40 protein-coding genes, 1 tRNA gene and 4 pseudogenes (1 of these 45 cut by a window edge) are annotated in these 57,671 nt (G+C 61.0%); 19 read left to right on the top strand and 26 right to left on the bottom strand.

The window, feature by feature from the left end:
• The first annotated feature begins 16 nt into the window (after positions 1 to 16).
• Positions 17 to 967 (top strand): IS5 family transposase, encoded by a 951-nt coding sequence (locus H4I92_RS08275; RefSeq protein ID WP_077528626.1) that lies wholly within the window; start codon positions 17 to 19, stop codon positions 965 to 967.
• 130 nt (positions 968 to 1,097) lie between these two features.
• On the opposite strand, the gene H4I92_RS08270 is transcribed toward H4I92_RS08275, so the two are convergent.
• From H4I92_RS08270 to H4I92_RS17145, 3 genes and pseudogenes are all read right to left on the bottom strand, one after another.
• Entirely contained in the window at positions 1,098 to 5,387 is a 4,290-nt protein-coding gene (locus H4I92_RS08270) for an RHS repeat domain-containing protein (protein WP_179105659.1), read from the bottom strand.
• Positions 5,388 to 5,922: 535 nt separating this feature from the next.
• Positions 5,923 to 6,150: pseudogene (locus tag H4I92_RS17150) on the bottom strand (IS21 family transposase); the annotation flags it as partial.
• A complete protein-coding gene (locus H4I92_RS17145) occupies positions 6,083 to 6,394 on the bottom strand; it encodes a winged helix-turn-helix transcriptional regulator (protein WP_422821976.1) in 312 nt (103 codons plus the stop codon). The gene H4I92_RS17145 and the pseudogene H4I92_RS17150, both read right to left, overlap by 68 nt.
• Before the next feature lie 84 nt (positions 6,395 to 6,478).
• Between H4I92_RS17145 and H4I92_RS08260 the strand changes: the two genes are divergently transcribed.
• Positions 6,479 to 6,643, top strand: a complete 165-nt coding sequence (locus H4I92_RS08260; RefSeq protein WP_179105658.1) for a hypothetical protein — start codon at positions 6,479 to 6,481, stop codon at positions 6,641 to 6,643.
• Between the two features lie 27 nt (positions 6,644 to 6,670).
• On the opposite strand, the gene H4I92_RS08255 is transcribed toward H4I92_RS08260, so the two are convergent.
• Positions 6,671 to 7,564 (bottom strand): LysR family transcriptional regulator, encoded by an 894-nt coding sequence (locus H4I92_RS08255; RefSeq protein WP_077531709.1) that lies wholly within the window; start codon positions 7,562 to 7,564, stop codon positions 6,671 to 6,673.
• 150 nt (positions 7,565 to 7,714) lie between these two features.
• Here H4I92_RS08255 and H4I92_RS08250 point away from each other — a divergent pair, with 150 nt between their 5' ends.
• The 3 genes from H4I92_RS08250 to H4I92_RS08240 all read left to right on the top strand — a co-directional run bounded on the left by H4I92_RS08250 (position 7,715) and on the right by H4I92_RS08240 (position 11,949).
• Positions 7,715 to 9,217, top strand: coding sequence for an aldehyde dehydrogenase family protein (locus H4I92_RS08250; RefSeq protein WP_077530132.1), 1,503 nt, complete (start codon positions 7,715 to 7,717; stop codon positions 9,215 to 9,217).
• 78 nt (positions 9,218 to 9,295) lie between these two features.
• Complete coding sequence (locus H4I92_RS08245) at positions 9,296 to 10,459, top strand: alkene reductase (protein ID WP_077530131.1); 1,164 nt, start codon at positions 9,296 to 9,298, stop codon at positions 10,457 to 10,459.
• A 233-nt stretch (positions 10,460 to 10,692) separates the two neighbouring features.
• The gene (locus H4I92_RS08240; RefSeq protein WP_077530130.1) at positions 10,693 to 11,949 is read left to right on the top strand and encodes an alginate export family protein; all 1,257 of its coding nucleotides are present in this window, start codon (positions 10,693 to 10,695) and stop codon (positions 11,947 to 11,949) included.
• A gap of 8 nt (positions 11,950 to 11,957) precedes the next feature.
• Here the strand turns inward: H4I92_RS08240 and H4I92_RS08235 are convergent, their stop codons facing one another.
• Positions 11,958 to 12,962: a LysR family transcriptional regulator gene (locus tag H4I92_RS08235; protein ID WP_077530129.1), complete on the bottom strand. Its 1,005-nt coding sequence runs from the start codon at positions 12,960 to 12,962 to the stop codon at positions 11,958 to 11,960.
• A 109-nt stretch (positions 12,963 to 13,071) separates the two neighbouring features.
• Between H4I92_RS08235 and H4I92_RS08230 the strand changes: the two genes are divergently transcribed.
• From H4I92_RS08230 to H4I92_RS08205, 6 genes are read left to right on the top strand one after another with little or no spacing between them, the layout of a single operon-like run.
• Positions 13,072 to 15,138 carry a TonB-dependent receptor domain-containing protein gene (locus H4I92_RS08230; protein ID WP_077530128.1) on the top strand — a complete coding sequence of 689 codons (2,067 nt, stop codon included), beginning with the start codon at positions 13,072 to 13,074 and terminating at the stop codon, positions 15,136 to 15,138.
• Between the two features lie 15 nt (positions 15,139 to 15,153).
• Positions 15,154 to 16,104 (top strand): ABC transporter substrate-binding protein, encoded by a 951-nt coding sequence (locus tag H4I92_RS08225; protein WP_179105657.1) that lies wholly within the window; start codon positions 15,154 to 15,156, stop codon positions 16,102 to 16,104.
• 14 nt (positions 16,105 to 16,118) lie between these two features.
• Positions 16,119 to 17,099 (top strand): FecCD family ABC transporter permease, encoded by a 981-nt coding sequence (locus H4I92_RS08220; protein WP_077530127.1) that lies wholly within the window; start codon positions 16,119 to 16,121, stop codon positions 17,097 to 17,099.
• The gene (locus H4I92_RS08215; RefSeq protein WP_338072765.1) at positions 17,096 to 18,097 is read left to right on the top strand and encodes a FecCD family ABC transporter permease; all 1,002 of its coding nucleotides are present in this window, start codon (positions 17,096 to 17,098) and stop codon (positions 18,095 to 18,097) included. Before H4I92_RS08220 ends, H4I92_RS08215 begins: the two co-directional genes overlap by 4 nt.
• Positions 18,094 to 18,903 carry an ABC transporter ATP-binding protein gene (locus H4I92_RS08210; RefSeq protein WP_077530126.1) on the top strand — a complete coding sequence of 270 codons (810 nt, stop codon included), beginning with the start codon at positions 18,094 to 18,096 and terminating at the stop codon, positions 18,901 to 18,903. Before H4I92_RS08215 ends, H4I92_RS08210 begins: the two co-directional genes overlap by 4 nt.
• Before the next feature lie 25 nt (positions 18,904 to 18,928).
• A complete protein-coding gene (locus tag H4I92_RS08205; protein WP_077530125.1) occupies positions 18,929 to 19,912 on the top strand; it encodes an NAD(P)/FAD-dependent oxidoreductase in 984 nt (327 codons plus the stop codon).
• On the opposite strand, the gene H4I92_RS08200 is transcribed toward H4I92_RS08205, so the two are convergent.
• Complete coding sequence (locus tag H4I92_RS08200; RefSeq protein ID WP_077530124.1) at positions 19,903 to 20,841, bottom strand: sensor domain-containing diguanylate cyclase; 939 nt, start codon at positions 20,839 to 20,841, stop codon at positions 19,903 to 19,905. The two genes, H4I92_RS08205 and H4I92_RS08200, sit on opposite strands and share 10 nt — an antisense overlap.
• A 241-nt stretch (positions 20,842 to 21,082) precedes the next feature.
• On the opposite strand from H4I92_RS08200, the gene tpx reads away from it, so the two are divergent.
• Complete coding sequence (gene tpx, locus H4I92_RS08195; protein WP_077530123.1) at positions 21,083 to 21,583, top strand: thiol peroxidase; 501 nt, start codon at positions 21,083 to 21,085, stop codon at positions 21,581 to 21,583.
• Positions 21,584 to 21,587: 4 nt separating this feature from the next.
• On the opposite strand, the gene H4I92_RS08190 is transcribed toward tpx, so the two are convergent.
• The 3 genes from H4I92_RS08190 to H4I92_RS08180 form a co-directional block, all read right to left on the bottom strand.
• Entirely contained in the window at positions 21,588 to 22,247 is a 660-nt protein-coding gene (locus H4I92_RS08190; protein WP_077530122.1) for a thiopurine S-methyltransferase, read from the bottom strand.
• Between the two features lie 30 nt (positions 22,248 to 22,277).
• A complete protein-coding gene (locus H4I92_RS08185) occupies positions 22,278 to 22,823 on the bottom strand; it encodes an LOG family protein (protein WP_338072764.1) in 546 nt (181 codons plus the stop codon).
• Positions 22,824 to 22,939: 116 nt separating this feature from the next.
• Complete coding sequence (locus H4I92_RS08180) at positions 22,940 to 24,583, bottom strand: methyl-accepting chemotaxis protein (RefSeq protein WP_077530120.1); 1,644 nt, start codon at positions 24,581 to 24,583, stop codon at positions 22,940 to 22,942.
• A gap of 137 nt (positions 24,584 to 24,720) precedes the next feature.
• Between H4I92_RS08180 and H4I92_RS08175 the strand changes: the two genes are divergently transcribed.
• Together H4I92_RS08175 and H4I92_RS08170 are read left to right on the top strand one after the other, a co-directional pair.
• Positions 24,721 to 26,379 carry an ABC-ATPase domain-containing protein gene (locus tag H4I92_RS08175; protein WP_077530119.1) on the top strand — a complete coding sequence of 553 codons (1,659 nt, stop codon included), beginning with the start codon at positions 24,721 to 24,723 and terminating at the stop codon, positions 26,377 to 26,379.
• Positions 26,380 to 26,448: 69 nt separating this feature from the next.
• Complete coding sequence (locus H4I92_RS08170) at positions 26,449 to 27,678, top strand: MFS transporter (RefSeq protein ID WP_077530118.1); 1,230 nt, start codon at positions 26,449 to 26,451, stop codon at positions 27,676 to 27,678.
• A gap of 31 nt (positions 27,679 to 27,709) precedes the next feature.
• Here the strand turns inward: H4I92_RS08170 and H4I92_RS08165 are convergent, their stop codons facing one another.
• From H4I92_RS08165 to H4I92_RS08135, 7 genes are all read right to left on the bottom strand, one after another.
• A complete protein-coding gene (locus tag H4I92_RS08165; RefSeq protein ID WP_179105656.1) occupies positions 27,710 to 27,847 on the bottom strand; it encodes a hypothetical protein in 138 nt (45 codons plus the stop codon).
• Positions 27,848 to 27,874: 27 nt separating this feature from the next.
• Positions 27,875 to 28,870: an ABC transporter ATP-binding protein gene (locus H4I92_RS08160; RefSeq protein WP_077530117.1), complete on the bottom strand. Its 996-nt coding sequence runs from the start codon at positions 28,868 to 28,870 to the stop codon at positions 27,875 to 27,877.
• Positions 28,860 to 29,846 (bottom strand): ABC transporter ATP-binding protein, encoded by a 987-nt coding sequence (locus H4I92_RS08155; protein ID WP_077530116.1) that lies wholly within the window; start codon positions 29,844 to 29,846, stop codon positions 28,860 to 28,862. Before H4I92_RS08155 ends, H4I92_RS08160 begins: the two co-directional genes overlap by 11 nt.
• Positions 29,843 to 31,174, bottom strand: a complete 1,332-nt coding sequence (locus H4I92_RS08150) for an ABC transporter permease (RefSeq protein WP_077530115.1) — start codon at positions 31,172 to 31,174, stop codon at positions 29,843 to 29,845. The genes H4I92_RS08155 and H4I92_RS08150 overlap by 4 nt, the downstream gene beginning before the upstream one ends.
• Positions 31,171 to 32,256 (bottom strand): ABC transporter permease, encoded by a 1,086-nt coding sequence (locus H4I92_RS08145; RefSeq protein WP_077530114.1) that lies wholly within the window; start codon positions 32,254 to 32,256, stop codon positions 31,171 to 31,173. Before H4I92_RS08145 ends, H4I92_RS08150 begins: the two co-directional genes overlap by 4 nt.
• Positions 32,249 to 34,780, bottom strand: coding sequence for an ABC transporter substrate-binding protein (locus H4I92_RS08140; RefSeq protein ID WP_218668179.1), 2,532 nt, complete (start codon positions 34,778 to 34,780; stop codon positions 32,249 to 32,251). Before H4I92_RS08140 ends, H4I92_RS08145 begins: the two co-directional genes overlap by 8 nt.
• Positions 34,781 to 34,903: 123 nt before the next feature.
• Entirely contained in the window at positions 34,904 to 35,542 is a 639-nt protein-coding gene (locus H4I92_RS08135; RefSeq protein ID WP_077530113.1) for a transglycosylase SLT domain-containing protein, read from the bottom strand.
• A gap of 167 nt (positions 35,543 to 35,709) precedes the next feature.
• Here H4I92_RS08135 and H4I92_RS08130 point away from each other — a divergent pair, with 167 nt between their 5' ends.
• Genes H4I92_RS08130 through H4I92_RS08120 form a run of 3 tightly spaced genes read left to right on the top strand, consistent with a single transcriptional unit; the run spans position 35,710 to position 39,736 of the window.
• Entirely contained in the window at positions 35,710 to 37,332 is a 1,623-nt protein-coding gene (locus H4I92_RS08130; protein WP_077530112.1) for a GMC family oxidoreductase, read from the top strand.
• Positions 37,333 to 37,361: 29 nt separating this feature from the next.
• The gene (locus H4I92_RS08125; RefSeq protein WP_077530111.1) at positions 37,362 to 39,080 is read left to right on the top strand and encodes an aldehyde dehydrogenase family protein; all 1,719 of its coding nucleotides are present in this window, start codon (positions 37,362 to 37,364) and stop codon (positions 39,078 to 39,080) included.
• Positions 39,081 to 39,121: 41 nt separating this feature from the next.
• The gene (locus tag H4I92_RS08120; RefSeq protein WP_077530110.1) at positions 39,122 to 39,736 is read left to right on the top strand and encodes a TetR/AcrR family transcriptional regulator; all 615 of its coding nucleotides are present in this window, start codon (positions 39,122 to 39,124) and stop codon (positions 39,734 to 39,736) included.
• 17 nt (positions 39,737 to 39,753) lie between these two features.
• On the opposite strand, the gene H4I92_RS08115 is transcribed toward H4I92_RS08120, so the two are convergent.
• Positions 39,754 to 39,829: transfer RNA gene (locus tag H4I92_RS08115), tRNA-Gly, on the bottom strand.
• A 268-nt stretch (positions 39,830 to 40,097) separates the two neighbouring features.
• On the opposite strand from H4I92_RS08115, the gene H4I92_RS08110 reads away from it, so the two are divergent.
• Positions 40,098 to 41,641, top strand: a protein-coding gene (locus H4I92_RS08110; protein WP_143512552.1) for an IS3 family transposase whose coding sequence is annotated in 2 segments (ribosomal slippage) — positions 40,098 to 40,569 and positions 40,569 to 41,641 — 1,545 coding nt in all. Because the reading frame shifts where the segments join, the coding sequence is not laid out codon by codon here.
• A 172-nt stretch (positions 41,642 to 41,813) separates the two neighbouring features.
• Here H4I92_RS08110 and H4I92_RS08105 read toward each other — a convergent pair.
• The 9 genes and pseudogenes from H4I92_RS08105 to H4I92_RS07990 form a co-directional block, all read right to left on the bottom strand.
• Positions 41,814 to 41,981: pseudogene (locus H4I92_RS08105) on the bottom strand (transposase); the annotation flags it as partial.
• Positions 41,982 to 42,216: 235 nt separating this feature from the next.
• A pseudogene (locus H4I92_RS08100) lies at positions 42,217 to 42,747 on the bottom strand (transposase); the annotation flags it as partial.
• A gap of 107 nt (positions 42,748 to 42,854) precedes the next feature.
• Complete coding sequence (locus H4I92_RS17220) at positions 42,855 to 43,268, bottom strand: helix-turn-helix domain-containing protein (RefSeq protein ID WP_080506800.1); 414 nt, start codon at positions 43,266 to 43,268, stop codon at positions 42,855 to 42,857.
• 437 nt (positions 43,269 to 43,705) lie between these two features.
• Entirely contained in the window at positions 43,706 to 52,645 is an 8,940-nt protein-coding gene (locus H4I92_RS16870) for a calcium-binding protein (protein WP_143512637.1), read from the bottom strand.
• A gap of 2 nt (positions 52,646 to 52,647) precedes the next feature.
• On the bottom strand, positions 52,648 to 53,346 hold the full coding sequence (locus tag H4I92_RS08005) for an ankyrin repeat domain-containing protein (protein WP_143512636.1): 699 nt from the start codon (positions 53,344 to 53,346) through the stop codon (positions 52,648 to 52,650).
• 284 nt (positions 53,347 to 53,630) lie between these two features.
• Positions 53,631 to 53,796, bottom strand: a pseudogene (locus H4I92_RS17135) (IS481 family transposase); the annotation flags it as partial.
• A 226-nt stretch (positions 53,797 to 54,022) separates the two neighbouring features.
• A complete protein-coding gene (locus H4I92_RS08000; RefSeq protein ID WP_218668178.1) occupies positions 54,023 to 54,778 on the bottom strand; it encodes a tetratricopeptide repeat protein in 756 nt (251 codons plus the stop codon).
• A gap of 490 nt (positions 54,779 to 55,268) precedes the next feature.
• Positions 55,269 to 55,511 carry a hypothetical protein gene (locus H4I92_RS07995; RefSeq protein ID WP_143512635.1) on the bottom strand — a complete coding sequence of 81 codons (243 nt, stop codon included), beginning with the start codon at positions 55,509 to 55,511 and terminating at the stop codon, positions 55,269 to 55,271.
• Positions 55,512 to 55,771: 260 nt separating this feature from the next.
• Positions 55,772 to 56,662 (bottom strand): helix-turn-helix domain-containing protein, encoded by an 891-nt coding sequence (locus H4I92_RS07990; protein ID WP_077530106.1) that lies wholly within the window; start codon positions 56,660 to 56,662, stop codon positions 55,772 to 55,774.
• 115 nt (positions 56,663 to 56,777) lie between these two features.
• Here H4I92_RS07990 and H4I92_RS07985 point away from each other — a divergent pair, with 115 nt between their 5' ends.
• On the top strand, positions 56,778 to 57,671 hold the 5' portion of the coding sequence (locus H4I92_RS07985) for a DMT family transporter (RefSeq protein WP_077530105.1). The gene runs 30 nt beyond the window's last position; 894 of the gene's 924 nt are visible here — the first part of the coding sequence; it begins with the start codon at positions 56,778 to 56,780; the stop codon falls past the right edge of the window.

Genomic DNA, 57,671 nt, shown 5'->3' with positions numbered 1-57,671 from the left:
GGAAGGTCTTCACGCCATGAGCCAGATCAGCTTTGCCGAAGCCGAATACCAGAACAAAAAGCGCAAGACCCGCCGCGAGAAGTTCCTGGAGCGCATGGATCAGCTGATCCCCTGGAAGAAGCTGGAGAACAAGGTTGCCCGCTACTATCCCAAGGGCGAGAACGGCCGCCGGCCGTATCCATTGCAGGTGATGCTTCGCATCCACTGCATGCAGCTGTTCTACAACCTTTCCGATCCAGCGATGGAAGACGAACTCTACGAGATCGAGTCCATGCGCCGCTTTGCCGGCCTGACCCTGGCCGATTCGATTCCGGACGAAACCACCATTCTCAACTTCCGCCATTTTCTGGAGCAGCACAACCTGGGCAAGGCGATGTTCAAGGAAGTGAACAAGCACCTGGAGCGCCAGGGCCTGATGCTGCGCGAAGGCAGCATCGTGGATGCCAGCATCATCTCCGCGCCCAGCTCGACCAAGAACAAAAGCGGCGAGAGGGATCCGGAAATGCACCAGACCCGCAAGGGCAACCAGTGGTATTTCGGAATGAAGATGCACACTGGTGTGGATGACGGTTTTGGGATGATCCATTCGCTGGAAGTGACTGCTGCCAATGAGCACGATCTCAATGCGGCTGGCGCGTTGCTCCACGGCGATGAAACACGGGTTTTTGGCGATTCCGGTTACCGGGGCATTGAGAAGCGCAAAGAGCACCGGCACCGGAACGTCGACTGGTTCATCGCCCGGCGCCCTGGTGTTACCCGACAGCTGGCGGAAGGCAGCAACCTTGCCAGGGCGGAAAAGATCAAGGCCAGTGTTCGGGCGAAGGTCGAGCATCCGTTTCGTACCATCAAGCGTCAGTTTGGTTACGCTAAGGTCCGCTACCGCGGCCTGGCGAAGAACGCCAATCGGCTTTACCTGTTGGCAGCGTTCAGCAACATGCTTGTCGGTGAACGATACCTCCCCGCGTAGGGGAAGTGTGTCCGGTGGCCGCCAAAAAGGCGTTAACCGGACAAAAGATGAACAAATAGACCGGGCATTTATCGCCGAAATCGGTTCATCTCCGGATCGAAATCGGGAATTGGCGTTCAAAACTGGTTATTCAGAGGTTCCCTAACGAAATAACCGTATTGGCGGCATCAGGTGCTATGCCGGCCCCTGGCACTAACCCTGCAGCGCTCAACATATCCTGGGTACGATCAAGCCCCGGTGTTGCCTGCGATGCGAGACGACGCGCTTGCGCCTTCGCGAATCCAGCGGCCAGATCCTCGAAGCCAGGCTTGCTACCGGCCACCCCGTCTACAATATGATCAGCGGCCTTCGCTAGATTCATGGCCGCACCACCGGTGGACAGCACTTGAAGAGCGGCGGGAAACAGGATCTCGCCTTCCGGGTCGACGTAGCTCGTCGGGTTGTGATTGGTGTAGGCGTAGGCGTGGTAGCCGCCAGCCAGGCCCAGCGGGTCCGGGCGCAGGTAGGTGCCCGTGGCTGGGTCGTAGTAGCGTTGCTGGTTGTAGTGCAGGCCGGTTTCGGGGTCGTGGTACTGGCCTGGCAGCCGGACCGGGAAGGTCACCTCGGACTGGATTACCTCTGTTTCGCCAAAGGGCGTGCGCCGGGCGGACCAGGCTACGTCGCCGGCCTCGTCGGTGAGCATAACCGGGGCACCGAGGTGGTCCAGGTGCACAAAGTACAGCTCGTCGTTGGCATCCACCATGGCGAACAGCTCGCCCTGGGGCGTGTACAGGTACTGGCGGACGACGGTGCCGTCGGCGCGGCGTTCCTGCAGCAGCCGTCCGTCGTCGTTGTGATAGAAATACAGGGTGCCGTCGGCGGTTTCCTTGCTGATGCGCTTGCCCTTGGCATCGTAACGGTAGCTGGCCACCCATTGGCCTGCCTTGTAGACCTCCGTCAGCCGCCCGGCCGCGTTGTACTGGTATTCCCATTCATCGGCACGGACGCGGTTGCCGTCGGCATCATAGTCGTAGTGGGCCAGCGGCTGTCCCGACTGGTCGAGGCGCTGGCGTAACCGGTCATTGTCCTCGCCGTAGTCGTAGTCGACCGACTCGCCGGCGTCGGTGCGGCTGGCGCGCCGGCCCTGCTGATCGTACTCGTACGCCATGACCTTGCGGGGGGTGTCGGCCCGGGTCAGCCGGTTAAGGTTGTCGTAGTCGAAGTCCCAGGTGCCATCCAGGGCGTCGATGGCGCTGTGGGAGCGCACACCGGCCAGGTTGCCGGCCCCGTCGTACTCGTAGACCTGTTCCAGCACGTCGCTGGCGTCCACATTCAGCTCGGTCAGACGGCCGCGCCCGTCGAACGCCCGGTCGACGCTCAGTCCATTGCTCAGGTTGGCCCCTGTGTAGGTCGGCAGTCTGCGGTCGGGCTCCAGATCCGCCAGCTTCTGGCCGTTCCAGTGGATGGCCGTCACCTCGCCCGAGCAGCGGTCGCGCTCATAGGTTAGCTTGTCACCACCAGGATATTCGGTCGTCACCCGTTCGCCGTGGTCGTTGTGGTGGTATTGGACGGTCCCGCTGAGATGCTGGCCACCTTCCTCAAAGGCGACCTTCTGGTGCGTGAGGGTGCCACTGGCGTCATAGCTGAAGTCATAGCGCGCGGCGTTGCTGGCCAGCCCCGTCAGGCGGCCGACGCCGTAGTTTCGTTCGCCATTTGGCCGCTTTGTTTCATCATACTGGTACGTGACGCTGACCGGCGTCCGCTCATTCTTCTGGTCGGTATGGGTGATGGCGGTGAGCCGGTCGCCGGCATCGTAGTCGTAGACGGAGCGCGAGCGCTCGGTGGTGCGTTCGTTCAATAGCCCGGAGGCGCTTGCGTAGTCGTATTCACGGGTGCCCCAGTTGCTGTTTTGCTGGCTCCGGAGCTGGCCCAGTTCGGTGTAGGACAGGGTCGTCTGGCGGGTCCCGGGCGAGCTCACGCCTTCAATCCGGCCGAGTTCGCCGGGCGCGAACACTGCGGCCGGGCCCTCGTTGGTGGTGCTGCCCACCATCACGCCCTGCTCATCGTAGCTATAGGCGGTGTGGTTGTCCCCGTGCGTTTCACGCGTGATCCGACCACGGTCATCGAAGACCGCCTCGTAAGCGTACTCCCCGAACTGCCCCGAGACCCCGGTCTGGTAGCCTTCCGCGTCGTAGCGATAACGGATGGCGGTTTCGGTTGTGCTACCGGTATCGCTGATACGGGCAAGGCGGCCGTTGGGGTTGTAGTCGAAACGGGTGCCCTGGCCGCATTCGTTTTCGACCCTGGAGAGCCGGTTGCGTGTATCGTAATGCAACTTGAGCGAGCGCCCCCGGAGCGAAGCCTCGGTCGGTTGGCCCAGCTGGTTGTACTGAAAGTCGAGTAGTGGCTCGCCATTGTGGGTCGAGCTGGTCAGCCGTCCCATCTTGTCGTAGTCGAGCGCTGTCTCGACGCCATTGGGGTCAACGACGGTTTGTGGCTGGCCGAGATGATTGTGATCGCGAAACTGGTAGTCATGGCCGAGGCTGTTTTGAATTTGGCTGATATAGCCTTCGGCGGTGTAATCGACGGAAATCCGGTTGTTGTGCGGGGTCTCCAGCTCGGTTACCCGGCCGTCGGCGCGGGTCATGCTGATCTTGCGGGACTCGCTGGCGCCGGATGAGGTCGCGCCGTCAACGCGGTTGTTTTTGTTGTGGCTGAGGCTGGTGGGCAGCACTTGGCCTCCCGAGATGTGCTGCAGCTGTCGGCGGCCGTAGTCCCAGTCAAATTCGTAGTCGTCGGCACCGTCATTGTCGATCCGGTCCAGCAGTGCGTGGGTGCCATAGCTGGCACTGTAGCTCCGGGAGCCACCGCGCTGCTCGCTTTGAAGCACGCCGTCGGCGGTATAGGTGTAGGTTTCATGGAAGTCGCAGTCCGTGCACTGGGCGCTGGTTACCCGCGTGGTTTCAATATCGCCATGGAAGTTGCTGTTGGTCGTGGCCACGCGCGAGCTCGTGAGCGTCACATCGGGGCCGGTCGATGCGTCAACCCGGGTGGTCGAACGGCCGCTATAGGAGATCTGGTAGGTTTCGCCGGAAGCGTACTCAAGCGACGTTGCGCGGCCCTGGGTGTCATAGTCGATACTGAGAAGATTCTGGCCGGCCAGGGAAATGTCATTGAGCAAGAACAACCCGTGGGTGGGCGAGCTGGTTTCAATCGGGGTCTGGTTGATGGCAATCCGGGAGCCGTCAGGGCGCCGGATACCGGTCAGCATCTTTTTCAGGGGACGGCCAATATCCGTGTACTCGAAATCAAACGCGTAGTCGGGGTCGTTGAGTGAGTGGATCTGTTTGATCTGACCAGTAAAACTTTCTTTCACAACCACGCCCGCGGATGAGCGGTTGTCTGTGATGGTGGTCGCCAGGCTGTTGTCGACCATCCCTTTTTCCAGGGTGATGACGCCCCCGTCCGGATACTCGATCCGGGACAGCTCCGACTGCTTGTAAACCTCTCTGTAACCGTCCTCGCGCACTACCTCGTAAGTCGAATCGTTGATTTTGTGGATACGGCTCGTAACACCCGGGTGGGAGACGCACTGCCAGCCATTGGCCCCCTTTTCGAAAACCAGTATGTTCTCGCTGGGCAGATACACATAAATGCGTCTGGGATCCATTTCTTCCGTAAAATCGGCGGGAACAAGGCGTTTGTCGTAGGAGTGGTGCCACGCTTTTTGCCAGTAACTCCCTCCGGCGCTCTCTTCCTTCGAGGCCTTCGCTCTGCTGAGCTGGTCCAGGCTTCTTCCCAGGCCCTTACTAACCGTCATCCATGAGGAGTAATGCATGGAAATAGGCAGCAAGCCGGGAAACTCGTCGGAGAAGAGGGGCACGGCAGTATCCACCGTCCCCAAGCCGGGCTCGACGGGGGAGTGACGGTATTGGGCTTCGCCGGTGGCTCCGGACTCACAGAGGGGATCCGAGCATTGGGAGGTCTGAAGCTCGGGGATGTACTCCAGTGACACCCCCCAACTCTCTGTGTTCCACGGCACAAGCTTCGCCTCCTCGATTTCCTCGCCCTCAATGGTGCCGGAATAGTAGACCCGGGCGTTGGGGTGCATGGCGATGGAAAAACGCCCTGTGTAAGGATTATCTGAGTTGAAATAGGCGCTTTGCACTCCCGTTGTGCACACGTATTCCTTTTCTTTGTGTTCGTCCAGTGTGCCCGCGGCCTCCATCATCCCGACGTTGGTTTCCACCAGTGCCATATTAAGGTCATATGCCTGGCCTTTTGGCTCAAAAGAGGATTTTGCCTGGGCGTCGCACTTGCCGGCCGCTCGATCAAAACTCTCGATCGGCGCATCGAACACATCGGAGGGATGCGCTACGCAGCGCCAGCGCCGTTCATCGAACATGTCATAAGAGTGGTCGGGCTCTTCCCCTGGCGTCATGACCGGGTCATATCCGGCCGGCGTATAACTGTTATCACAGAACGGGACGGCGGCAGACACCCAACCGGCATAAGCCGTCAGAATGGACGCGATCATGACAAGAATGAGGTATTTGACCCGGCCAAGCCGACGGTTTCCAGCGTAATTCATCAAGACAATCCCCCTGATCGGGTTAAAAATCCGTTTATAAAGGTCAGATGCAGTACGGCCACGTGAATGGCGAGCGTTCAACGGTGAGAGACTAAGTGGCTTGTGCGCGAGCGAGCGGCGGGAGGGGCGGGCTCGTGACGTTCCCTGTTTCTCCCTAGGGCCCTGTTAGCAGCGTCCACTTAACATCCAGGTTAACCGCCCTATGGCATAAAAGGACCGTGTTGACGCCGATTATGCGGCGTCTTGTTACGCTTCGGGTTGAACGCAACCCAGGCTAAATTCTTCCAAAGGTGTCTTTATTAAGTCAATACAATGTTTGTGTTAAAGAACCTATAAATAACCGGGCTTAAACGCCAATTCCCGGTTATTAATAGGTTCCTGAGCCGAGCGAGAAAAGCGGACGGTGGCGCAACGCCGCCAGGATCCAGCGCTCGACGATCAGCACGCCCCCTTCCACATTGGCCTTTTCACGGGGCTTGCGGGCCCGCTTGGGCACAAAACCCACGCCATAATGGCCGGCCATGTCCTGATAAGTAGGGTTGAGATCAGGCTCGTAGCGGTGGGCCTTGTTGACCCCTGATTTCAGATTGTCTGGAACCCCCAATATGCCTGTGCCTGAGTTCCTGGTGGATATGGTGCCACCCGAGCCGGCAGCTCCACTGGTGGGGGCGGGAAAATAGCTCCTCCAGGCGAGCGTTGTCCAGATCCTGTGGCAATAGCCAGCTCAGACCCGCTTCAGCCATACGCCAAAGATACTCGCTCACCGTGGGACGGACGATACCACAGGCCTTCGCAATCTGTCGGTTACTCAGTCCGCTCTCCCACTTGAGGCGAAGGACTTCTTTGATCTTACGCATGGATAACCTCTTCACTGGCATCTAGCCCTCTCCGGATGAAAAGGGTCAGAGTACCGTTAAGTTATCCCGCGCCAGAGGCTTTTAATGGGGGTGACTCAAACGGCCTGCCAGGGTGACAGTTTTGCCGTGGAATCCGGCAACCTTGGTCTGGAATACGCAATGGCCAACAGACAGAAGACGGATGAAGGCATTTGTCGACTCGACGATCGGGTGTTACCAGTGGACGATCCCAGCGCGCTCTGTGTCTAATTCGAACCAGACTGAAAGCGGAACTGTCTAAGCCGAAAACGCCTCATCCAGAAGCGACAGTACCCACTGCTGCAGTGGATCCTGATCGGTACGTGGATGCCAGGCGGCAATAACATCGAAACAGGGAGGCGATTCTTCCAGATGGATGGGAGTTACCAGTGGATGGGGAAGAATCCTTGAAGGCAGAAAGGCAACACAGTCACTGGATGCCACACAGCTCGGAGCCGCGGAGAAGCTGGGGACGGACATGACGATATTGCGCCGATACCCCTTACTCGCAAACCAATCATCAGCGGAACCAATCAGATTGGCACGCGTTGGCGATACGATGAGTTGGGGCAATTCGGCGACATCACCGATGGTCAGCCTGCGCTCATGCAGTGACGAGCCATTACCCGCCACGCAGATGTGATATTCCGAGAACAACAGCTTGGTCTGGCAGGTTTCCGGTGCAAAAGCAGGGAATGTCAGGGCCAGGTCCAACTCGCCGGAGGCCAGCATGGCGTGCAGACGGTCACTCTCGAAATCCCGGACGATCAGCTTCAGGCCCGGCGCCTGCTGTCTGATTCTGGCGACCAGCTCAGGCAGAACCACCGCCACCGCATAATCCGTCGCGGAGATGACATAGGTGCCCTGCACATTCGCCGGATCAAACCGTTCGGGAGGCATCAGCTGCTCAATACTGTCAAAGACAGCCTTCACTCTTGGCTCGAGTTCCTGAGCCAGCGGCGTTGGTACAACGCCCTGACGTGAACGCAGGAAAAGGCGATCCTGGAAGGTCTCCCGCAACTTGTTCAACTGCGCACTAACCGCCTGCTGCGTCATTCCCATCTGACTGGCGGCCCGCGTCAGGCTTCTTTCTTTCAATAGTTCCCTGAGCACACGCAGCTGCTTCAGGTCGATGTTGTCGATACCACTCACGTTTGTATATCCCACCAAAAATTACTGTTTCTGTTTGTGATATTACATCCTTACTCTTGTTCCTGTCATGACAGTCATTCAACGGACACGCGGTTTCCCGCGCCAGTCCGCCTGACGCGCGCCAGGCTCGAACCGAGACAGGAGTACGACATGGTCGACATACTGACGAAAGAGCAATGCCAGAAGCTGATCCAGCCCGCCTATCAGATGCTGATCGGGGGAGAATGGACTGGCAGTGCCTCTTCCCGGACCATCCCAACGATCAACCCAGCCACCGGCGAGACCCTCTCGCACCTGCCCCTGGCGGATGCCGATGATGTTGACCGGGCAGTAAAAGCGGCGCGAGAGGCATTCCCGGCGTGGCGCCGGACGTCGCCCCAGGAGCGCCAGCAGGCACTGCTGCAGATCGCGGACCGGCTGGAGGCCCGCGCCCAGGAGTTTTTCCACCTGGAGACACTGGACAACGGTAAGCCCATCAGGGAATCAAGCCAGATGGACATCCCGATGGCGATTGACCACTTCCGATACTTCGCCGGTGTCATCCGCTCGCACAGCGACGAGGCAACACAGCTTGACGAGAATACACTGAGCCTGGTGCTGAGTGAGCCCATGGGCGTCGTTGGGCAGGTCATCCCGTGGAATTACCCGCTGCTGATGGCCGCCTGGAAGCTGGCACCGGCCATTGCGACCGGTAACACCGTGGTCATCAAGCCAGCGGAGATGACCTCCATCACGCTGCTGACGCTGGGGGAAATCCTGAACGACGTGCTGCCCGCAGGGACCGTCAACATCATCACCGGTAAAGGCTCCGAGGCCGGCCAGGCGCTGCTTGATCATCCGGACGTCGACAAGCTGGCCTTCACCGGCTCCACGGACGTGGGCTATCGCGTGGCGAAATCCGCGGCCGACAAACTCGCGCCCACCACACTGGAGCTGGGCGGCAAGTCGGCGAACATCGTCTTCCCGGATGCCAACCAGGAAAAAGCGCTGGAAGGCGCCGCTCTGTCCATTCTCCTCAACCAGGGCCAGGCCTGCGAATCCGGTGCCCGCCTCCTGGTGCACCGCTCCATCCTTGATGATTTTCTGGAGTCACTGAAGAACCGCTTCGAAACCATCAAGGTTGGCGACCCCATGGACCCCACCACCCAGATGGGCAGCCAGGTGAGCCCGCAACAGACCGATCGGATCCTGGGTTACATCGACCTCGCATCCCGCGAAGGGGCCACCATCCTGACGGGCGGCAAGCGCCTTGAGGATGAGGCCCACAGCAATGGCTGTTTCATCGAGCCAACCATCATTGTGGATGCCAACAATGACATGCGGGTCTCCCAGGAGGAGATATTCGGCCCGGTTCTGGTGGTCATGCCCTTCGACGACGAGGACCACGCGATTGAACTGGCCAATGACTCAGAGTACGGGCTCGCAGGCGCTGTCTGGACGCAGGACATCAATCGCGCCCTGCGGGTGGCACGCGCTGTCAGGACAGGCCGGATGTGGGTCAATACCTACCATGAACTGCCGGCCCACGCGCCTTTCGGCGGTTACAAGAAGTCCGGCATCGGGCGTGAGACCCACAAGATGATGCTGCACGACTACACCGAGACCAAGAGCGTCATCATCAGCCTGAACGAGTCCACCACGGGTCTCTTCTGAAGCCAGCCCCACTGGGCCTGTGACGCAGCGCTCAGGCCCGGTTCCAACACTCCATTCCACTGAAAAGGTTTGAAAACCATGAATACGGAATCGCTTTTTGAATCCATCCGTCTCGGCGATCTGACACTGAAAAACCGCATTGTGCTGCCACCGCTGACGCGCTCAAGAAGCACTCAGCCAGGCAACGTCCCCAACGACATGATGGCGACCTATTATGCCCAGCGGGCGTCTGCCGGGTTTATGGTCTCGGAAGGCACCCAGGTTGAACCCCGGGGCCAGGGCTATGCCTGGACGCCCGGCATTTCCACCCCTGAGCAGGTTGAGGGCTGGAAAAAGGTCACTGAGGCCGTGCATGCCCAGGGCGGCACCATCTTCTGCCAGCTCTGGCACGTGGGGCGGATCTCGCACCGTTCACTGCAACCCGAAAGGGCAGCGCCGGTGGGCCCGTCCGCCATCCGCAACGAAACTGTCAAGGTGTTTGTTGAGACAGGGCCGGGTGAAGGCATGATCACTGATTCCGACGACCCCCGCGCACTGAGTACCGAGGAAGTTGGCGAGATGGTTGAGCTGTACGCCCGGGCGGCGCGCAACGCTATGGAAGCCGGCTTTGACGGGGTGGAGATCCACAGTGCCAACGGCTATCTGGTCAACCAGTTCATCTCGGAGCACAGCAATCAGCGCACGGACCAGTACGGCGGCAGCCTGCGCAACCGGCTGCGCTTCCTTGAAGAGATCGTCGACGCGGTTGCGCAGGAAGTTGGCGCCAACCGCCTCGGTGTCCGGTTCTCGCCCCTGTTTGAGAGCACCGAGGAAGAGCGCGTCTATCTCGGTCTGGTTGAGTCGGACCCCCATGAAACCTATGTCGAGGCGGCCAGGATGCTGGACAGCCAGGATATCGCCTACATCTCGATCGCCGAGGCGGACTGGGACAACGCACCTGAACTGCCGGACAGTTTCTGCCGCGAACTGCGGGAAGCCTTCAGCGGCGCCCTGATTTTCGCCGGTCGCTATACCCCGGAGAAGGCCCTGCGCATGCTTGAAGCGGGCTACGGTGACCTGTTCGCATTCGGCAAGCCCTTTATCGCCAACCCGGACCTGCCCCACCGCATCCGGCATAACCTGCCCTGGAACAGGGTGGACCCTGCCACGATGTACGGCGGCAGTGCCCAAGGCTACACCGACTATCCCACGTATGAGCAGCAAGCCCGGCAGAGCGCCCCGGAACCGGAAGGCGTTACCTGAACGAGCACGTGCTGAGTACGGAGATTCTCCCCTTCGGGGAGGGTCTCCCTCCGCCCGAAACATCTCCCCAACAGCCCCTCATTGGTTAAAAGCTCTACCCCGTAATATATATACCACTGATAATTAAGGGTAAAATTATCATTAGCTTGATAAGTATCATTTAATATATTTCTTCCAAAAAGGATACTCAGCTGAGAATCAAATACTCAGCCGGCCACTGGAGGCCATAACCCATGAGTACCCAATCAACCCTTACCGCCCCCCTTCGCTCCCCTGCTGGCAAGGTTTCCCTCGCGGTTGCTGTCGCAGCATTTTCCGGCGTTATCTGTGCAGACCCCATTACGGATGCCATCAGCAACGGCACACCGTCACTCGATACCCGGTACCGTTATGAAACCGTGGACGAGGACACCTTTGCGGATGACGCACGGGCATCAACGCTCCGAGCCAGACTGGGCTATGAAACAGCGGAAGTCGGCAACCTCAAAGGCTACCTCGAGATGGAACATGTCACCTCGGTCGGCCCTGAGAATTACAACAGTACGATCAACGGGCGAGACAGCCGCCCGATCGTTGCCGACCCGACCGAAACCGAACTGAACCAGGCTTACCTGGCATACAATGGCCTGGCGGACACCAGGCTGACGATTGGCCGCCAACGCCTGAAGCTGGACAACGACCGTTTCATCGGCAATGTCGGCTGGCGTCAGAATGAGCAGACCTTTGACGGTACAACCCTGATCAACACCTCGCTGCCGGACACCACCATCACGGCGGGCTATCTCCATAACGCCAACCGTATTGTCTCGGATGCCAGCCCCAAGGGTGACCTCGCCATGAAGACCGGCATCCTGAATGGTCAGTACGACGGTTTCGATTCCGGCTCACTCTTGGCCTACAGCTACCTGGTCGCCCTCGATAACAGGCCCGAAGAATCAACCCAGACCTATGGGCTGCGGTATACGGGCAACGCCCCCCTCACCGGGAGCCTGAACGCGCTGTATACACTGGAATACGCTCACCAGAGCGACTACGACGACAATACCCGTGACCTGGATCAGGACTACTATATGCTTGAGGCGGGAGTCGATTATGCCGGCGTTCAGTTCAAACTCGGCCAGGAGGTGCTGGGTAGTGATGACGGCGCTGCGGCCTTCCAGACCCCCCTTGCTACCCTGCACGCGTTCAACGGCTTCACGGATCGGTTCCTTTCAACCCCGGACGCCGGACTTGTGGACCGCTATACCAGCCTATCCGGGACTCTGAATGGCGTAGCCCTGATGGCTGTCTACCATGAGTTCGACAGCGACGAAGGCAGCGGTGATTACGGCTCTGAAGCCGCGCTGCAGGCAACGTACAGGCTCAACGAGACATACACTCTGGGCGCAAAGTACGCCACCTACGATGCCGACGGCTTCAGCCAGGACAGCAGCGCCGCCTTCAACCGGGATACGGATAAGGGCTGGCTCTGGGTACAGGCCTCGTTCTAGCTGCGATGTCATGCCTCTGTCGTATCGCGGGCAGGATTGTCCCGCTCCCTGCGGCAGCAGGCGCCTCCCGGAGTCTCAGCTGAGCCGTCCATCCCTGGGTAAACCGGCTGATGCCGTGCCCAGGCTGCGGGTACCGAACGCCGAAGATACTGAAGAAAGGCCCGTGCCCGGCGCGACAGGCTTCCATGGGGATACAGAAGCCAAACCGGGAGTGCGGGCCCCTGCCATTGCGGCAGGCACAGCTCCAGCGTTCCGGGATGGGCCTCCAGACGACGATTGGTCAGCCAGTGCGGCATCAGCCCCAGCCCTTCCCGGCGCACAATCGCATCGCCTTGGAGCACGAGTTGATCAACCCGAAGCCGCGACTGCGGTGGCGCCATGGAATGGACGCCACCAGCGCAGTGGACCAGTTGCAGTTCCTCCTGTTCCCCGGCCGTTCCCAACAGGTCAATCCAGGTATGATCGAGGAGCTCTTCCGGCGAAGCGGGGCGCCCCCGGGCGTCCAGATAATCCGGATGGCCATAGATCCCCTGCGTCAGTGCCCCCAGAGGTTCTTGCCTCAGATGGGTCTCACCAGGGCTGCCGAGCCAGATGCAGATGCCATCCGTCTCCGCTCCTGGCGGCTCGGTCTGGGTTCTCAGGGTGACGCGGAGCTCGGGATAATCCCCCATGAACCCCTGGATAACCTGGGAAAACCAGCCACGGATGAACGCCTCATGGGCACTCAGAACCAGCTCCCCGGCAATCCGCCCCTGGATCTCCTGCAGCGCCTCCTGCCCCTCATGCGCCAGGGACAGCATCTGCTGGCAGTAACGGTGGAACAGCTGCCCCGCCTCGTTGGGAACAAGATGATTGGCCTCGCGCCGGAGCAGTGACTGCCCCACCCCCTCCTCCAGCTTGCGGATGTGGCGGCTGAGGGTGGATTTGGGAAGATTCAGCTCACGCGCTGCGATGCCAAGCCCACCTCCTCTCACCACCGCATCAAAAGTCTCCAGCTCTTTCAGGTCATACATCGCCTGGGTGTTCCGTTTTCCGCAACAACGTGTCCCACCTTATCACCTTAGCCGGGAGAATGCGAAAGATTATCATTGCCACCACATTTTCAGGTGTAAGGAGCCATCCATGTTCCGTCCATCCACTGGATCCACCGTTATCCGCCCGACAGCACTGGCTGCTGCCGTTGCGCTCGCCTCCTCCGCCCAGGCACAGATGCCGGGCCAGATGGAGGAACTTGTGGTGACGGCATCGGGTCATGAGCAGAATATCGCCGATGCTCCGGCCAGCATCTCCAGCGTCAGCGGTGAGGAGCTGCAGAAGAAAAGCTACACCAACATCACAGATGCCATGAAAAACGTGCCTGGTGTTTTTGTGACCGGTGGCGGCAATTCCCAGGACATTTCGATAAGGGGTATGGGCGAGGAATATACTCTTTATCTGATTGACGGCCGCCGTGTATCCGCAGGTCGCAATATCAATACCAATGGCAACGATGGCGGCAAACAGATTGTGCTTCCGCCAGCTTCCATGATCGAGCGGGTGGAGGTCATCCGTGGCCCCATGTCATCCCTTTACGGCTCAGACGCCATGGGGGGTGTCGTCAATATCATCACCAAAGACAGCACAGGTGAATGGTCCGGTGAGCTTGCTACTGAATACACGAAGTCATTCTCCGATCTCAATGAGGACAGCCGCCAGACAACAGCCGCTGCGGGTGGCGCGATCATTCCTGGTCTCCTTGGCCTACAGCTGAACGGCTCAATCCGGGATACCGAGGAAAGCACCTTTATTGGCGGCACCGATAACGCGGAAAGTACGCCCGAAAGCACACGCAAGCAGGGGAGTGCTGAGCTGACACTTACCCCGGACTCCACCAACACGTTTGACCTTTCCTATTCCAGGGCTGAACTCAACTACACGCACAGACCGGGGGTCAGTATCCCGCTTCAGGGGAGACGAGGCCCCAACGAGACCACCAACTACAGTTATCGCAAAACCGTCTACCAGGCTGGCCATGAAGGCACCTATGGTGATCTGACCGTCGACAGCTATATCCAGCATGATGTTTCCGAGCGGGCCCGCGTGCTTGAGGAAAAGAGAGAACAGATCACTACATTCAACAACAGAACCACCTATCTGGCCGGCGAGCACCTGATTACCTTTGGGGGCCAGTACAAATACGAGGACCTGACCGACCAGACCAATGGTCTTCTCGATACCAATGTCCCAGCAGCCACCGACAATGTGAGCCGCTGGATCGGAGCCCTGTTCGCCGAAATCGAGTGGCGGGTTGCCAGGAATCTCAACGTAACCACCGGCCTCAGGTACAACGACGATGAGCTCTTTGGGGGGCACTGGACACCCCGTGCCTACGCCAACTACAGGCTGACGCCACAATGGACTCTGAAAGGTGGCGTTTCCACCGGGTACAAACAGCCCAGCCTCCCGTCAGCCACTGAAGGTTTCGGGCGCCCTACAGGCGGTCCCGGCTCACCCGCTCCCCACAGCCGTGCGCTGATCATCGGCAACGAGAACCTCGACCCGGAAACCAGCACCAACTATGAACTTGGATTCGTCTTCAACAGCGCGGACCGTCGCCTGAACGCCAGCACAATGCTGTTCAGAACGGAATTCGACGACAAGATCGCGGAAGACCGCTACTGCGTCTCAGGCCCGTACGACGAAATCAGCGAACAGCCCGATCAGTGGAACTGCAGCTACGAGGGTAATGATTACCTGTTCCTGAGCACCCGCAAGAATATCGACGAAGCCATCATGCAGGGTGTAGAGATGACTCTGGACTACCGGTTCACCGAAGGCCTGACTCTGAGTTCCAGTTACACCTACACCGAATCCGAACAGCAAACTGGCGAATTCGAAGGAGAGCCTCTCAACAAGATTCCCAGGCACATGTTCAATGCCGGAATCGACTGGCAGGCCACTTCCCTCCTGAATATCTGGGCAGACACCAATATCCGCGGAGAAACCAGTGATTACCTGGGCAGAACCAGTATGTCTGGCGGCACCCCGGGGTATGGCTTCGTCGACGCAGGGCTGACCTACCAGATCAACGAGGACGCCCGTTTCAAGGCCGGCCTCTACAACATCGGCGATAAGGAGGTCACCAATGACACTTACGGCGTTGTACTGGATGGCCGCCGGATGAATGTCGGACTTACGGTCAACTTCTAAACAGGGGAAATAACGATGTTAAAGCAGAAGACCGAGTACCTACGGGGTATCTGTGCCGCCATCCTGATTATGGCTTTCACAGGCATGAGCCTGGCCACCGAAACCCGTACCGTCGAAACCGCCTTCGGCGAGGTGGCCCTTGAGGGCACGCCGGAGCGGGTCGTCACCACCTACGAAGGCGCTCTGGACACGGCCATTGCCGTTGGTGTTCAGCCGGTGGGCGCGATTGCCTCACGCGGTGGCAGCCAGGTGGCGCGCTACATCGAACCAAAGGCGGACAATCCGTCCATCGTCGGCACCGTGGCCGAGACCAACCTGGAGTCCATCATCGCACTGGAGCCGGATATCATTCTGGCCTCACCCCGCACCAGCGAAGCACAGTATCAGTCACTGTCGCGCATTGCGCCGACCGTAGTGCCGGACACCACCAGCATCGAAAGGGACAACTGGAAGCGCGAGACCCGCATCTTCAGCAGGGCCCTGAACCGCGGAGAAGCGGGTAAGCAGATGCTTACCCGGGTGCAGGATCGAGTCGAGGAAGTCTCTGCCCTGGTGGCCGATGTTACGCCGGAAGATACCCCTTCCGCCGCTGTGGTCCGCTGGATGCCCCAGGGGGCGCTTTTCATGGCGCCAAACCTGTTCTCCCCCGGACTGCTCCAGGATCTTGGATTCTCCGTCTCCGGTGATGACCTGGTTCAGCAGGGCCGCCCACACAGCGACATCCTGAGCCAGGAGAACCTGGGCCTGATCGACCGCGACTGGCTTTTCCTCGCCACACTGAACGAGGACGGTGAGCAGGCCCTGGAGAAAGCCCGTGAAGCGCCCGCCTTCGAGCGCCTGGAGGCGTCGCGCAATGACCGCATCATTACGGTCGACGGCCAGCTCTGGAGCAGCGCCTCCGGCCCCATCGCCGCCCTGACCGTGATTGAACAGGTCGAAAGCGCCATGAAAACGCGCCGGCAGTAGCCCGCGTAAAGACCGTGACCCTGCGTTCCCTGTTTCTCTGGGCACTGCCCGTGATCGCACTGCTGGCAAGCCTGTCGCTGGGGTCGGGTTCCGTCGGCCCCGGCGACGTGCTGGCGCTGCTGTCTGGCAACGGCAGTGACGAGGCCCGCTTCGTGATGACGGAGTTGAGATTCCCGCGCACCGCCATCGGTATCGTGGTCGGGCTGGCCCTGGGCATCTCCGGCGCCCTGCTGCAGTCGCTGACCCGCAACCCGCTGGCCGAACCCGGGCTTCTGGGCGTGAGCGCCGGCAGCGCCCTGGCGGTCACCGTCATGATCCTCATGGGCTCGGACAGCGCGGCCATTACCACGCCCGTGGCCCAGGTCGGCGCCCTGGCCGGCTGCGGGCTGGTGGTCGCCGTAGCGCGGATGCAGGGGCCAGGCCGCGACCCCGTTCGCCTGATCCTCGCCGGCGCCACGCTCTCCGGGCTGCTGTTGTCGCTGACCTCACTGATCATGATGGCGGACCAGCGCACGGCGAACGAGATCCGCTTCTGGGTGACGGGCAGCATCTCCGGACGCCAGTGGGAAGAGCTGTTCGCCACGCTGCCCTCAATGGCTCTGGCCGGCCTGACAACCGCACTGGTCGCGCGCCCTCTCGCCTCCATGGCACTGGGTGAGCACGTGGCCGTGGGGCTGGGCTACCGGCCGGGGCGGGTCCAGTTCCTGGTGATCACCACCGTCGCCCTGTTCGTGGGTGCCGCCACAGCACTGGCAGGCCCCCTGATGTTCCTGGGGCTGGCCGTGCCGTTCATCGCCCGCGCCATTGGCGGGCCGGATATCCGGCGCACCCTGCTGCTCTGCCTGGCGGTCGGGCCCACGGTACTCCTGCTGGCGGACACCCTCTGCAGGCTCCTCGTAGCACCGAGCGAACTGCCTCTGGGCGTAACCACCGCCCTGCTCGGGGCGCCACTTATGGTGATGATCGTACGCCGCCATAGGATGCCCACATTGTGAAGGAACTGATGCAACGCCGTACCGTCCTCGTGAATACCGCCCTGGCGCTCGGGGTGGCTGTCGCCGCACTGGCAGCACTGAGTCTGGGCACAATTCCCCTGCACCCCGTCGGGGTTCTCAGAGCATTCACCACGGGTGAGGCCTCCCAGCAGATGGCGCTGATCCTGTTCGAGCTGCGCCTGCCCCGCGTAATGGCCGGGGCTCTCACTGGCGCCGCCTTTGCACTGGCCGGCTGCCTGATGCAGACACTGGCCCGGAACCGCCTGGCCACCCCCGGCATCATCGGCATCGACAATGCCGCCACCGCGTTTGCCGTCGCCTCAATTACCGGGGTGGGCATCGGTCTGGCGCCGCCCGCCATGGCACTGGTGGGTGCCGCCACGGCAGCTGCGCTGGCCTTTGCGCTGGCGGGGCGCACCGGCACCAGAGGCTACCCCTTTATCATGGCCGGCGTTGGCATCGGCGCCATTGCCGGGGCCATCACCCAGCTGATGCTGACCCGGGTCGCCATTGATGCGGCCAACGCCGCCTACCCCTGGACCGTGGGCAGCCTCAACAGCCGGGAAGCCATGGCCACCCACCTTCTTGCAGGGGGGCTGGCCCTGTGCTGGCTGGCGGCGCTGGGCATCGGGCGCCACCTGAACGTGCTGCGGCTTTCGGAAACGGTCGCAACCGGGCTGGGCACCCATCCGGGCCGGCTCCGGCTGGCCGGTCTGGGTATTGCCATACTGCTGACCGGCCTGGCCGTGGCGGTGGCCGGCCCCGTGGGCTTCGTGGCCCTGCTCGGGCCCGAGATGGCACGCTCGGTCAGCCACCCCGCCCGCGTACCGCTGACGGCCTCGGCCCTGGCCGGCGCCATCCTGATGCTGTTGGCAGACCTCGCCGGACGCATGATCCTCGCCCCACTGGAAGTACCGGTGGGCATCGTAACCGCCATTGCCGGCAGCCCCTGGCTGCTCTGGATTCTCCTGCGGCAGACGCCGGGACGTGCACTATGACAGACGCGAACTCCGCGAACCCCACCCTCGCCACCCGCAACCTGCGCATGGCCCATGACCACCATACGGTCATCGAAGACCTGAGCCTGACGCTCAGCCCCGGCAGGGTTACGGCCATTGTCGGGCCCAACGGCTGCGGCAAGTCCACACTGCTCCATGGGCTGGCCCGGGTACACCACCCCGCAGGCGGCTCGGTACTGCTGGATGGTGGCGATATCCACCGCCAACCGTCACGGGAGGTCGCCCGCCGCCTGGCACTCCTGCCCCAGGACAAGGATGCGCCCCAGGGCCTGACAGTACGGGATCTGGTGGGGTTCGGGCGCCACCCGCACCAGGACTGGTTCCGGCCACCCAGCCCGGAAGATCGCGCGGCCGTTGACAGCGCCCTGGGAGCCGCACGCCTGGAGGAACTGGCCGAACGCCCCCTGGATACCCTCTCCGGCGGCCAGCGCCAGCGGGCCTGGATCGCCATGAGCATGGCCCAGCACACGCCATTACTGCTTCTGGACGAACCCACAACGGCGCTGGACCTGGGCCACCAGATCGAGGTGTTCGAGTTGATCCGTCAGCTCGCCGCCACCGGCAGGACCATTGCCATGGTCATCCACGACCTGCCCAGCGCCTGCCGCTATGCGGATCACCTGATTGCCATGAAAGAAGGCGCCATCATCAGCGCCGGCACGCCGGGCGAGGTTGTCACCAGGGCGCTGGTGCGGGATCTTTACGGTGTGGAGTGTGATCTCCTGGAGGACCCGGCCACCGGCAGCCCGCTGCTGATCAATATGCGGCGCAGCACTGATCCGTAATACGGCACTGAACGAATAAGGAAATATGAATCAGACTCCGGACATCGCGATTATCGGAGCCGGCATCGCCGGCCTCACAGCCGCCCTTCGGGCCAGGGAAGCCGGCCTGTCTCCCGCCGTATTCGAGAAAAGCCGCGGCCCCGGCGGGCGCCTTGCCAGCAAGCGTACCCAGGACGGTACGAGCGTGGATATGGGAGCCCAGTTCTTCACCGTGCGCAACCCGCGCTTCAGGGCACTGCTGGCGGACCATGACGGTGACGCCGCTTTCGGGTTATGGGAGGCCACGCTCTGGCACGAGAATAAGGAAGGGGAAGCCTCCAGCTTCCACCAGGCCCTGCGCTATGTCGGCATCCCCCGCATGACCGCCATAACCCGGTCCCTTGCCGATGGCCTGCCGATCCAGACGGAAACCCGGATAACCGAACTGACCCGGACACCCGGCGGCTGGTGGCTGGAAACGGATCAGGGGCGGCATGGCCCTTTCTCCAGGGTGATCATCACCACGCCCCCGGAACAGGCCCGGGATCTGTTGCCGGCAACTGTCACCGCTTCCCTCGAGCTGCAAAACTTCCGGATGCTGCCGTGCTGGGGCCTGGCGCTGCGCTTCGGGGAACCGCTCGACCTGGGTTTTGACGGCATGCAGCTGGCCCATGAATCCCTGGGCTGGGTGGCCCGGAATTCCAGCAAACCAGAACGCGGGAACCCGGAGTGGTGGGTGCTGCACGCCAACAGCACCTGGTCAGAAACACACCGGAGCGCTGACAGCAGCGAGGTTGCCGCAGCCATGACCACCGCGTTCCGCCAGCGTTTTGACGTAACCCAGACGGTCACCGACCACCTGGCCCACCGCTGGCTTTATGCCCGCCCGGCTGCGGGGCCCACACCGGGTTTCCTGAGCGTGGCTGACAACAGCATCGGCCTCTGTGGCGACTGGCTGGCGGGTGGGCGTGTTGAGGGCGCGTTTGAGAGTGCGGACGCGCTGGCCGCCGCATGGCTCGGTCAGCCGTAAACGCAGTCCCGTCCCGCCTGCTTGGCCCGATAGAGCGCACGGTCCGCCCGAGCCATGAGATCATCAATGCCGTCGTCGGCCGCGAGCAGGGAGGCCACGCCGAAGCTGGCACTGACACTGACGGTGGCATCACGGCAGGCCACGACAGAACCGGAGAGAGACTGACGCAGCCGGTTGGCGAGGGTTCGCGCTTCACCCTGCTCCGTATCCGGCAGCAGCAACACAAACTCCTCGCCGCCAACACGGGCCGCAACGTCACCCTCACGCACACAGTTGCCGATCAGTCGGCCGATGTGGCGCAGAAGCCGGTCACCGGCCTCGTGGCCGTGCTCGTCATTGATCTGCTTGAACCAGTCCAGATCAAACTGCACCAGTGAGAGAGGCCGCTCGCTGCGCCGGGCCCTTGCGAGCAGCTTCTCCGCCGCCTCGAAAAAGGCCCGCCGGTTGTTCAATCCCGTCAGCTCGTCTTCGCGTGCCAGCGCATCCGCACGCTCGCGCTCGGCCCTCAGCGCCTCCTCCATCTCCCGGCGCTCGGTGATGTCGGTGGCGATCTCCAGCCGTACGAGACGCCCGTCCGGCCAATAAATGGCCTGATCGCGACACTGGTACCAGCGGCCGTTGGCCCTGTTCTGGAACTCCCAGACCAGTGGTTCGGCCGGCTTCCCATGCTCATCCAGAAGCCGGGAATTGGTGCAGAAGGGGCATGGACTGTCCCGATCCTGGAGAACCGCCCAGCACTTGCGCCCCGCTGGCTCACCCCAGACACGCCGGCCATAGTCGTTCATGAACAGCAGCTCGTGCGTGTCCATGTCCGCCACATAGATGAGCGCATCCAGATTGTCGAGGATGGTCAGCAGGGCCTGCGGGTCCGTCTGGCGGAAGTTGGCAACAGTGGTCTCCCTGAAAAACACCGGCTCGCCATCCTGCATATGCGGACTCCAATACCTCAGAAGGAGTAAGTATCATTGCGAAGAGGGACGGATGCCAAGAGAGGGCGACATAAAATCTGAAAAAATACAGCGAAAAGTCAATCAAGAAAGACTGGGCAGCTGATGGGCCATCGGCTTTGTTCCTGTACTGCGTTGTGGCACTGTTGGGTCATCCGTGGTCACGGTGACAGCGTAATCTGCGGAACCTTCCAACAAACGGACCGAAACAGGGAGAACAGCAATGGCACAGGTCACTCTTGGCGGCAATCCGGTCGAGGTCAGCGGCAACCTTCCCCAGCCGGGCGAAACAGCGCCCGATTTTACCCTGACCAACCCGGACATGGAGGAGAAATCCCTCGGTGACTGGCAGGGTCAGCGCCGCATCCTGAACATCATTCCCAGCGTGGATACCGGCGTCTGCGCTGCCTCAACCCGCACCTTCAATGAAAAGGCCAGCGGCCTGGACAACACCGCGGTTCTGGTCATCTCGGCGGACCTGCCGTTCGCGGCGGCGCGCTTCTGCGGCGCGGAAGGGCTTAAGGATGTGACCACCCTTTCGTGCTTCCGCAATGACAGTTTCCGGCAGGATTACGGCGTCAACCTCACCTCCGGTCCCTTCCGTGGCCTCTGTGCCCGCGCCGTGGTGGTTCTGGACGAGAACGGCAAGGTGCTGCACAGCCAGCTGGTATCGGAGATCGGCGAGGAGCCGGACTACGAGGCGGCACTGAAGGCGCTGGGGTAACGCCTCACCGAGCCGGTTCGGTGGTCCGCTCGAGCCGGTAGGCCGTTTCCACCAGGGAGGTGACCCCCGCCTCCCTGAGGTGAGCATAATGGCCGATCACCTCCTGGCGCTCGAGCTGTTTGACCCGGAACCAGTTCTGGGCATCCAGCTCCGGGCGCCGCACCGGAAAGGGCGGCCCCTGCATTTCGCTGTCCGGGTACTCAAAGGTGATGAGCAGGCCCACCCCACCTTCCGCGACCAGAGACGCCAGCTTCCTGAGGTAGTCAGCGCGCATGGCCTCCGGCATGGCGATGAGCGCGGCCCGGTCATAGAACGCCTCAAATTGCCCGCCTGGACGGAACCCGAAAAAATCCCCCACCAGCAGATGGATGTTTCCGGAATGATGATCCGCCAGCCCGTCAGAACGTGAGTGGACCGCCGGCTGACACTGCCATTCCTGGAAGAACTCATCCACGGCACGCTGATCCAGCTCAATGCCGGTCACGGTGTGGCCCTCACTGGCGAGCCACCGCATATCCAGTGTCTTCCCGGACAGCGGCACCAGTACATCAAGCCCCTCGCACCCGAGTGAGTGCCAGTGATTCCGGAGCATGGGGTGGATGTCGCTGCGGTGGAAGCCGATCTTGCGCTCGGTCCAGATGTCATACCAGAACTGCGGCTCCATAAGGGGCTCCCGGCCTTTATTTAGATTAAACTAATATAGTTTAAGGGCATTGAGCAAGTCTTCCGGAGCCTGTGACACGGTCAGCATGGCCCGGTGCCGGGGATGCACAAACCCCTCGGAAACCGTGCCATCCAGAAAGCGGATCAGGTCGTCGTAATAGCCGCGGGTGTTCAGAAGCCCGATGGGCTTGGCGTGAAAGCGCAGTTGGCCCCAGGTGAGAATCTCGAACAGTTCCTCCAGGGTGCCGAGGCCACCCGGCATGGCAATGAAGGCATCGGCACGCTCGGCCATGAGACGCTTGCGCTCGTGCATGTCAGCCGTAATCAGCAGCTCCGTGAGCCCTGCGTGGGCCACCTCCTTCTGCTGAAGGGACTCCGGGATCACCCCAGTCACAGCGGCGCCCGCCGCCAGCATCTCATCCGCGATCACGCCCATCATGCCGATGGAGGCGCCACCATAGACCAGCCCGAAGCCCTGCGCCGCCATGGCCCTTCCCAGCCGGCGCGCAGCGTCCGTGTATTCATCACCATGCCCTGAGCGGGAGCCGCAGTAGACACAGATGGACGTCATCGCCATCCCCCCCTGATCAACGTTGCCGCAAACCTTAACCCGGCACAGGATTCCGTTCCATACAGATCGTCCTGCCCCGGGTTACATCAAGGCATCCGGCAGATGACGCAGTGGCGCCCGGCTCAGTCCACCCGGAACTGGCGCACCATGGATTCGATCGATTCCGCGGCACTGCCCAGGGACTGGGACTGCTCCTGGATGCTGTTGAGTTCCTCGCGGACCTGCCCCGCCAGGGTGGTCAGATGGTTCAGACTGGCCGAGATCTCGTTGGAGGCCTGGGACTGCTCCTCCGCCGAGGTAGCCACATGCTGGGTCATGTCGGTGATGGTGCTGACCGACCCGGCGATGGCTTCCAGCGCCTCCCGGGCTGAATCCACGCTCGTCTGCATGCTCTGGGTCTGCTGACTGCTGCGCTGCATGGTCTCAACCGCGTGGCGGGTACCCTCCTGCAGCTGGTTGATCATTTCGCGGATCTCGTCCGTGGACTGCTGGGTACGGCTGGCCAGGCTGCGCACCTCATCCGCCACCACGGCGAAGCCGCGCCCGTGCTCACCGGCGCGGGCCGCCTCAATAGCCGCGTTCAGCGCCAGCAGGTTGGTCTGATCCGCCACACCATGGATCACATCCAGCACCTGGCCAATGTTCTGGGCATGCTCATCCAGTTTGCCAATGGCATCGCTGGACTGCTGCACCTCCTGAACCAGGTTCGCCATGCGGTCACGGGCCTCCTGTGCGGTGTGCTCCCCCTCGCTGGCGCGGTCATTGGCGGTGCTGGCGGCGTCCGCCGCCTCGCTGATGCGCTTGGCCACATCATCCACGGTCTGGGTCATTTCCTCGATGGCGGAGGCGACCGTGTCCAGCTCGGATTTCTGCTGGTCAAAGGATTGCCCCGCCTCTGTCACCGAGTTGCGGACGCTGCCGGCCACTTCCTTGTTGGTGCCGACCACCTCCCGAAGTTCACGCACCATATCCTGGATCCGGGACACAAAACTGTTGAAACCATTGGCAACGCGGGCAACCTCATCGCCACCGCTGTCATCCAGGCGCCGGGTGAGATCCCCCTCGCCCGTGGCGATGCTCTCCATGGCAGCAGCGGCCGCGCCCATGGGCTGGGTCACACTGCGCACAATCAGGAAGCTCACGCCAATCAGCACCAGAATCCCAATCACCGCCAGCGTTACCACGCCGCTCATGGCGGCAGCGTACTGGGCTTCCTGTTCATCCAGGTAGATGCCGGTGCCGATCACCCAGTCCCAGGGTTCAAACCGCTGAACATAGGAAATCTTGCGTACTGGTTCGTCAAAACCGGGCTTGGGCCAGTGATAGGGCACAAAGCCGGAGCCACCCTCGTTGCGGATGGTCCTGTTCATTTTCTTGAACAGGTGGATGCCGTTCGAATCCTCGTAGTCCCCCAGCTTTTTCCCCTCCAGATCCTCACTGAAAGGGTGCATGACCATGACCGTATCCATATTGTGGATCCAGAAATAGTCATCGTCGCCATAGCGCAGGTTGCGCACGGCTTCGGCGGCGCGGCGCTTGGCCTGCGATTCACTGAGCTCACCATCCTGCTGGCGTTCGTAATAGTGCTCCACCATCGTCATGGTGCTCTGCACCAGGTTCTTGGTGCGCTCCTTGCTGCTGTTGTAGAGACCTTCCTCGAAATCGTTGGCAACCATCAGCACAATCCCGAGCAGGAGCAGGAAGGCAACGCCCACCAGTCCCATCAAACGCTGACGGATGGTAAAACGGCGCATCAGGGCAAGCATGATGTGGTCTCCGAATTTTCGTAATGGCGAACTGGTTTGCAATATAGTTGCGGGTGCGACATCCGTCACGGACAGAATTGAAACACTTGTTCAACGAGCTGCTGTTAGCATGCCCATTTATGTAATCGGAAGGATCCATGAAAGAACTCGCGGCATTACTCACACGACTCGACGGCAAAGGCTACAAGGCCTATAAGGATCTACTCGGCGAACACCGCTTTGAGGGCTGGACCCTGATCGTCGACCACGTGCAGGCCGACCCGTTCGCCGCGCCCTCGCGCGTTCGGGCCCGGGTGGACGCGGCCACGGCGGGGCTCCCAGCAACGGTATTCAAAAGCCAGGCAAGACGGTGCGCGGCACGGGATTACATCGCACGCGCCTTCCGCCAGGCCACGGGCAAGGAAAAGGCACTGGGCATCGACGCCGGTAACCAGACGGTGCTCGACCGGACAGCGACCCTGATTGATGACGACGGCGGCGTGGAACTGCGCCTCAGCCTGAGCCTGCCCGCCCGGGGCCGCAGCATCATGGGTCACCAGGCCCGCAAGCTGATCTGTGAGCAGCTGCCCGAGGCGGTGCTGACGGCGGCAACCGCCCGGCGTCTGGACCTGGCGGCGCTGGAACGGCACATGGCCGTAGTGGAAGACCAGCAGGCGTTGCGCGCGCAGTTGCCGGAGCACGGCATCGTCGCCTTTGTGGCCAATGGCTCCGTCCTGCCCCGGCGCTCGGGAATCGACGACCGGCCACTCCAGGACGCCATCCCGTTCGAGACACCGCCATCCCTTGCCGTCACGCTGGAGACCCCCAACAACGGCCCCGTCACCGGCATGGGGATTCCCAATGGGATCACCCTGATCGTCGGCGGCGGCTTCCACGGCAAATCCACCCTGCTTTCGGCGGTGGGGCTCAGCGTCTACGACCATGTGCCCGGGGACGGACGCGAACAGGTGGTCACCGATGCCGGCGCCACCAAGATCCGGGCCGAGGACGGGCGCGCCGTACATGCCCTGGACCTCTCTCCGTACATCAACCGCCTGCCCTACGGTAAGACCACGGAACGTTTCTCCACCGAGCTGGCGTCCGGCTCCACCAGCCAGGCGGCGGCCCTGCAGGAAGCCCTGGAGGCCGGTGCCCATACCCTGCTGGTGGACGAGGACACTTCCGCCACCAACTTCATGATCCGCGACCGCCGCATGCAGGCCCTGGTCGCCCGGGAGAGTGAGCCCATCACGCCCTTCGTGGACCGCATCCGGCAGCTGCGCGATGAACTCTCGGTATCCACCATCCTCGTGATGGGCGGTTCCGGGGACTACTTCGACTGCGCGGACACGGTCATCCAGCTCCAGGACTACCACGCCCATGACGTCACCAGCGAGGCCCGGGCGGTGGCCGAACGCTTTGCCACCGGGCGCGAAACTGAGGCCCTGGACCCGCTGAATCGACCGGAACCGCGCCCCCTGGTCGGCAAACAGCTGGACCCGGAAACCAAGCCGGGCAAGGTGAAGATCCAGGCCCGGGGGCCGGATACGCTGATCTTCGGGCGCGATGACGTGGACCTGCGCTCGGTGGAACAGGTGGCGGATCCCTCCCAGGTCCGGGCCATCGGCCAGCTCCTGGCGCGGGTCGCGGAATCCGGCACACGGCTGGATCAGCCGCCGGAGGCACTGGCGCAGCGGCTGGAGGCAGGGCTGACGGCGCTCAGCCGCCGCCCGGACGGCGACCTGGCGATGCCCAGGCTGCATGAGGTGATGGCCGTTCTGAACCGCCTGCGCAGCTCGGCTTTCGGAGACTCCTGATACGGAGCCCCTGTAACGGCGGACTCCGGCGCATTATCATGGCGCTCCCGATGATCACCGGAGTCCGTCTTGAACTCACGCCTGCCGCGCTTCATACAGACCAACCCCTCGCTGGCCCTGTTCGCGCTCATGGCCACGGCGCTGTCCGGGTTCGGGCAGACCTTCTTCATTTCCATCTTCGGCAGCAGCCTGCGCGACACCTTCGAGCTGAGCAACGCCACCTACGGCACCTACTACAGCCTGGCGACCCTGTGCTCGGCCATCGTGCTGGTGCGGCTCGGGACCATCGTGGACCGCTGGTCACTGGCCAACACCATCACCCTGGCACTGGGCCTGCTGGGCGCCAGCGCCCTGATGCTGGGGACCGCCGCCCACTGGCTGCTGCTGATTCCCGGCTTCTTCCTGGGGCGGCTCGGCGGCCAGGGCATGATGACGCACATCGGCTTCACCGCGGCCAGCCGCTACTTCGAGCGCGACCGGGGCAAGGTCATGGCCCTGACCGTCTCCGGCCTGCCGCTGTCCGAGGCCCTGCTGCCGGCGGCCGGGGGCCTGATCCTGGCCGCCTGGGGCTGGCGCTCGCCCTGGCTGCTGGGCGCGGCCTTCCTGTTCCTGCTGGCGCTGCCGCTGATGCGCTGGCTCGCCCGGGATGCCCGCCATCCGAGCGAGTTCCGTTCCCACACCCACGAGGACGGTGACGGCGCCAGCGCCAGTGGCTTCACCCGGCGCCAGGCGCTGCGGGACCCCGGCCTCTACATGGCCCTGCCGGGCGTACTGGCCGTGCCCTTCACGGTGACCGCCATCCTCTTCCACCAGACGGCCATTGCCGAGATCCGGGGCTGGTCGCTGGAGCACATCGCCCTGGCCTTCTCCGGCTACGCCCTCGGCCACTTCCTGATGCTGTTCGTGGCCGGGCCGCTGGTGGACCGCATCGGGGCGCGGCGGTCGCTGGCGATGGGGCTCTACCCCATGGTCGCGGGGCTGGTGGTGATGGCCCTGACCCACGCGGTCTGGACGCCCTTCCTCTACCTGGCGCTTACGGGCATGAGCCAGGGCTTCGCGGGCACCGCCGGCAACGCCCTCTGGCCGGAACGCTACGGCGTGGCCCACATCGGCGCCATCCGCTCCCTGGCCCAGGCGGCCATGGTGCTGTCCACCTCCGCCTCCCCGGTCCTGGCCGGACTGGCCCTGGACGCCGGCGTGACGCCAGCCGGCCTGGGCCTGACCCTTGCCGGCGCCACCGTGGCCGCCTCCCTGATGCTCCTGCTGGTGCCTGACACACCAAGCAGCAGCACACCCTGATCATTGACCTTGCCGGATACGGTGCTCCTGGCTAGCGGCGGCGGATAACCCCGGCGGTGTAGCAGAACACGCCGGCGAACAGGGCACCGTAGGCCACTAGGGAAAGCAGCACCGACGGCGCCAGGCCGCCGGAGACCATGGCCAGCAGCGGTGCCAGGGCTGCCAGCATCAGCAGGATTCCGAGGGCCCGCAAGGCCTAGCCCCGCTCCGGGTCCTGCAGCCAGCAGGCGGAATAGTGCCCGGCCTCCGGCTCAAACAGGGGCGGATCCTGCCGGTCACAGAGCCCGGCCATGGCCTGGGGGCACCTTGGGTGGAAGCGGCAGCCCTCCGGCGGGTGCAGCAGGCTGGGGGGTTCGCCGTCCGGCACCGCCCGCTCCTCGAGCGCGTTGTCCGCGTCCACATCCGCGATCGCCGCCAGCAGGGCGCAGGTGTAGGGATGCTGGGGGTTGTCGAGGAGCCGCTCCACGGGCGCTTGCTCCACCACCCGGCCGGCGTACATCACGAAGATGCGGTCCGCGTAGTGGCGCACGGTTGAAAGGTCATGGGTGATGAACGCCAGCGTCAGCTCGCGCTCCTGCTGGATGCGCCGCAGCAGGTTGAGGATCTCCACCCGCACCGAGGCGTCCAGCATGGAAACGGGCTCGTCCGCGATCAGCATGGCCGGCTCCAGAAGCAGCGCCCGGGCAATCACCACCCGCTGCTGCTGGCCGCCGCTGAGCATATGCGGGAACTTGGGCAGGATCTCGTCCACCTGGGTCAGGCGCACTTCCTCCAGCACCTTGCGGATACGGCGTTCACGTTCGTCCCGGTCCGTCACCCCATGGATGATCAGCGGTTCCGATAGCAGCCGGCGCACGTCCATGAAGGGCGGCAGCGCGCCGAAGGGGTCCTGCTGTACATAGCCGACCCGCGCCAGGTACTGGCGGCGGGCCTCGCCCTTCAGTTCACTGAGGTGCTCCCCCTCAAAGATCACGTCGCCATGGGTGGGCTTGTGCAGGCCGAGCAGGGTTCGGGCCAGGGAACTCTTGCCGCAGCCGCTCTCGCCCACGAAGGCCACGGACTCGCCCCGGCCCAGCTCGAAGTTCACGCCATCCACGGCGCGCACCGAGCCCACGCGCAGGAAACCCCACTGGCGCAGCTCGAACCAGGTGTGCAGGTTGGTGGCCTGGAGCAGTGGTTCCTCAGCCGTCATGGTCGGTGCCCTCCTCATGCAGCCAGCAGCGAACGCGGCGGTCGCCGTCCAGTTCGAACGCGGGCGGGTCCTCGCTGCAGCGCCCGAAACGTGACGGGCAGCGGTCCGCGAAGCGACAGCCCGTTGGTGGCTCGATCAGGTCCGGCGGCTCGCCGGGAATGTAGCCGGGCGGCTCGCTCTGGTGCAGGCGCGGCACGCTGTCCATCAGCAGCTTCGAATAGGGATGGGCCGGGTCATGGAAGAAATCCCGGGCATCGCTCTGTTCCACGATCTGCCCCGCGTACATCAGCGCCACACGGTCCGCCAGCTCGCTGGAGGTGGCCACGTCATGGGTGATGAGGATGAAGCTGGTGCCCTGCTCGCGCTTGATGCGCTTGAGCACATTCATGATGCTCGCCTGGGTCAGCACGTCCAATGCCGAGGTGGGTTCGTCCAGGATCACCAGGTCCGGTTCGGTGACCAGCGCCATGGCCAGCACCACACGCTGGCGCATGCCACCGGAGAGCTCGAAGGGGTAGCGGGTCACGAAGTCCCGGGAAACCCCCACGGTGGCGAAGGTCTCCACCACCCGTTCCATCGCCGCGTCCTTCGACCAGCCCCGGTGCACCCGCAGCGGTTCGGCCACCTGCTCCCCGACCCGGACCACGGGGTTGAGGGCGTTCATAGCCGCCTGCATGACCATCGAGACCCGGTTCCACTGGACCTCGCGGCGGAAGTGCTCGTCGTCCATGGCCATGAGGTCGTCACCGCCCAGCGTCACGCCCCCGCTGAACCGGGCCAGGTTGCGCGGCAACAGCCGCATCAGCGCCTTGGCCAGGGAACTCTTGCCGGAACCGGACTCACCCAGAACCACCAGGGCCTCGTTGCGCCCCACGTCCAGGTCGACGCCGTCCACCGCGCGGGCGGTGCCCCGGCGGGTGCGGTAATGCAGTTGCAGGTTGCGGACCTGCAGCAGTGGCTCGCGAGCGTCCGTCATTGCGTTCTCAGCCTCGGATTGAAGACACGGTCCAGGGCGAAACCGAACATGGCGAAGCCCAGCCCGGTGAGCATCAGCAGCACGGCGGGCGCCACCACCCAGTAGTAGAAGCCGTTGTAGAGCGCACTCTGTTCCTGGGCGTCATTGAGGACCTTGCCCCAGGTGGGCAGCTGCGGGTCACCCAGGCCCAGCACCGCCAGCGACGCCTCCAGGAAGACGAAGGTCGGGATCAGCGTCACGAAGGTCGGGATCAGCACCGGCAGGATGCGCGGGATCATGTAGCGCAGGATGATGCGCGCGTTGCCGGCCCCGTAGGCCCGGGCCGCCTCGATGTAGGGCGCCTCGCGGATGGGCAGCAGCATGGCCCGGTACGTCTTGATGCCGGCGCTGAAGATGCCCAGGGCGATGACCACGCCCAGCATCAGCCAGATGCTGGTGGAATAGAGCGTGCCCACCATCACCAGTATCGGCAGCATGGGCAGGATCATGTTCACCTCGGTCAGGCGCTGGATGAGGGCATCCACCCAGCCCCGGAACCAGACGCCGGTGGCGGCGATCACCAGGGTTGTAATGGTGGTGCCCACCGCCGCCAGCAGCCCGAAGGCCAGCGCCACCGGCGTGCCCCACATCAGCGCCAGCATCAGGTCCCGGCGCTGGTAGTCCGTGCCCGCCAGCCCGTGAACACGACCGTAGACCGCCAGGTCCGCCTCCAGTTCGGCGGTGGGGTCGAAGAGCATGGCATCGATGGTCAGCCGGTATTCACCGCGCTCCGCCTCCGGGTCGGCCGGATCACTGTCACCGGCGAACAGGCCCACGTGCGGCACCATGCCCAGCCGCCCCTCCAGGGCCCGGTTCTGGGAGATGGAGATGCGGCTCTCTTCCGAGACCCGCTGGCCGCCCAGCGGGATGGCCTCCCCGGACGGCGTGTGCCAGGTCAGGCGCACAAACGCCTCCTGCTGGGTGCCCTTCTGGTTGAGGAAGAGGTTGAGTTCGCTGGGGAAGCCCTCGTTGTCGTACTCGAAGGTGAGCGGAATCCGAACCTGCTTGCCGCCCTCGAACGGCGCCTCCCGGACCTCGGCGTTCTCACTTTCCACCACCCGGGTCTGCGGTAGGTTGCCGCCCAGCAGGCGATCCGCCCAGACCGGCCCGGCGTTGACCGGGTGCATCTGCCAGTGCTCCCCACCGCGCCAGCGGTCCAGGGCCTCGGAATAGGGAATGGTAATGACAGTGTAGACCGACAGCGCCACCAGGAAGAGGATGATACCCAGGCCCCCGACCGCGGACGGGTAGCCTTTCAGTTCGCGCAGCCCCTGCATCCAGCGGTTCATTGATCGCCTCCTTCAATCCGGACGCGCGGGTCGAGAATGGCGTAGAGGAAGTCCAGCATGAACACCGTCACCGCCAGCAGGTAGGCGAAGATCACCACGCCCCCGATGATCACCGGCGTGTCCCGGTAACCGATGGCCTGGAACAGCAGGGTACCCAGCCCGGGCCAGTTGAACACCTGTTCCAGGATGATGGCGCCGCTCCAGAGCCCGATCAGCATCAGCAGGAAGTTGGTGATGATGGGCGCCAGTGTCGGCCGCAGGATGTAGCGGCTCTGGATGAGGCTGGAGGGCAGCCCCTTGGCGCGCGCCATCTCCACGTAGTCCTCGCTGGAGTGGATCAGGAAGAAGGTCCGCCAGGAATAGATGGAGATGAAGATGGAGGACAGGAACATGGCGATGACCGGCAGCACCAGGTGCTCCAGCACACTCCAGGCGTAGAGCCAGGGATCCTCGGGCGGCGGAATGTCGACCATGCCGCCGGCCGGGAGCACCGGCACCACAAAGGCGAACAGCAGGATCAGGAAGATGCCGTAGAACCAGGCCGGCGCCGCGGAACTCGGCGCCAGGCCAATGACGGCCCGGTCCAGCCGGCTGCCGTAGCGTCGCGACAGGTACAGGGCCGCGTACACGGACACGAAGAACACCAGCAGGTTGGCGGTGCCGAACAGCAGCAGCGTGGCCGGCAGGCGCTCCACGATGATGTCGTAGACCGCGCGCGAGCCGGTGTCACTGTGCATCTCCTCGGCGCGGCCCAGGTCCAGCTGGATGGCCTGGGCCAGGTAATCGAAGCTGCGCCAGATGAAGGGCTCGTCCAGGTTGCGCTGCTCGATCCGCAGCTGGACCTGCTTCTGGATCAGCTCGTTACGCTCCTCGGAGCTCATTTCCATGAAGGCCGGGTCCGCCCGCACCGACTCGGAGACCGTCGCGCGGATCTGGATCTTGCGCAGCTCGTCGACCTTGCCGCCCATGTTCGCGATCAGGATGGTCAGGTAGACGCCGATCAGCACCGTCACGAACAGCGCCAGCACACGGCGCAGCGTGAACCAGCCGAGGCGGCGGAAATCCCGCAGGCGACTATTCATCGGCCACCTCCATCAGGCGGGTGCCCACCGGCACGGTGGCAAAAGCATGGGAAGCGAAGGCGGGCAGGGCCACACGCGAGGAGGTCACCGCCACTTCCAGGCTGTTGGCGCCATCACCGAGCTCGGAGACCGTCTCCGCATCCAGCCTGATGCGCCAGCGGCCGTCGGCCACGAACTCCGCCTTGCTCTGCGCCTGGAGTTCGCCCCCCGTATCGAACAGCAGGTACTCCAGGTTACTGATGGCCCTGGCCGGATAGGGATCGCCCCCGAAGGTCACCTTCACGGTGAAGGTCGCCGACTGGCCCTGGGTCACCATCATGGGCCCGTCCAGGGTCACCTCCGGAATCTCCGGCTCACTGAAGTCCAGCCACTTGTCCGCCGGATCGCGGAAGTCCTTGTTGCGCCGGAGCACCACGGTCTTCTCCACCGGGTGCACCGAGTGCAGGTAGAAGGGCCCGTTGCCGACCCAGAAATGGCCCCGCTCCCGGTACCACTCGCCAATGGCCTCATAACGCCGTGCCGCCGGGTCCTCGCCTTCCGTCATATCCGCCAGCACCGAGGCATAGGGCAGGTAACCCCGGTCCCGGGCGCGGCCCAGATGGCGTTCCAGGTGTTCGAGACTGGGGCCGGAGACCAGGCTGAGCCAGGGCACGCGATTGGCGTCCGCCTTGTGCGAGGAGAACGCCAGGTCCCCGGCGCGTTCCCCCATCATGCCCAATGCCAGCATGTGCCAGGGCAGCGGCGACATGGCCTGCTGGGCCACGATGGTCTCGGCATCCGGGAAGACCTGGTCGCTGTAGGCCTCGATCACCAGCGGGTCCCGCTGGAGGATGCGCCAGCCCTTGAAATACTGCTCGAACACCTGGAAGCGCGGGACGTGCGCCGGGTCGAAGAAGGGGCTGTTCTCGTTCGCACGGGCAAAGTTCAGGATCCAGGGCAGCACCAAGTCCGCGAGGGACATCTCGGTGCCATCGTGCCACTCGCCGTCCAGGTAGCCGTCCTCATAGCGGATCCGGGTGCGGGAGCGCGCCGTCAGGCCTTCCGGATGGGCCTCGGCCACCGTGCGGAACCGGCTTTTCTCGGCGTTCCAGCCAATCCAGGTCTCCGCGGGCACCTCGATGCGATCGGTCTTCTCCAGTTCCACCCAGTCCAGGGTGCGCTGGGTTACGGTGTCCTCCGCAACCGTCACCTCCGCGCCCTCGATGCTCTGGGGGCGGTAGAGACCGGTGTAGGGGTCCGGCAGCAGCGGCGGGTCGTTCAGGGCCCGCATGATCATGGTGTCGAACAGCCAGTTGCTGCCGGCCACGGGGTTCCAGGGCTCAGTCAGCATGCTGGGCGCGGCGAACGTCATGCTGCCACCCAGCCGATTCTTGTAACGCAGCGTATAGGGCCACAGGCGCGAGCCCGCAATGCCGCCCGCCAGGTCCGCCGCCAGCGCGACATTGGAAGCGTGAGGGATGATGCTGAGCTGGTCCACCAGCCAGATGCGGTAGGACTCCTCCATGGCTAGCTCCATGCCCTCCGCCATGAGCTCACGGCGCTCTTCCATGCTGGTGTAGTCGCGGCGCTCGAGGCGGCGGGCGATGTTGTCCAGGGTCTCCGCCGGGTCGTAGGCCTGCCACAGCGGGTCCGGCCGACCCCGGTTGGTGTAGTAGAAGCTCAGGTTGCTGGAGACATCCCGGTTGATGGCGGTCGAGACCCAACTCCCGGTGTAGATGTTCCACTGGCCGGCGGAGGGATCACCCGCGATCCAGATGCGCGAGGCTTCCTGGGCCGTGCGGTACTGGCGGCGCACCGTAAACCCGAGGTCGGCCATGATGTTGCTGATGTAATCGCCGACCTGCTTGCGCGCGTCTTCCGTGCGGATAAGGATGCGCAGCGTCACGGCCTCGCCCTCATGGTACCACTGACCCTCCCGCCGGGTGGCGCCCATCGCCTTCATTTCCTCGGTGATGATGCGGCGTGCCTTTTCCGGGTTGTGGCCATACTTCAGCTCCAGCGCCCGGGCCGTCTCCGCCAGCCGGGCGTAATCCGGGAAGGCCGTGTTCATGGGCAGGTAGCGTGGCACGGCCATGCCGCCATAGATCTCCTCGGCCACATGCCGGCGGTCCACCAGCCAGTTCATAGCCTCACGGATGCGGCGGTTCCTGAAGGGATTCAGGCCCTCCTTGAACTCGGCGGGGTTCAGGGAAAGCTCGGTGTTGGAGCCGTAAGAGGTCTCGTAGTCACCCTTGCTGGAGTCGCGCAGACGGTGGTAGGCGGTGATGTTGGTGATGCCCTGGGCGTACACCTGCTGCTGGCCACGCTCGATCAGGCCCGCAATCCGGCCCACGTCGGACTCCTGCGTGAAGACCACCTCATCCACCAGCGCGCCACGGCGGCCGGTTTCATCAATGGCTTCGCGGATGTTCCCGACCTCTTCCGCGGATTGGGCCGATCCGGAACGCTCCGATGGGCGTGGCAACAGCATCAGCAGGGCCAGCACTACAAGCCCCAACAACACCCAGACAATGGGTTTCCTCAAGGTGACCGACGCTCCCGTCCTGTTCTTATTTGATGGGACAGGTTATACGAAGCGGAGCCGGCGGGAAAACCGCATGCGGGCCCGAATTGATGTAATGCCAACCCGTTGGCGGGGAATCTCCCGCTATTCGGAACAGAAGGGCCAGAACTGCCAGAAGCGCCGGCAGCGGAACTCGGACTCGCACTGCTTCAACTGGGCGTCATACCGCCAGGCCCGCTTCTCCACCTGCCGGGCGATCCTCTGGATACGCGGCTTGGAGCGGTAACTGCCCCGCTCGTAGCCGGTCGGCCCCTGGTGATAGGCCAGATAGAGATGTTCCGGATTGGACAGGGCAATGCCCTGATTCTCATGGGTGCGATGGTTGTACCAGCCGATGAAGTCCGTGGCGTGCTTCATGTGGGTGCGGCGTGCGAACAGGCCGCCGGCGTCCTCCTCATACTCACCCCAGACCGGATCCTGGGCCTGGGCGTACCCGTAGGCCGACGATGAGCGGAACCAGGGAATGATGCCCAGAAGCCAGGGGCGTGGCGGCCGCACGTGGCTGCGGAAGGACGACTCCTGGCGTACGAACGCCATCTGGGTGGCAATGGGCGTGCCCCAGCGCTCCTCGGAGGCCCGGGCGTAGTCGTACCACTGGGGCTGCTCCCGGAAGATCTCGCAGATGTTGCTCTGGTCCGAGGGCGGGTCCGGCGCCAGCAGCGAACAGCCCGACAGCACGCCGGTCGCGATGATCAGCAGGGCATACCGGGCCATTGAGATCATGTGCGGCAACTCACTCAATCCACGAGAACGACCGCAGTATAGCAAGGGCGGAACGCGAGGAAATGGAGCGATCCTGTACGGCCGGACATAAAATTTGGACAAGTGTCCGATTCTATGGTTCGCTGCTCATAATCTAATCAAAAACAACAAGAGAAAAGGATGAGGTCATGACCTATGACTATGTGATCGTCGGCGGCGGCTCCGCCGGCTGCGTGCTCGCCTCCAGGCTGAGTGAGGACCCGGACGTCAGCGTCTGCCTGCTGGAAGCGGGCGGCCACGGCAACCACCTGCTGATCCGTGCCCCGGCAGCGGTTGTGGCCATGATGCCGGGCCACGGCAAAATCAATAACTGGGCGTTCGAGACCGAACCCCAGGCAAGCTTCAACGGGCGCCGTGGCTACCAGCCCCGGGGCAAGGGGCTGGGCGGCTCCAGTGCCATCAACGCCATGCTGTGCGTGCGCGGCCACCGCAAGGACTACGACCACTGGGCGGAACTGGGCTGCGAGGGCTGGAGCTGGGACGAGGTCCTGCCCTATTTCCGCAAGTCCGAGAAAAACGAACGCGGCGCCAATGCCGTCCACGGCGACAGCGGCCCCCTGCACGTCAGCGACCAGAAATCCCCGCGCCCCATCACCCGGGCCTTCATCAAGGCGGCCACCGAGTGCGGCCATGCCGAAGCGGACGACATCAACGACGGCGACAACGAGGGCGTCGCCCTCTTTCCCGTCACCCAGTTCCACAGCGTGGAACGCAACGGTGAGCGCTGTTCCGCCGCGGCCGCCTACCTGCACCCGGTCATGGGCCGCCCCAACCTCACGGTCATCACCGGCGCCCACGCCACCCGCGTCCTCACCGAGGGCAAGCGCGCCACCGGCGTCGCCTACCGGCAGGGCAAACAGGACCACAGTGTCCACGCGCGGCAGGAAGTCCTGCTTTCGGGCGGCGCTTTCAACTCACCGCAACTGCTCCAGCTCTCGGGGATCGGGCGCCCGGACAACATCCAGTCCCACGGCATCGGGATGGTCCACGAACTGCCCGGCGTGGGCCAGAACCTGCAGGACCACCTCGACCTGATCATGGCCTACAAGTCGACGGACACCGACACCTTCGGCTTCAGCATGGCGGGTTTTCTGCGGATGTTGCGCCAGATCCTGCAGTGGCGCCGGGACGGCACGGGGATGATCGCCACGCCCTTCGCCGAGGGCGCGGCCTTCCTGAAGACCGACCCCGCGCTGGACAAGCCCGACATCCAGCTCCACTTCGTGATCTCGATCGTCGAGGACCACGCGCGCCGGCTGCACTGGGGCCATGGCTTCAGCTGCCACGTCTGCGCCGTGAACCCCCACTCCCGTGGCGAGGTCTTCCTCAAGAGCGCGGACCCGCTGGCCGCACCGGGCATCGACCCGAAGTTCCTGGACGACCAGCGCGACCTGGACACCATGATCAAGGGCGCCCGAATGACACGGGAGATCCTCGAGGCCCCGGCGCTGGCCCCCTGGCGCCAGAAAGAACTGTTCGGCGTACGGGATAATATGAGCGACGCCGACTGGGAACAGCAGATCCGTTCGCGCGGCGACACCATCTACCACCCGGTCGGCACCTGCCGGATGGGGCCTGAAGGCGACCCCATGGCGGTGGTCGACCCGGAACTGAAGGTGCAGGGCCTTCAGGGGCTGCGCGTGGTGGACGCCTCCGTCATGCCGACCCTGGTGAGCGGTAATACCAACGCGCCCACCATCATGATCGCGGAAAAAGCGGCGGACATGATCCGAGCCGCCCGGACCCCATAGCCTTGCAGGACCCCACAGGAGCACCAGCCATGACCAATGACAACGCGCAACCCGACTTTGAGGCCCTGCAATCGCAGCTGGATACACTCGACGGTGCTAAGGATCAATGGGCCCGCACCTCGCTGGATGAACGCATTGCCATCCTGGAGTCGATCAAGGACGCCCTGATCACCGTCTCCGGGGACTGGGCCCGACAGGGCGCCAGCGCCAAGGGCCTGTCGGGTTCCCCCCTGGAGGGCGAGGAATGGATGTCCGGCCCCTACGCCCTGATGGGCGCCTGCAACGGCCTGATCGAGACGCTCTCAAAGATGAACGGCAAGTCCTTCCTGCAGGATATTCCCCTGCGGACACTGCCCAACGGTCAGCTTGCCGCGCGCGTCACGCCCCACAGCATCTGGGACCGGCTCCTGCTCTCCGGCGTCAGCGCCGAGGTCTGGATGCAGGACGGCGTCACCCGGGACAACCTCGCGGCCCATACCGCCACCGCCTACGACACCCCGGCTGAGCAGCGCCAGGGCAGGGTCTCGCTGGTGCTGGGCGCCGGCAACATCGCCGCCATTGCCCCGCTCGACGTCTTCCAGAAGCTGTTCCTGGAGCACCAGGTCGTGATTCTCAAGATGAACCCGGTCAACGAGTACCTTGCCGAGGTTCTCGAAAAGGCCCTTGCGCCGCTGATCGAACGCGACGCCCTGCGCATCGTCAAAGGCGGCGGTGACGTCGGCGCCTGGCTCACGGAACACGAGCTGGTCGAGGAAATCCACATCACCGGCTCCCAGGCGACCCACGACATGATCATCTGGGGCAAGGGCGAGGAAGGCGAGAAGAACCGTGCCGCCGGCACACCGCGCCTGGACAAGCGCATCACCTCGGAGCTGGGCGCGGTCTGCCCCACCATCGTGGTCCCCGGGAACTGGTCGGAGGCGGACATCCGCTTCCAGGCGGAACAGATCGCCACCCAGAAGCTGCATAACTCCGGCTTCAACTGCGTCGCCTGCCAGGCCCTGCTGATGCCGCGCGGCTGGGACCAGGAAGACGCCCTGATGCGCGAGCTGCGCGACGTCATCAGCCAGTCCGCCCGCCCCACCTACTACCCCGGCACCGAGGACCGTCTGGCGGCGTTCCGGAACCATGCCAGTGCGGTGGACGTTGTCAGCCGTGGGCACGCGCCGGAGCTGCTGATCAACAACCTTGAGGACCACGACCGGTTCCGCTCGAACGAGGTATTCGCCCCAGCCTTCTCCGTGCAGCGCCTGGAGGCCCCGGACGCCGAGCAGTACCTGCGCAACGCCATCGACTTCGCCAACAACCAGCTTCACGGTACCCTGGGCGCCAACATCGTGATCCACCCGGCCACGATCCGCGCCATCGGCCGCGAGCGGTTCGAGGCCCTGCTGGCGGACCTGCACTACGGCACCATCGCCATCAACGCCTGGACGGGCCTGGGCTTCCTGAACACCGTCTGCCCCTGGGGCGCCTTCCCCGGCCACACCCTGGACGACGTCCAGAGCGGCATCGGCTCCGTCCACAACACCTTCATGTTCGACGCGGCCGAACGCTCAGTGGTGGAAGCCCCCTTCCGCCCCTTCCCGCGCTCGGTCGCGAACGGCGACTGGAGCCTGCTGCCACGGCCGCCCTGGTTCATCACCAATACCCGGCAGCACAAGCTTGGTGAACTGTTGACCCAGTTCGAGTACAGACCGGCCTGGCACCGGATTCCGCGCATTTTCCTGAACGCGCTGATGGGCTAGGGTTCCGCGCTCCACGTGGATGGTCAGACGAGGTAGTACGCATGAGCACGGTTGCCCCCGACAAACTGCAGGCACGCGCGGACCGCAAGACGCGCAAGCGCCAGAAGAAGAAGGACCGGATCGCGCGCAGTGCCATGCAGGCGCTCCAGGAGCTGGGGTATGCCAACACCAGCCTGCGCGACATCGCCGCCAGGGCGGACCTCTCGCTGGGCATGCTGCACTACTACTTCGAGGACCGGACCCAGCTCATCCTGCACTGCGTGTCGCTCTACAAGGCCGCGTTCATCTCGGGGCTGGAAGAGGCGCTCAGCGACGCCAGCGGCCGGGAACCGGTCATCAACGCGCTCGCCAACGCGCTGGCGACCTCCATCATCGAGGACGCCTCCACCCATCGCCTCTGGTACGACATCCGCGGCCAGGCCATGTTCGACCCAGCCTTCCGACCGGTGGTCGCCGACATTGAAGCCTCACTCATGGCCGTTATTGAAACCGCCGCCGAAAAGACCGGCTCAGCCCGGCCCGGCGTGGGCGAACTCGGCTACGCGCTCATCGACGGCGTCTTCCGCTACCAGATGCAGAACCAGGTGACAGGCACACCGAGAAACCACGAGTCACTTGCTAACGAGATGCGTTCGGTACTGGAAACCCTCTTCTAGAGGGCGGGAAGGGAAACTGGAGCGGGCGACGAGGCTCGAACTCGCGACTTTCAGCTTGGGAAGCTGATGCTCTACCAACTGAGCTACGCCCGCGAACGTGGACAGGGAACCACCGTGGACCGCTGGTGTCAATCGTGTGTGGCGCCAGAACCTTGTGGCCACACTGAGCGCAGGGCAGCGTTACCCTTCCCCACCCCGCGAGACCGCTGAATCCATACAGTCCCATAGGATGCGTGAAACCGGAAATTCAAACGATTACCTAGGAGTCTGCGCGGTAGAAGCTTTTGGGCCCCGTTTTTGTCGGAACGGGGCAGCCCTATGCGTCAAGGTAGTTGTCGCCTGATGATTTCAGAGGACAACCATGCCCCATTATTCACCGGAACGTAAGGAAGCCATCCTCCAGAAGATGGCGCCACCGCGCAGCTTGACTGTGGCCGAGTTGGCCAGCCAGGAAGGCATCAGTACGGTAACCTTGTACAATTGGCGTAAAGCCGCCAGAGAGCAAGGTGCCGTTTTGCCATCGAACTCAGCCACCCCCGAGAAGTGGAGTAGCGAAGAGAAGTTCCGCATTGTGCTGGAGACCGCCCCAATGACGGAGGCGGAGCTCGGTGAATATTGCCGCAAACACGGTCTGTACCCGGAGCAGATCGAGGCCTGGAAAGCCGCCTGTGCGGGGGCTAATGCCCAGTCTGATGAGCAGGCCAAAAGGAACCGGCAAGCGACCAAAGCCGAGAAGAAACGAACCAAAAAACTTGAGTCGGAATTGCGACGCAAGGACAAGGCGCTTGCGGAAACGGCGGCTCTGCTGACGCTGTCAAAAAAAGCCGAGGCGATCTGGGGCCCCAAAGACGAGGACGAATGACCAGCCTCCCGGATCGCCAGCAGGCCATTACTCTGATTGAACAAGCGCAGAGTAGCGGAGCCCGGCTGGAGAAGGCTTGTGCCTTGCTGAACCTGACTGTACGCACTTATCAGCGCTGGACGACTGACAAGGGTGTCAAAGCGGACCAGAGGCCATTGGTGCCCAGAGCGGCGCCGAGCAATAAACTGACGAACCAGGAGCGCCAGGCCGTGGTATCGCTGTGCAATCAGAAAGAATATCGAAGCTGCCCGCCGGCGTTTATCGTGGCCGATCAGCTGGATCAGGGACGCTACCTGGCCTCGGAGTCAACGTTCTATCGGGTTCTGCGTGAGTACGATCAGGTGCACCCCAGAGGCCGACAGAAAGCACCTGAGAGCAGGCGCCAAGCGACCACACACAAGGCGACACAACCAAACCAACTGTGGTCGTGGGATATCTCATGGTTACCGGGCCCGGCCAGAGGCACCTGGTTCTACCTGTACCTGATGCTGGATGTGTACAGCCGCAAGATCGTTGGCCATGAGGTCTACGACAGCGAAACCGGAGAGCTGGCCAGTGAGTTCATCGAAAAGGCGTACTGGCGTGAGCATCTGGCAACGAAGGACAAACCACTGGTGCTGCACTCGGACAATGGCAGCCCCATGAAGGCGTCGACCTTCCTGGAGAAACTGTACGACTTGGGCATTACGCCCTCGAAAAGCCGCCCCAGAGTGAGCAATGACAATGCCTACTCGGAGTCGCTGTTCAAAACGCTGAAGTTCCGCCCGGGGTTTCCGACAAACGGCTTCACAACAATCGAACAGGCCCGGGACTGGGTGTTGGCGTTCGTGCGTTGGTACAACACCGAGCATCGCCACAGCGCCCTGAATTACGTGACACCACAGCAGCGCCATAACGGCGAAGCTGACCAGATCCTGTTCCAGCGTCAACGGGTTATCGAGGCTGCGAAAGCTGAAAACCCGCGCCGCTGGTCCGGTGATATTCGAAAACTCAGCTTGCCGGAATCAGTGACTCTGAATCCGGAAACGGCGGTCAATTGTTAAAGAGCTGATGACTTAAACGCGACATCTACGTTGACAGACACCGGCAGCGTCCAGCCGCAATTGCTTCGAGCAACGTTTGTTGGGTTAAGACATCGATTTTCAGCCGGGTGCGCTGAGTTTGTGAGCTAATATGGTCCCTGAGCTGGGCCACACCAGCGCTCGCTCATCCGGCCTACGCCAGGCTCATCCGGGAGCTCATACGCCGGAGATTCAGCGCCAGACATACCAGACCCCACTCGCCTTGTACGGCATTCAAGCCCCGCAGGCTGAACTGGCGAAAGCTCAGAACATGTTTGATCCAGCCGTTGACCGCCTCGACCAGGTGTTTTCGCTGGGCGTAGTCTTCTCGCCCCTATTCCGTGGCCAGTTTTTGTGCCATCCGGGCGGGCCGTTGCCGGATACTGATCGGTGTCTATCTGTCCGGTCTTTTTCCCTTCTCTGCGTAACGAGATATAGCCGTCAATGGCTTTGCTCTCCAGAAACTGAAAGTCCTGTTCCTTTCGATAGCCGGCATCGGCCAAACACCGCTGCGGCTAGCCCGGTAGTTTTCAACCCAGTTGTCCAAAAAGTTTGTTCTAAGCCGCGCATTGGTTCCGCTCGACTTCCTGACGCTTGCCCGGATTGAGTGGAACAGCGCCGGCGGCTTTCCAGTTCCGGGTTTCACCGGACCAACGCTTCGGGTTATTGCGTTTGGCCTGCTCATAGACCGCCTTTCGGTAAGCCAGCTGGTGCTGGTCTTCGCCGCGGTGGCGGGCGCCCGGCGTCACGAAGTTGATGCCACTGTGCAGGTGCTGTTCGTTGTAGGCATGCTCGAACAGCAGCATCCACTGGCGAACTGCCTCCAGCGACTTGAAGCCCTTGGGTGGCCACTTCGGGCAGTATTTGACGGTGCGGAACAGCGATTCCGAGTATGGATTGTCGTTGCTCACCCGGGGCCGGCTGTAGGACATGGCCATGCCCAGCTCCGCCAGTCGGGATTTCAGCGTGTAGGAGGTCATGGGCGCGCCGTTGTCCGAGTGCAGCACGGGCGGGTTGTCCCAGCAGCCTTCACGGATCAGCGCCCGCTCAACCAGCGTTCGGGCGTGCTCGCCGGATTCCGTGTCATGACCTCCCAGGCAACGATTTTGCGGCTGTAGACATCCAGGATCAGGTACAGGTACCAGAACAGTCCCTTCACGTTGGATGGGCAGTAGCTGATGTCCCAGCTGTAGACCTAGTTGGGCCCAGTCGCGGTAAAGCTGGTCGGTTCCGGCACCTGGCGCGGCGGTTGGCTCCGCCCTCGATGGCTGAGCTGTCGATGCTTTTTCAGAACCCGATAAAACGAGGACTCGGAGGCGATGTAGATGCCCTTATCGGCCAACGCCGGCACGATCTGCGACGGCGGCAGACTGCGGAATTCGCTCAGGTTGCAGGTATCGAACATTGCCTGTTCTTCCTCTGGCGTGAGTTGATGAGGCTGTGGCGCGGGCTGCGAGTCCGGGCGCCGATCCGCCGCCACGCGGTCCCCCTCGCGCCAGCGCTTGATCGTGCGCTCGCTGAGCGCCATCAGCTGCGCCACCTTGTAGCGCGGCGCACCAGCGGCAACCGCTTCATCAAAGTACTCAATCAGCCTTGCACGTTCGGTCAACGGAGTCAGCTGTCCTCGTCGTCCCGGTCGCTGGCGTACAAGGCTTCGAGCTTTTTTGACAGCACCAGAAGCGAGGTGGTCTCGGCAGGGCCTTGTCCTTGCGCCGCAGCTCCGACTCCAGCTTATGGATCTTTTTCTTGCTCTGCTTTTGCTGGCGCTGAGTCTCTTTGTGAGATGCCTTCCTCAGCGGACACCGACACCACCGTGCGATTCATAGGGGGCAGGAGCTCCGTTGAAAAGTCTGGCGAATCCGGCTCAGGCCGGCAAGATGGGGTTTGTGGACCGCTTACCCCTCTCCGGCTGCCCGTGTTAGTGACCAATTAAAACGCCCCACCGCAGATGCAGTGGGGCGTTTCAGGTTTCCCCGATTCAAGTATCGGAGAGGTTAATGGGCTAAGCCATTCACCTTTTACTCAAGGGAAAGTTCCCTTCCTGGTTTAGGAAAAACCGTCGAAATCGGCCGCAGTGATGTCATCCGCCACCACGCCGGTCAGGGTAACCACTTGGTTAACGCTTGCGATATCATCGCCGGCGGCGTTCGCGGTCATCTGGTAAATCTCAACCCGGCTAGCAGCATCAGTGTCGGCCGTCAGGGCGACATAGGAGTCTTCATCAGCATCAATGTTGCCGAAGCCACTAATAGCGGCGGTTGCCACCTCAGTAGCGGACATGGTGCTTCCGACACTCGCGCTATCCGACTGGATAACGTTAACGCCATTGGTTCCAAAGTCCAGGGCTGAAGCAGCGGTTTCGGTATTGAAGCCAGAACCACTGACCGCAACATTGATGTCCAGAGCGTCATCGGTGCCCCCGACGGTGAAGTCGCCAATAATATCCCCGAATTCACTGGTCGCTTCGAAGACAAAGGTGTCGGAATCATCACCACCGAGTAGATAGTCATCTCCAAGGCCAGCACCGATAACGTCATCCCCTGAACCGCCATCAACAAAGTCAGCATCTGATGAAGTCAGAATGTTGTCGGCAGATGCCGTTCCACTCACCAGATTGCCAAACCCACGCTGGTCAGGCAGATCCTGATCATCTGGCGAGCCCTGAGGATCGGGGTTGTTCAAACCGAAAGCACTAAAGATCTCGCTCGATGACATCTGGCCACCGGGCCCGAACTCAATTTGGTCGATGGACTGATCACCACCATTGAAGAAATCCCGGATGGTGACCAAGTCCGATCCCCCGCCAACCTCAAGCACCAGGTTGTTGCCGGATTTCGTCAGGTTACTAGCCACCTGGTTAAAGGAGATGTCCTCAAAACGAAGGGTGTCATCACCACCGCCCCGGTTATCGATAACATCCTGCCCGTCGCCAGAGCTGAACAAGTAGGTGTCGTTTCCGCGCCCACCGATCAGGGTGTCGGCACCGACACCACCACTGAGGCTATCGTGGCCGAAACCGCCTTCCAGTTGGTCATGGCCAGCACCACCTGAGAGGCTATCATCCCCCCCGAATCCTTGAACCAAATCCGCATCAGCACCACCTGCTAAGGCACTGTCATCACCGGAGGTGCCCTCAGTGACCTGGAAAGAACTAGAATCCGGTGTCGGTTCCGACATACCAAACGCGCCGAAAACCTGGTCCGACGTCAGCTGACCGCCCGTTTCGAACTCGATGGTTTCAACGACCGAGCCACCACCAAGGAAGAAGTCGTTCAGTGTCACCTGATCCGGACCACCATTGACCCTAAGAATCAGATCATCACCAGACTTCCTCAAATCCGAAGCAACCTGATCAAAGTTGATACCAGCGCCGAATCGCAGTGTGTCAGCACCGCTTGTTTCTGTGATGACATCCTGACCGCCTGTAAAGACATAGGTATCAGTACCGCTACCGCCTTCAAGCCGGTCACTGCCCTGAGCACCGCTGAGCGTGTCATCACCAGCACCGCCAATCAGAATGTCATTGCCGGAACCCCCCGTCAGGACATCGTCACCACCAAGCTCAGGTGTCGGCGTGGTCCCGGGATCTGTACCGGAGCCGGTATCGCCATCTCCTCCCGAGGTATCACCGTCTTCAGAACCACCACCCGTTTCGCCGCCAGAGCTGCCGTCCTCGTCCGGCATTGCAGACAGGAGTTCTGGCAATTGGCTCGCCATAATGGCATTGCCGCCATCGGTAGGCTGGATGTAGCTGATGGCATTCTCACCACCAAGGAAATGATCGGTAACGCGGACTTGCTGCCCGCGGTCTTCGTCAACAAGGATAACCAGGTCGTTTCCATCTTGATGGTAGCTCAAGCGGTTGCGGTCGAGACCGTCCTGAAAGAACACGCCATCGGAACCACCGCCGCTGTTATCGATAACATCGACTCCTTGCCCGGCTTTGTAGTAGTAACTGTCGTTGCCAGCGCCACCTACCAGCGAATCGTCACCGTCTTCGCCAACTAGAGTGTCATTGCCACCACCGCCGATCAGCGTGTCGTTGCCACTTCCAGAGCCAGTACCATTGCCACCGTACAGCTGGTCAGCACCTGCTCCACCTTTCAGCTGGTCGTCACCTCCCATGGCAAAAAGCGTATCGTCACCCTCGAGGCCTTCCATCAGGTTGCTGTTACCTCCACCGACCAACTCCTCACCAGAGCTGGTACCCGTGACAACCGAATCAAAATCACCACCGGCCTCGCCAGCAGCAACGCGCTGATTGATCTTGGTCGTTGGGATCATGTTACCGCCATCTGGCTGTACCCAGTCGATGGCATCGTCTCCACCCAGGAAGTGATTGACTACTCGGAGGCTACCTTCAGCTCCATCGTCGATCAGCAGAACGAGATCGTCCCCCTCGCGGGTGAAACTAATGCGATCTTCAGTGGCTCCCCCTGAAAGGAAAACACCATCTTTGCCACCGCCTGAGTTATGGATGGTGTCATGACCTGAACCGGCCGCAAAAACGTACTTGTCGTCTCCGCTACCACCAGTCAGAGTGTCGTCACCCAGACCACCGTTGATCTGGTCATCGCCTTCGCCGCCTTCAACAACATCGTTTCCGCCACCTGCCTCTACGAAGTCGTTGTCAGCACCGCCGTTGATCTGGTCATTGCCTTCACCACCAAACAGACTGTCCTCACCAGAACCACCAAGCAAGGAATCTTGCCCAGCACCGCCCTGCAACTTGTCGTCGCCCAGACCGCCTTCAAGGCTGTCTTCGCCGGCGCGACCAACCAGATTGTCGCTCCCGACACCACCAAGCAGCCGATCATCCCCCTTTTCACCGTCGAGATAATCGTCACCGGCCTCGCCACGAAGGATGTCATTCCCTTCACGGCCCCAGACCTCATCGTTACCATCGCCTGCGAACACTTCTTCGTTCAGGCTGCGATAGCCGCTCAGTGTGTCGGCATTATCGGTGCCGACGGTGACGGACGCTTTTTCCACATCCAGATCCGTCCACTCTGTTCCGTCGGTGAAAACAAAACGATTCACTTTGTAGTGGTCGTTTGGCTCCTGGAACCAGTATTTAATACGGATACTGTCAGTGCCGTTGGCATGATTGATCTGAAGCTCTTTGCCGGAGCGGACAAAGGACAAGTCTTGCGCCGAGATGCCGGGGCCGAACTCCAACGTATCCTGCGATGGCGAAACATTGCTGTAGGCTTCGCCTTCCGGCGTTTCAATCAAAGTATCCTGTCCATCACCCAGGTTGAAACGGTAGGTATCGTTGCCGTAAGAGCCAAATAGCTGATCGGCACCGGTACCGCCTTCCAGCGTGTTCGAAGTTTCCTGCGAGACACCGGTATTCGCAATCAGAACATCATCGCCGGACCCGCCAATCAAGGAGTCCGAACCTTGTCCGGTTAGTTCGTCTTTGCCAGCGCCTCCATCGAGGACTCCGCGACCTTCAATGATGTCATCACCCGTGTCGCCTGAAAGGTTGCCCTTGCCGTAAAGCTTGTCGTTGCCATCGCCCCCGGAAAGGGTGTCGGTTCCGCTTTCGCCGTGGAGAACATCATTACCAGCATCGCCATTCAGGATGTCGTCTCCGCTACCTCCATGGAGAATGTCCGCGTCTGCGCCCCCGTTGAGCGTGTCAACGCCCGAATTGCCAAACAATTCATCCTCGCCTGAGCCTCCATGGAGGACATCCGCGCCAGAGCCACCTTGCAAGGTGTCTAAGTCAGCATCGCCATGCAAAACGTCGGACTCAGCTCCACCTTGTAACGAATCCTCGCCGGCTCCACCGAACAGTTCATCCTGACCTTTGCCGCCATCAAGCTCGTCGTTCCCGGTGTCACCAGAAATGGAATCTGCACCTTCGTAGCCATGAATATCGTCAGCGCCAGCACCCCCATTGATGGTCTCGTCACTGCTAAAGCCGTCGATTACGTCATCGCTTTCGGTCCCTTCGATGGCCTCTCCCATCAAGTCATCGAAGCTCCAAGTGACACCATCAGCAAACTCGACGGTCTCCAGGCTAGTGGTCTGAACGTTTGTGTCAGTATCGTCGAACTGGTTTTCGAAGAGCACCGAGTCGCCGCTGGCTGGAATGGTGATGCGAAGATGATCGCCCTCCCTACGAACCACCACCTCGGTCGAATTAACATCCGTGAATTCGAGACGGTCCTGACCGGACGCATCATCGATAGAACCGGTCCCATCACCCTGACTAAAGCGGTAGACGTCATCGCCTCCACCCCCCAGGAGATGATCGTCGCCCGTGCCACCGGATAGCACGTCTGCCCCGTCATCTCCATAAAGGTTGTCAGTACCCTCACCTCCTTGCAGTGAATCAGCGCCAACACCGCCTCTCAGCTCATCATCACCGATACCACCATCAAGCTGATCCTGGCCTTCGCCACCATCAAGCTCGTCGTTCCCGGTGCCGCCAGAAATGGAATCTGCACCTTCGTAGCCATGAATATCGTCAACGCCGGCGCCACCATTGATGGTCTCGTCACTCCTAAAGCCGTCGATTACGTCATCGCTTTCGGTCCCTTCGATGGCCTCTCCCATCAAGTCATCGAAGCTCCAAGTGACACCATCGGCAAACTCTACAGTTTCCAGGCTGGTGGTCTGGACATTTGTGTCAGTATCGTCGAACTGGTTCTCGACGAGCACCGAGTCACCGCTGACTGGAATGGTGATGCGAAGATGGTCGCCCTCCCTCCGGACCACCACTTCGGTCGAATTAACATCCGTGAATTCGAGACGGTCCTGACCGGACGCATCATCGATAGAACCGGTCCCATCACCCTGACTAAAGCGGTAGACGTCATCGCCTCCACCCCCCAGGAGATGATCGTCGCCCGTGCCACCGGATAGTACGTCTGCCCCGTCATCTCCATAGAGGTTGTCAGTACCCTCACCTCCTTGCAGTGAATCAGCGCCAACACCGCCTCTCAGCTCATCATCGCCGATGCCACCATCAAGCTGATCCTGGCCTTCGCCACCATCAAGCTCGTCGTTCCCGGTGCCGCCAGAAATGGAATCTGCACCTTCGTAGCCATGAATATCGTCAACGCCGGCGCCACCATTGATGGTCTCGTCACTGCTAAAGCCGTCGATCACGTCGTCGCTTTCGGTTCCTTCAATGGCTTCAGCCATCAAGTCGCCAAAGCTCCAAGTGACGCCATCGGCAAATTCGACGGTCTCCAAGCTCGTGGATTGAGTATTGATCTCGGTGCTGTTGAACTGATGCTCAATCAACACGGAATCATCGCTGGATGGAATGGCGATGCGCACATGATCGCCTTCCCTCCGGATCACAACCTCGGTCGAATTAACATCTATGAATTCGATACGGTCCTGACCGGACGCATCGTAGATAGAATCGGCCCCGCCGCCTTTGCTGAAGCGGTAGACGTCATCCCCTTGACCGCCACGGAGATCATCATCACCTTTGCCACCAGACAACTCATCCGCTCCGTTACCGCCATAAAGCCGATCACTGCCAGCATCACCGGAAACAACGTCGTTGCCTTCCTGCCCTTCAATCCTGTCGTCACCCGTTCCACCGTTTAAAACATCACCGCCAGGGGCACCATAAATACGATCGTCGCCACCAGCACCACTTAAAGTGTCAGTCTCTGAGTATCCATACAGCTGATCGGCACCCTCGGTGCTCTGCTGCACCAGATCTTTTACCGTATCGATATCCCACACGGTGCCGTCGGCAAATTCGATGGCATCCAGCGCGTAACCACCGTTCGCATCGCCGTTGAAGTAACTCTGAACAGTGATGACCTCATCGGTGCTTGCAACCGTCAGCTTCAGATCGGTGCCGGAGCGCGTGGCACGCACATCGCCAGGACTAATCCCTTCGAGAACGCGCAACACGTCATTGCGGTCATCCCCGGCATCCCAGTTATCGATCGTGGTATTGCCATCACCCGCGCTGAACAGGTAGGTGTCATCGCCCGAATCACCAGACAGGTAGTCGTTGGCACCTGAACCGCCCTGGAGGGTGTCATTGCCGTTACCGCCATAAAGCCGATCACTGCCAGCATCACCGGAAACAACATCGTTGCCTTCCTGCCCCTCAATCCTGTCGTCACCGGTTCCACCATTCAAAACATCACCGCCAGTGGCACCATAAATACGATCGTCGCCACCAGCACCACTTAAAGTGTCAGTCTCTGAGTATCCATACAGCTGATCGGCACCCTCGGTGCTCTGCTGCACCAGATCTTTTACCGTATCGATATCCCACACGGTGCCGTCGGCAAATTCGATGGCATCCAGCGCGTAACCACCGTTCGCATCGCCGTTGAAGTAACTCTGAACAGTGATGACCTCATCGGTGCTTGCAACCGTCAGCTTCAGATCGGTGCCGGAGCGCGTGGCACGCACATCGCCAGGACTAATCCCTTCGAGAACGCGCAACACGTCATTGCGGTCATCCCCGGCATCCCAGTTATCGATCGTGGTATTGCCATCACCCGCGCTGAACAGGTAAGTGTCATCGCCCGCATCACCAGACAGGTAGTCGTTGGCACCTGAGCCGCCCTGGAGGGTGTCATTGCCATTGCCGCCATAAAGGTAATCTTGGCCGTCACCCCCCTTGAGAGAATCGTCGCCGGCGTTACCGTAAAGACGGTCATCACCTGCGTTGCCTCTCAACATGTCGTTACCGTCTTGACCATTAAGACGGTCATCACCTGCGTTGCCGCTCAACGTGTCGTTACCGCCTTGACCATTAAGACGGTCATTGCCGTTGCCACCATTTATGGTGTCATTCCCGTCACTACCATAAAGAACATCATTACCCTCAAAGCCAAAGATCACATCGTTGACGTCTCGGCCATATATCGTATCGGAAGATGATGATCCAATATTCGAGTCGATATCCAGGTACTGGAATACCTCGCTCTTAAAGGCTGGCAACAAAGATTCGAACTCACCAAATGAGGAGACAAACTGATCTATTGATTCGGAGAGATCCGCGCTTGCGGAAGGATCAATTTCCAACAGCGCCGTCACCATCAGCCACTGCTCAGTGATTGCCTCTTCGTCTCCCAAGCTAGCTGCGATATCCACAAGCGCGTCGTCAAATACTTGCGCATCAATATCATTGGTGGTCGTGAGCAGATCCGTCGCTGGATCGTAGGTTAGCTCTGGAGCTATATCTTCAAGCAAGCCGTTGGCCACGGCAAATTTAGCCAACAGGTTTCGAGACAGTTCGTTGTAGGCCTGTCGGTAATAGCCACCCGTGGTGACAAGCTCGCCGTCCTCGCGCCACTGGCCGTCACCCAAGCGCAGTACTTCCATGCCAGCGTACTTTTTGATCACACCTAATTGTTCAACCGAGAATGATTCTCCCGCAGTCCGAAAGTTCACTAAACCAGTCTCGGAATCGATATTGAGCCGATGCTCGGGGTCGATCTCTTCGATGGTTATACCTTCAACATTCGCCCATTTGACCAGCAGGTTTTCCAATCCCTCCGTCAGGGATTCAGAGCTCGCCGCGCCGAACAAGTCGAGAACATGCGCCTTAAATTCACTGTCGAGGCTCATGGCCTGATGTAGGTCCGGCATCTGACCGTACCCTTTGATGTTCGCAACCGCCAGCGCATCAGAATCAATCGGAACATCACCCACGTAACGAGTAAAGGTCGGATTGAAGCCAAAGAGAACGTCTGCGGCAATGCCAGATGTCTCGGCAGCCACGCCCTGGGTGCCGTCGGCCCAAGTAAACGTGCCTTTCCGAGCTACCTGGGCATCGGCGCCAGCCTGCCCGGCAACATCGACATGTCTCAAGCTGATACTGGCAATGCCCGCATCCATCAAAGAGTTCAACTCGTTGTCTTGGCTTTCGCCATCACCACTGCTGTCCTGCCAAATTTTCAAGTCGGCAAAACGCTCGTCGTTGGCGTCGATCACACCGTCGACGTTGCTGTCCAACTCCCCCAATTCTTCATAACCAGTGCGCTCGGGGCTGCCAAACAACTCACTGATATCATTGATAGTGCCGTCTTCATTGCGGTCCAACGCAAGGAAGCCATCATCGCCACTTAACCAAGAAGTGTGTGTAGCGAAACCATTGCCATTCAGATCGAAGTAAGCATTGCTGCCCTCTAAACTGGTCATCTCTATGCCGTCAACATCGAGATCGAGCACTAGCGGGTCGCGCGGAATGGTGCGTCCAGAGCCGCTGCTACCCGAGCCAGCGGAGCCTCCCGCACCACCACCGGCGCCACCAGAGCCGCCACCAGAGCCGCCACCAGAGCCGCCACCGCCTTCGTCACCGCCTTCGTCATCGGCTTCGTCATCGGCTTCGTCATCGGCTTCCTCTAAATGCTTATTGTAATCGTCAATAGCACCTTCAACTTCTTGTAGGGCTACTATTTCCCTCTGGTCTAATTCAGTTATACGATTCTGCCAATCTTGATACTCTGATGGTAGTTGCTCGGTTTCTTCCCCATTAGCGGAATCTTCAGCTTCTTTAACACGATCCAAAAGTTTATTTTTTTCTTCCACTACCTCTCGGTAATTCCCCAAATCTTCACGAAGATCTTCGTATATTTCATTGCCCTCGTTAAGGTAGTCCAAAGATGGTTCTTGCTCGGATTCTTCAATTTCATTTTCTAGTTCTTGCCGTTCCTTCTCCAACCTTTTATAGGTAGCGATATTACGCTCAAGTGCTTCCGCAGCAAGACTTTGTGCTTCTGGACTCTCAGCCATAAAAGGCTCCAAAGCTGAACCAACCTCAAAGCCCATATCAGGAGCAGCATCACCCAACTCATCCGACCTTTTACTAATAACTTTGGCTGAAGATACCGCTATATTCCTTAAACCAGCGCTAGCTGGACTACCTGACAATCCTGCATTCTGATAAACTTCATTCAACGCAATTACATTATTAGAAAGATCGAGAATCTGCTGCTCTTTCTGAATAAATTCCAGTTTCGTTTTTTTCAGATCCATATCAGACATATTCAAAAATCCTTATCACATTCATACGACTTATTACCTTTTAAAAGATCAGCTTCTCCTTGATCTTTTAAATGCTCCAAAAATATTTGGCCACTAGGACCTTTTTCAAGACAGGGGTTCGCTCCAAAATCCAGCAACAACTCGACACATGCAACCCCACATTTCCCCCATTTATAGGAATGATATAATGATGAAAAACCGTTCTCCGGCCTAAAGTTTACATTAGCATTTGAGTTTTCAAGTACATACCGTAGAGTTTCTTCATTCACAAACCGAAGCATCCCTGTAAAAGCAGTATATTGATCTACATACATCAAGCGATTCAGGTCCGGATTCTCTTCTAACACTAAAGAAAGCAAATCTACATTATTATTTTGGGCTATATATGTAACAAAGTACATATTATCCTTAAGCTTATGATCTACGTTCCCACCCGCACGTATTAGCTCCCTCAAAACATCCGGCTTATCATACATCACTGAAAGGCGCATCAAATTCCTAGGCTCTCCCAACCGATAATTAGGATCCAAGCCATTTTTGAGTAATGAGCGAATACTTTCTACATCATTCTCTTTTATAGCTTCTAATGCAGCATCCTGCATTTCTGGCTGCCGCTCGGAGGCAACCACAACCGAAACCACTAACATCAATAAAAACATAAAACCCTTGATAACCTCAGATCCATATTTCATAAAAAACATTAAGCCTATCTTTTCTCCCAGAATTTCTCTTTTTTAGCGAAGCAAAGGCGAAAAAAAGATCAATCACCCGTCGCTGCACAACTTTAACCTCTGCCGTTACTGACATTTAGGGCGGGTGACAGCCGAATGGACTCTCCATTGATTGAAAGCGCAGACTCCGCAGATTAATAAGGCCTTTATAAACCAAGCCAAAGGTAGATATCCAACCCAGTGTTCCAAAAAGTGAAATGGTTGGCGGAACCGTAGCCCTGAGTTCAAGCCTTTGGCAGTAACCCCCCATAAATCTACCTCTCAGGTCCCGAATGATCGATAACCTTTTTGTGGAATAATTCGGGCGGTTCAGCCTGCCATTGCTTCATCGCCTGTATGGGCGGCTGATGGTTCAAGAGCCCGTTGAAGGATCTGGTGATTGTAAAGCCAGTTGTAGCGCTTGAGGGTGGCCTCAAGATCCGGCTCTCTGTCGGATAGTGGAATCACCCCGCTATCGCTTTGGCGTGGAGGCCTGAAACGGATTCTCCGGTAAATGCCTGAGCTTGTCTGCCAGCAGGTAACAGATGGCGATGAAGTGTTTGACGGAACCGTAGCCTTTGGCGCGGGCTTTGGTCGCTTGGATGAGGTTGGTCACAGCTGACTGGGAATCAGGCTCGGCCCCACTCAATCCGGTGAAAAGCCAGAATCACCTATGCTCAGCAGCCCACTCCCGAGCCAGTTTCTCGGCTTCACCGATCTGCTCAGACGTCATGTGATCGGCCAATTTATCGCGATTCGCGACTGCGTCGGTATCACCTTGCGAGGCTGCCAGGCTAGACCACATATGAGCTCGCACATAGTCCTGGGGTAAACCTTTTCCTTTAGCGTACATACGCCCCAGATTGTACTGGGCATCGGAATAACCCTTTTCCGCCGCTTTCCGGTACCAGGTCGCCGCCTTGGAATCGTCCTGAGGGACGCCTTCGCCCTTGAAGTACTTGCTCCCCAGATTGAACTGGGCGTAAACATGGCCCTGCTCCGCCGCTTTATGGTACCAGGTCGCCGCCCTGGATTTGTCCTGGGGGACGCCTTGACCATTGTCGTACATAATCCCCAGATTGAACTGGGCGTCGGCATAGCCCTTTTTCGCCGCTTTCCGGTACCAGGTCGCCGCCTTGGAATCGTCCTGGGGGACGCCTAGGCCATTTTCGTACTTGACCCCCAGATTCAACTGGGCGCCAACATATCCTTTCTCAGCAGCTTTCCGGTACCACCTAACCGCCTTCGAATAGTCCTGGCGAACGCCTTCGCCTCGTTCGTACATAAGCCCGAGAGCGAACTGGGCGCCGACATCACCCTGCTTCGCTAATGGTTCAAACTCCGCAAGAGCAGTTGAGTAGTCACCCTTTACATGGGCTTCTATCCCTTTTTGAAAATCCGCTGCCCAAGCTATTGAGGTCACTCCCAAGCTCCAAACAAGGAATATCACCCTCATTAGCTCCATAGACCCAGATCGCATCCCGCTTCCTTCCATCTTTGAGCCCCGCTTCTTTCCGCAGGGGGAATGATCGAGAATAAAGCAAGATGCTGTTACTCGCATTCCCATCCAGGACTTCCTGCGTTAGATATAACCAACACCCCGCTCTATTCACCGGCAACAGCTGCACAATCAAGAAACCGTATCGAGCCTTACCCCTGCTTTCAACCACGCCATCAAGATGGAATACTGCGATGAGTGCACCAGCACTGACGCCGGTGCTTTTGCGCTGCCGTTTCCGGGTTGGTGGCCCTTCTTTCAGTCACTCGCGCCGGAATGACCGCCCTTGGCATTGCTTCCCTTATCGGCGCTGGCCGAGGAAGCGAGCAGAGCTTTCCTGCCGGCTGCCTTCTTGATTCTGTCAAAGACCGGAGTGTATACAGTGAAGACGGCCTCGTACTCATCCGCAGGGCCGCTACCCGACTGACCAGATCCGAGACGGCCCCGGGATCCAGCTCGGCGTCGTCAGCGGCTTGGGCAGCTGATCCTTGGGCGAGGCATAGGCGGTGAGCTCAACATTGCCATCCAGCCGTGCCAGCAGGTTGCCTCCTCCCGCGTACTGCCCGGCCAGTTTACGGATGGACCGCGTGATCTCGTATTCCGGATCCTTCAGGGCCACATCTTGGGCTTCAATTCGCTCGGGATCTGCTGGCCGCAATCCATCAGTCCGGGAATGATGTTCCCGAATCAACGCCACAGCTGACACCGGAAGCCGCCTGAAAGGCGGGTTTCGCAAGGGCGACTATGTGCCAGCTGAGACTGGAGGTTTAGCCTCTTGTTAATCAGTAACCAGCGGACTTCGTTTCAGCCATGCGCCCATCGCAACGCCAGTGCTACCCTTCGCTGCAAACACCAGCCCGGATGGTAATCGACATGGCTCTGGCCTGATATCGGCCGATCGCGCGTTGCAGGATCTGGTCAATTCGCTGACACAAACTGCGAACGGTAGGCCGATGGCGTCTTGCCAAAACGCTTTCGGAATGCCCGTGAAAACTGACTGCCATCGCCGAAGCCACACTCCAGCGCAATGGCCGTGATTTTGGCGTGCGGGCGTTGCAACAGCGCACGGGCCCGTTGCAGGCGCCGCTCCTGAACATACTGGTAAGGAGCCATGCCAAAGCTGGCCCGGAACAGTCGGGCAAAATGATAGGGGCTAAGATGGACCCAGCCGGCCATCGTAGCTAGATCCAACGGTTCGTTCAGGGCCTGTTCGATGCGCTCTTCCAGTGACCGCTGCTGGCGCCGGGAAAACCGACCCTTCACGACTGGCTCGGCAAGGTCAGCCGTGCTGTAACGCCCGGTGATCTGCACCAGGAGCCAGTGGGCCAGATGGTCCATGGCCTGAGGCTGGCTCGGCGCCTGCCAGTCGCTCAGCTCGAGCAGCTGGCCCGCGTGAGCCAACACGTCGTCCTGCACCTGGTAACGCGCTTCCAGCGTGACCGACCCCGGTTCGCGGTCCCAGGTCTGCTCCATGCAGCACTCCAGGTCCCGATCCGTGAAGTAGAAATGGACAAACTCAAAGGGGCCATCAATACGCCAGTGGGACCGGCTGCCGGCAGGAAACAGACAGGTGGCACCGGGAAAGCCATGACTGACCGCACGGCCTTTATGCTGGCGACTGGTCTGCTCGCCGCCCCGCGTGTAGATGCTCAGGGCATGATGGCGGGGCCGCTCGTAATGCGCCTCACCCTGATGATTCCGCCAGTGTGCCAGCGCCCTTCCGTCAGACAATTCCAGATGACGTCGCGGCGCCGCGCCGGCACTGTTCAGAGCGGTGACGATGTCGCGTGTGGTCTGCGTCTGAGTCATATCCGGACTCCCTCCCGTCCATGACAGAAATCATCCATCCTTTCGCAAGATGTGACAAGCCACCCGAACAGGGGCCCGATACGCTGGCCGGGCATCTCGACAGTAAGGAGCCACCATGCCTGTCAGCGCACATTACATCGCAACCGTCCTGATCTGGGGGGTGACCTGGACCGCGATCCGGTTACAGGTGGAATCCGCCGCTGTGGACCTGTCTGTGTTCTACCGGTTTGTACTGGCCTCTGCAGTGGCGTTGGGCGGTCTGGCGCTCGTCCGGCGGTTGCCCCGGCTGACCCGCCACCAGCATGGCTGGCTGATCCTCCAGGGATTGACGCTCTACAGCATCAACTTCCTGATGATCTACCGCGCCGCAGAGGGCATGACCAGCGGCCTGATAGCCGTGATTTTCTCGCTTGCGGCGCTTTTCAATGCCATCAACGGCCGCCTGTTTCTCGGCATCCAACCCAGCGCACGCATTGTGCCCGCAGTGGCTCTCGGTTTGACCGGTGTGGCCCTGCTGTTCTGGCAGGACCTGTGGCTCGGCAACGCCACGTTCGCCGCCATGGCCTTCGCGACGGCGGGCACCTTCTGGTTTTCGCTTGGGAACGTCCTCAGCTTGAAGGTACGTGAGCTGGACATCCCGCTTCTGGCCGGCAACGCCTGGGCCATGTTCTACGGCGCTCTCGCCCTCGGCATCTGGTGCCTGGCGACCGGTGTGGACTGGATCGTCCCGACTTCCGGGGTATTCTGGGGGGCCACCCTGTTTCTGGCGATTCCTGGCTCCATCCTCGCTTTCTTCAGCTACCTGACAGTGATCCGTACACTCGGCCCGGACAAGGCCGGCTACGCCACGGTCCTGTTTCCCGTCGTGGCGCTGGGCCTGTCCACCTGGCTTGAGGGTTTCATCTGGAGCGGCAGCTCGCTGGCCGGCGCCTTACTGGCATTGCTGGGCAACTATGTGCTGTTCCGCCACCCCCGTATACAAGCGCCGGCAACTGTAAACGCCGATGCT

It is taken from the genome of Vreelandella halophila, assembly GCF_019903425.1.
Classification (GTDB): domain Bacteria; phylum Pseudomonadota; class Gammaproteobacteria; order Pseudomonadales; family Oleiphilaceae; genus Halospina; species Halospina halophila.
This window is presented reverse-complemented; position numbering and strand designations above follow the sequence as displayed.

Bases quoted from the DNA above. Each gene is read 5' to 3' on its own strand.
- H4I92_RS08160 (WP_077530117.1), bottom strand. From the start codon at position 28,870: ATGACGGCTGAGGAACCACTGCTCCAGGCCACCAACCTGCACACCTGG.
- H4I92_RS08150 (WP_077530115.1), bottom strand. From the start codon at position 31,174: ATGAACCGCTGGATGCAGGGGCTGCGCGAACTGAAAGGCTACCCGTCC.
- H4I92_RS08270 (WP_179105659.1), bottom strand. From the start codon at position 5,387: ATGACGCCAGGGGAAGAGCCCGACCACTCTTATGACATGTTCGATGAA.
- H4I92_RS17145 (WP_422821976.1), bottom strand. From the start codon at position 6,394: ATGCGTAAGATCAAAGAAGTCCTTCGCCTCAAGTGGGAGAGCGGACTG.
- H4I92_RS08175 (WP_077530119.1), top strand. From the start codon at position 24,721: ATGAAAGAACTCGCGGCATTACTCACACGACTCGACGGCAAAGGCTAC.
- tpx (WP_077530123.1), top strand. From the start codon at position 21,083: ATGGCACAGGTCACTCTTGGCGGCAATCCGGTCGAGGTCAGCGGCAAC.
- H4I92_RS08250 (WP_077530132.1), top strand. From the start codon at position 7,715: ATGGTCGACATACTGACGAAAGAGCAATGCCAGAAGCTGATCCAGCCC.
- H4I92_RS08190 (WP_077530122.1), bottom strand. From the start codon at position 22,247: ATGGAGCCGCAGTTCTGGTATGACATCTGGACCGAGCGCAAGATCGGC.
- H4I92_RS08225 (WP_179105657.1), top strand. From the start codon at position 15,154: ATGTTAAAGCAGAAGACCGAGTACCTACGGGGTATCTGTGCCGCCATC.
- H4I92_RS08240 (WP_077530130.1), top strand. From the start codon at position 10,693: ATGAGTACCCAATCAACCCTTACCGCCCCCCTTCGCTCCCCTGCTGGC.
- H4I92_RS08180 (WP_077530120.1), bottom strand. From the start codon at position 24,583: ATGCTTGCCCTGATGCGCCGTTTTACCATCCGTCAGCGTTTGATGGGA.
- H4I92_RS08275 (WP_077528626.1), top strand. From the start codon at position 17: ATGAGCCAGATCAGCTTTGCCGAAGCCGAATACCAGAACAAAAAGCGC.
- H4I92_RS08245 (WP_077530131.1), top strand. From the start codon at position 9,296: ATGAATACGGAATCGCTTTTTGAATCCATCCGTCTCGGCGATCTGACA.
- H4I92_RS08210 (WP_077530126.1), top strand. From the start codon at position 18,094: ATGACAGACGCGAACTCCGCGAACCCCACCCTCGCCACCCGCAACCTG.
- H4I92_RS08125 (WP_077530111.1), top strand. From the start codon at position 37,362: ATGACCAATGACAACGCGCAACCCGACTTTGAGGCCCTGCAATCGCAG.
- H4I92_RS08200 (WP_077530124.1), bottom strand. From the start codon at position 20,841: ATGCAGGATGGCGAGCCGGTGTTTTTCAGGGAGACCACTGTTGCCAAC.
- H4I92_RS08135 (WP_077530113.1), bottom strand. From the start codon at position 35,542: ATGATCTCAATGGCCCGGTATGCCCTGCTGATCATCGCGACCGGCGTG.
- H4I92_RS08165 (WP_179105656.1), bottom strand. From the start codon at position 27,847: ATGCTGGCAGCCCTGGCACCGCTGCTGGCCATGGTCTCCGGCGGCCTG.
- H4I92_RS08005 (WP_143512636.1), bottom strand. From the start codon at position 53,346: ATGTTTTTTATGAAATATGGATCTGAGGTTATCAAGGGTTTTATGTTT.
- H4I92_RS08235 (WP_077530129.1), bottom strand. From the start codon at position 12,962: ATGTATGACCTGAAAGAGCTGGAGACTTTTGATGCGGTGGTGAGAGGA.
- H4I92_RS08120 (WP_077530110.1), top strand. From the start codon at position 39,122: ATGAGCACGGTTGCCCCCGACAAACTGCAGGCACGCGCGGACCGCAAG.
- H4I92_RS16870 (WP_143512637.1), bottom strand. From the start codon at position 52,645: ATGTCTGATATGGATCTGAAAAAAACGAAACTGGAATTTATTCAGAAA.
- H4I92_RS08185 (WP_338072764.1), bottom strand. From the start codon at position 22,823: ATGGCGATGACGTCCATCTGTGTCTACTGCGGCTCCCGCTCAGGGCAT.
- H4I92_RS08130 (WP_077530112.1), top strand. From the start codon at position 35,710: ATGACCTATGACTATGTGATCGTCGGCGGCGGCTCCGCCGGCTGCGTG.
- H4I92_RS08145 (WP_077530114.1), bottom strand. From the start codon at position 32,256: ATGAATAGTCGCCTGCGGGATTTCCGCCGCCTCGGCTGGTTCACGCTG.
- H4I92_RS08260 (WP_179105658.1), top strand. From the start codon at position 6,479: ATGGGGGTGACTCAAACGGCCTGCCAGGGTGACAGTTTTGCCGTGGAA.
- H4I92_RS08230 (WP_077530128.1), top strand. From the start codon at position 13,072: ATGTTCCGTCCATCCACTGGATCCACCGTTATCCGCCCGACAGCACTG.
- H4I92_RS07990 (WP_077530106.1), bottom strand. From the start codon at position 56,662: ATGACTCAGACGCAGACCACACGCGACATCGTCACCGCTCTGAACAGT.
- H4I92_RS08205 (WP_077530125.1), top strand. From the start codon at position 18,929: ATGAATCAGACTCCGGACATCGCGATTATCGGAGCCGGCATCGCCGGC.
- H4I92_RS08155 (WP_077530116.1), bottom strand. From the start codon at position 29,846: ATGACGGACGCTCGCGAGCCACTGCTGCAGGTCCGCAACCTGCAACTG.